Genomic DNA, 57671 nt, shown 5'->3' with positions numbered 1-57671 from the left:
TGCGGCTTGGTCACCGGGCGGTAGCCGGGCAGGTCCATGACCGGCGGCCAGGAGAACGTCGTCTTCGCCTGGAGGATGTCCTTGGGGATGTCGACCAGGACCGGGCCGGGGCGGCCGGTGGAGGCGATGTGGAAGGCCTGCGCGATCACCTGGGGGATGTCCTCGGCCTTGGTGACCAGGAAGCTGTGCTTGGTGATCGGCATGGTGATGCCGACGATGTCCGCCTCCTGGAAGGCGTCCGTGCCGATCGCCTTCGACGCCACCTGGCCGGTGATCGCCACGAGCGGCACCGAGTCCATGTGGGCGTCGGCGATCGGGGTCACCAGGTTGGTGGCGCCCGGCCCCGAGGTGGCCATGCAGACACCGACCCGGCCGGTGGCCTGCGCGTATCCGGTGGCCGCGTGACCCGCGCCCTGCTCGTGCCGGACCAGGACGTGGCGGACCCTCGTCGAGTCCATCATCGGGTCGTAGGCGGGCAGGATCGTGCCGCCGGGAATGCCGAATACCGTCTCGGCGCCGACCTCCTCGAGAGAACGGATGAGGGACTGCGCACCCGTCACGTGCTCGACGGTCGCGGAGTGCTGTCCTCCGGATCGGGGCCGCGGCTGCGGATGGGCCCCGGTGGCCTGCTCGGTCATCGGCATTCTCTTCTCGATGCTGAGGGTTTTACTGAGGGTCTTGCTCAGGGTCTTTCAGAGCTGCGGCACGAGGGCCGCGGCGGGTTTTGTGCAACAAAAAACCCCTCGCGCCAAAAGGCAAGCGAGGGGAGCGCGCCGGGTGGGGGTCGCTGGGAGTTCCGGGTCCGTCCGGAGCGTCACCAGCTTCAGCCGACGCGCTTTCCAAGTACGAGAATTCGGGTGCGCATGGCATTGACCCTCCCCCCGGCGCGCACCGACTGTCAAGTGGGTGGGACGGGAGTCTCATTATGTGAGCGAAGGACACTTCCGCTCCCCAGGACGGCTGTGACACCGCCGGCGACACCACCGGCGTGGACACCACTGGTGTACACCCCCGAGCCGCCACCCGCGAACGCGGGCTCGGCCGGCCCGTGCGGCACCGGATAGCGGCCGGCCGCGAGGGCCCGGCGCAGCCGGTACTCGTCGAGAGGCCCGGAGAACGCCATCCCCTGGCCGTGCGTACAGCCCATGGCGCGCAGGGCGACCACCTGCTCGGGCAGGTCCACGCCCTCGGCGACGGACTGGAGCCCGAGGTCGGTGGCGATCCGCAGCAGCCCACTGGTGATCTTGTGCAGGCGCGCGGACTCGACGACCCCCTCGACCAGCGAGCGGTCCAGCCTGAGCACGTCGACGGGGAGTCTCCGCAGCGCCGTGAGGGCCGCGTAGCCGCTGCCGAAACCGTCGAGGGCGATGCGCACCCCGAGGCGCCGCAGCGCCCCCAGGCGGCGCTCCAGCTCGTCCAGCGGCACCCTCGGGTCGGTGTCGGACAGCTCCACCACCAGGGACCCCGACGGCAGCCCGTGCCGGGTCAGCAGCGCCTCCACGGAGCCCAGCGGCATCGACCGGTCCAGCAGCCGTCGGGCGCCCATCCGCACGACCACCGGCAGGTTGAGCCCGCTCGCGGCCCGGTCGGCGGCCTGCTCGACGGCCTCCTCCAGCACCCAGCGCCCCAGCTCGGCCGTCTTGTCGCTGTCCTCCGCGACCCGCAGGAACTCGGCGGGCGTGAAGAGCACCCCCTGCGAGGAGCGCCAGCGGGCCTGTGCGGCGACCGACGAGATCCGGCCGTCCTCCAGGCGCACCACGGGCTGGTGCAGCAGCGCGAACTCGCCGTCGTGCAGCGCGGCACGCAGCCGCGTGGCCAGCTCCGCCTTGCGTACGACGTCCTGCTGCATCTGCGGCTTGTACAGCTCGACCCGGCCCTTGCCGCCCGCCTTGGCGCGGTACATGGCGAGGTCGGCGTTGCGCAGCAGTTCACCGGCGCCCAGACCGGCTTCGGCGAAGGCGACGCCGATGGAGGCGGCGACACGGACCTCGTTGCCGTCGATGAGGTACGGCTGCGACAGCGTGAGCCTGAGGCGGTCGGCGAGTTCCACTATGTGGCGTTCCCGGGCGGCGCGGTCGCGGGTGCCGTCGCCGACGATCAGGGCCGCGAACTCGTCGCCGCCCAGTCGGGAGGCGGTGTCTGACTTGCGGACGGCGTCCTGGAGCCTGCGGGCGGCCTGGACCAGCAGTTCGTCACCGGCCGCGTGGCCGATCGTGTCGTTGACGGCCTTGAAACCGTCGAGGTCGATGAAGAGGACCGCCGTGTTGCGCAGGGCGGGGCCCCGGTCGCAGCTGCGGCGGCCGGACAGGGCCTGCTGGACGCGCCGGGTGAACAGCGCGCGGTTGGGCAGGTCGGTGAGCGGGTCGTGTTCGGCGTTGTGCTGGAGCTGCGCCTGGAGCCGCACCCGCTCCGTCACGTCCCGGCTGTTGAAGATCAGGCCGCCGTGATGGCGGTTTACTGTCGACTCGACGTTGAGCCAGCCTCCCCCGCTCTCGGCTGCGCTCGAGCGGGAGGTGCCCCCGTCGCCTGAGCGGAAGCGGCATTCGATGCGCGTGGTGGGTTCCTCCTGGGGGCTGGCGGCGAGGAAGCGGCGCACCTCGTGCACCACGCAGCCCAGGTCCTCGGGGTGGATGAGGTCGGCGAGTTCGGAACCCACCAGGTCCTCGGCCGGGCGGCCGTAGACCCCGGCGGCGGCCGGGGAGACGTAGCGCAGGACGCCGCTGGGCGCGGCGATCATGATGACGTCGCTGGAGCCCTGCACCAGGGAGCGGAAGTGGTTCTCCTTCTGCGCCAGTTCCTGGGTGAGGGTGATGTTGTCGAGCAGCATGATCCCCTGGCGCACCACGAGGGCGAGCACGACCGTGCCGCCGGTCAGCAGCACCACGCGGTCGACGCTGCGGCCGCTGAGGACGTTGTAGAGGATGCCCAGGGTGCAGACGGCGGCGGCGAGATAGGGCGTGAGGGCGGCCAGGGAGCCGGTGATGGGCCGGGTGACCGGAAACCTGCTGTGTTCGCTTCCCTGGGGAGGCGTCTGATCGGGGCGCTGGGCGGAGGCCTGAACGGATGTCTGCGCGGACGCGGCGGCCGCCGTGCGCGACGGCCCCTGGGGGCGGCGCCCCGTGGGGCGCGGACCTGGTACGTGTTCGTGCACCACACGCGTGTGCCCCTCATCCGCGGCCGACCGTTGCCGGCGGGAGGCGGCCCAGGGCGCGTACGCCAGGAGCAGCGAGCCCGCGAACCATCCCGCGTCGAGGAGCTGGCCCGAGCGGTAGTTGTTGTGCAGCAGCGGCGAGGTGAACAGGGCGTCGCACATGACGGTCAGCGCGAGCGCGCCGACGGCCGTGTTGACCGCCGTGCGGTTCACCGCCGTGCGCCGGAAGTGCAGCACCAGCACCATGCTCACCAGGGCGATGTCGAGCAGCGGGTACGCGAGCGACAGCGCGGCGTGCGCCACGCTCGGTCCGTCGAACTTCGCCGCCTGGGCGAGCGCGAGGCTCCAGGAGAGGGTGAGCAGCGAGCCGGCGATCAGCCAGGCGTCCAGGGCGAGACAGACCCAGCCCGCCTTCGTCATGGGCCGGGCGGCGAGCACGAGCAGCCCCACGATGGCGGGGGGCGCGAAGCACAGGAAGAACAGGTCGGCGAAGCTGGGGCTGGGCACGGGCCGCCCCAGGACCACCTCGTACCAGCCCCAGACCATGTTGCCGAGGGCGGCCATCGCCGAGGAGATCGCGAACAGCAGCCAGGCGGGTCGAAAACGGACGCGGCGGCTGCGCCCGTAGAGGAAGCAGGAGACGGCGGCGGCGCCCGCCGCCGCGGTCAGCCCGAAGTCGCCCATGATCAGTGCGAGTCGGTCGGAGCCCCAGCCCAGCGCGGAACCGACGGCGTATCCCGCGCACAGGAGGGCGAGCAGCATTTGGTGGACCAGGTTGGTCCCGGAGCCGCCGACGGACGGCGGCGCGGTACGCGGTGTCCCCGTCGAGGGCTGCGTCCGCAGCGCTCCGCCGAGGAGGGGCGTGGAGGTCGGCGGCGGACTCACCGGGTCCTCCCGGTCCGCGTCACTCCCGGATCCCTCGGGTCCCGGACCGCCGGTGGCGCGTGCTTCCCGTGGCCGCCGCACCGGTGCCGGTGATGGCCGGGGTGAGTGCCGTGACCGTGTCGGCGCGTGGTGGAGCGCCAGGGTCGCCGCCGGCGGTTCCGCCGCGTCGGATCGTTCGTCCATAGGCCGTGCATCGCCCGTCGCCCCCCTCGCAAGTCTGAAATGTCCATCCCTGACGCCGAACGTGCGCGGCGTAGCCCCTGTCGGGACGATACACCAGACTCGTCACTCAGGGACATAGTTCCTCTACGCTGCGTGACGATCATCGGCATATGCGCCCGGAAGGGGTACGGACCGCGTCCGGAGGACTGCGGAGGGTGCCGGACTACGGGAGCGCCCCGGCCGTCACGATCCGTTCGCCGTGCCCGTAGTGAGGATCACGTTGCGCAGTGGCTCCCGGTTCACGAAGCGGCCCAACTGGTCCACCAGCAGGCGTACGGCACGGGGCAGGAAGGCGGAGGTGGGCCCGCCGACGTGCGGGCTGACGAGGACGCCGGGCGCGCTCCACAACGGGTGGCCCGGGGGCAGGGGCTCGGGGTCGGTGACGTCCAGCGCCGCGGTGAGGCGTCCGCTCTCCACCTCGGTGAGCAGGGCCTTGGTGTCGACGACCCCGCCGCGGGCCACGTTCACGAGCAGCGCGCCGTCCTTCATCCGGGCCAGGAACTCGGCGTCGACCAGGCCGAGGGTGCTGTCGTTCAGGGGCGTGCACAGGATGACGACGTCCGCTTCGGGGAGCAGGGCGGGAAGTTCGGCGATCGGATGCACGGGGCCGCGCGCCGTCGTGCGCCAGGAGCGCGCGACGCGCGCCACCCGCGCCACCTCGAAGGGCACGAGCCGGTCCTCGATGGCGGCGCCGATGGAGCCGTACCCGACGATGAGCACGTTCTTGTCGGCGAGCGCGGGCCGGAACCCGCCGAGCCACTCCCCCCGGTCCTGGGCCCGGACGAAGTCGGGGATCCCGCGCAGCGACGCGAGCACCAGGGTGAGCGTGAGCTCGGCCGTGCTCGCCTCGTGCACGCCCCGCGCGTTGCACAGCCGCACGCCTGGACGCAGCGACGCGAGGGCCGGCGCCACGTGGTCGATGCCGGCGGACAGGGTCTGGACGACCTCCAGGGAGGTCATCGCGGGCAGCGGCCGCTGCCCGAGGCCGGCGGGCTTCATGTAGGGGACGACGTAGAAGACGCAGTCGGCCGGGTCCGCCGGAAAGTCCTCCTCACCGTTCCAGAAGCGGTAGTTCGGCCCCTCCGGGAGGCCCTCGATCTCTTCCGGGGGGATGGGAAGCCAGACGTCAGCGCTCATGGTCAGGAGGCTATGTCAGGTACGCGCGCGTGCAGAGGTTAGGTTGGAGGCTCGGGAGAGGGAGGGTCACGGGCAGGTGGAGCGCAGGACGATCGGCGCGGGGGCGCTCGAGGTGGGTGCCGTCGGTCTCGGGTGCATGCCGATGAGCTGGGCGTACAGCGGGTCGCGGCAGCGGGGCGACGAGTCGCTCAGGGCGGTGCACCGGGCGCTGGACGCGGGCGCGTCCCTGCTGGACACCGCCGACATGTACGGCCCGTTCACCAACGAGCTGCTGGTGGGGCGGGTGTTGAAGGAGCGGCGCGAGGACGCGTTCGTGTCGACGAAGGCCGGTCTGCTCGTCGGTGAGCAGCACATCGTGGCCAACGGCCGGCCGGGGTACGTCAAACGGGCCTGCGACGCCTCGCTCCGTCGCCTCCAGACGGACGTCATCGACCTCTACCAGCTGCACCGGGCCGATCCCGAGGTCCCGGTCGAGGAGACCTGGGGCGCGATGGCCGAGCTCGTCCGGGCGGGCAAGGTGCGGGCCCTGGGGCTGTGCGCGGTGGGTGCCCGGGGCGGTCGCCGCTCCGGTGGGCTGTACGACGGAACGATTCGCCAGTTGCGGCGCGTCCAGCAGGTCTTCCCGGTGAGCGCCGTGGAGGCGGAGCTGTCGGTGTGGTCGCCCGAGGCGCTCGACACCCTGCTGCCCTGGTGCGAGGCGCGTGGCGTGGGCTTCCTGGCGGCGATGCCGCTCGGCAACGGCTTCCTCACCGGCACGCTCACTCCCGGTCAGGGCTTCGAACCGGACGACATGCGCGCCCGGCACCCCCGTTTCACCGCCGAGATGATGGCCGCGAACCAGCCGATCGTCGTCGGTCTGCGCCGGGTCGCCGCCCGGCACGGCGAGGCAGTGACGGCCGCGCAGGTGGCGCTGGCCTGGGTGCTGGCACAGGGCCGGCACGTGATCCCGGTCCCGGGCGCCAAGCGGGAACGCTGGGTGACGGAGAACGCGGCGGCGGCCGGCCTGCGTCTGACGCCGCAGGATCTGACGGAGATGGCGGAGCTGCCCGGGGCGCGGGGATCGTGGGAGTAGTCCCGCTTTCGGGTCGCGATGGCCCGGATCGGGAACCCGTGGGGCGTGAACGGCGTAGGACAGGTGAAGCCCGCCGAAGGAACCGCCGTGTCGAAGGGACCATGATCGTGCAACGTCGAGCTGTTTCAGCCGTGTTGGCCGCGAGTGCTCTGCTGGTGACGGGCGGCTGCTCCTCCGATGCCGGGGGGTCCTCGGCCGCCTCGGTCAGTGCGGCCCCGAGCAGTACGGCGGCCCAGGCCTCCCCGTCCGCCGAGGAGACCCCGCCGGCCAAGGGCACGGTCAAGGTGGTGCGCACGGTCGCCGAGGGCCTGAACACGCCCTGGGGCCTCGCGCCCCTCCCCGAGGGCGGCCTCCTGGTCGCCTCCCGCGACGAGGGCACCATCACCCGGGTGGACGCGGAGACGGGCAGGAAGACCGAGCTGGGCGAAGTGCCGGGGGTCTCGGCGGCCGGCGAGGGCGGCCTGCTGGGCCTCGCCCTCTCCCCCGACTACGCGTCGGACCACATGGTCTACGCCTACTTCACCTCGGCCTCGGACAACCGCGTCGTCCGGATGATCTACGACCCCGCGCGGCCCGCCGGCGACCAGTTGGGGGCGCCCGACACGGTCTTCAAGGGCATACCCAAGGGCATGATCCACAACGGTGGCCGGATCGCCTTCGGTCCCGACCGGCTGCTCTACGTCGGCACCGGCGAGAGCGGTGACCGGGGCCTGGCCCAGGACAAGAAGTCCCTCGGCGGCAAGATCCTCCGGCTGACCCCGGAGGGCGAACCGGCGGCCGGCAACCCCTTCCCGGACTCCGCGGTGTACTCGTACGGACACCGCAATGTGCAGGGGCTCGCCTGGGATTCCAGGCAGCGCCTGTTCGCCGCGGAGTTCGGCCAGGACACCTGGGACGAACTGAACGCGATCGTGCCGGGCGCCGACTACGGCTGGCCGACGGCCGAGGGCAGGTCCGAGGACACGAAGTTCCGGAACCCGACGGCCCAGTGGCACACCGACGACGCCTCGCCCAGCGGTATCGCCTACGCCGAGGGCTCGATCTGGATGGCGGGCCTGAAGGGGCAGCGTCTGTGGCGCGTCCCGCTGAAGGGCACGGCGGCCTCGGCGGACCCGCAGGCCTTCCTCGAGGGCGACTACGGCCGACTGCGCACGGTGGTGTCGGCGGGCGGCGACAAGCTCTGGGTCACGACCAGCAACACCGACGGCCGGGGCGACCCGAAGAAGGGGGACGACCGGATCCTGGAACTGGTGGTGAGCTGAGCGGCCTCACCCGGCTGAGCGGCCTCACCCGTCCTCCGCAGCCGGCTCGGGGGGCCGCACCACGACCTTTCCGGACGCCAGGTCTATCGGCCCGTGCCCGGGATCGCCGTCGCCGACGTCCTCCCGGGTCAGTTCCAGCCGGTTCTGCTCGTCCCGGGTGTGCTTGCGGCCCGGCGCGAAGAGGTCCTCGAATGCGTTGAACATCGTTCTCCCATGCCGGGCCGGATCACGGTCGGTGGCCTGTACGGCTCCTCACGGGGTGGCCTGCCCCATTATCGCGCGATCAGCCGTTCTTCGGCCCCCGGCGGGAACAGCCCCAGCCGGTGGGCCACCGCCGCCGCCTCACCGCGGCCCGAGACGTCGAGCTTGGACAGGATGTTCGAGACATGGACGCTCGACGTCTTCGGGGAGATGAAGAGCACCTCGGCGATCTGTCGGTTGGTGCGGCCGGCCGAGACCAGACGCAGCACGTCACGCTCCCGGCGGGTCAGGCCCAGCGTCGCCAGCGGGTCGGCGGGATCGGCCGGGGCGTCCGGCGGGCCCTCGGCCGGGGTCAGGGACAGGCGGGCACGCCGGCCGAGCAGGGTGACGGCTTCGGCGAGAGGGCGGGCGCCGAGGTGCGCGGCGACCGCGTGCACGAGGCGCAGCAGCTCCGCGGCCCGGTCGCGTTCGTCGTCGCCGCCGACGCGGAGAAGGGCCTCGGCCAGGCGGTGCCGGGTGCGGGCGAGGTCGTAGGGCCGTTCCAGGCACTCGAAGGCGGCGACCACCTCGGACCAGTCCTCCGGGTCGGTCCGGCCCTCGGCACGCAGGAGCTCCGCGCGGACCCAGCGTTCGTGGGCCTGCCAGACGGGGGCGACGGTGGCGAGCCGCCGGGCGGCCGCCCGGATGCGGTCGAAGTGGTCGGCGCGGCCCGCGTCGGCGGCGGGGGTCGCGCGGGCGTCGCCCTCGGCGGAGGCCGCGGCGAGCAGCAGGGGCCAGGCGTAGCGCTGGGTGCCGGGCCGGAAGTCGCGGTCATGGGCGCGGGCGAGGTGGGCGCGGGCGTCCAGGGGGCGGCCCTGGCCCGCGGCGAGTCCGATGGCGAGGCGGGCGAGGGGGAGGTGGTTCTGCGGGGCGTGTTCGTGGCCGCCGAAAAAGCCCTGTGCCGCTGCCAGTTGGCGGTCGGCCTCGGCGAGGTCGCCGCGGGCGAGGGCGAGTTCGGCGAGGAGGGTGGCGTGGAAGCCTCGGACCGCCACGCCCTGGCCCACCCTTCCGGCGGCGGCGCAGGCGCGGTCGGCCTCGTCCCAGCGCCCCAGGGAGAGGTGGGATTCGGCGAGGTTGCCCCATACCCACGCCTCGGCGTCGGGCGGTCCGTGCCGCTTGGCGAAGGCGACGCCCTCCTCCAGGATCGGCACGGCCTCCCGGGAGCGGCCGATCCCCTCCAGTTCGGAGGGGAGGTTGACGTAAGCGTTCAACGCGACCGAGGGCGTGTCCTCGGCGAGCGCCTGTTCCCTGACCTCGTGCAGCTCCGCGAGGCCGGCCTCGATGTGGCCGGCGTCGACCATGAGGACCCCGAGGACCTGACGGGCGTCGAGTTCGGTCTCGCGGGCGCCGACCAGGCGGGCGTACTCCACGGCCCGCTCGGCGGCGCCATAGGCCTCGGGTCCGGGGACGTGCACCAGGGACCAGCACGCGATGTGGGTGAGCAGCTCGGCGTGCACCTCGTTGGGCGGCAGTCCGCGCAACAGGTCCTCGGCCCTGGCCAGTTCCTCGCGGCCGCCGCCCCGGCCCAGGGAGTGCGTCAGCCGGGAGCGCTGCACCCAGAACCAGGCCGAGCGCAGGGGGTCGTCCTCGTCCTCCAGCAGGCGCAGCGCCCGCTTGGTGATCTTCAGGGCGCGTTCGCGTTCCCCGCAGTAGCGGCCGGCGACGGCGGCCTCGGCCATCAGGTCGAGATAGCGCAGCGGTGCGGTGGCCGGATCGCGGCCGGCGGAGTTCCCCGCACGCCGTTCAGGCAGCGGGGGAGGATAGGCCTCCGTGTGGTCGACGGGGCGCAGGGCGGCCCTGATGTCCTCGGGGACCGTCTCCCACAGTTCCATCGCGCGTTCCAGAAGCCGCAGTTGCTCGCTGTAGGCGCGTCGGCAGCGGGCCTCGACGGAGGCGTCCAGGACGGCGGGGAGGGCCTTCGCCGGATCGTGGGCGTGGTACCAGTAGCTCGCCAGTCGCATGACGCGTTCGTCGGCGGGGACGAGAGCCGGGTCGGCCTGGAGGGCTTCGGCGTAGCGGCGGTTGAGGCGGGCGCGTTCGCCGGGGAGCAGATCGTCGCTCACGGCCTCGCGCACCAGGGAGTGGCGGAACCGGTAGCCGTCGCCGTCGGGGGTGGTGAGCAGGATGTTGGCGCCGACGGCGGCGCGCAGCGCCTCGATGAGGTCGTCCTCGGCGAGCCGGGCGACGGCGTCGAGCAGCCGGTACTCGACGGTGGAGCCGCCCTCGGCGATGATCCGGGCGACCTTCTGGGCGCTCTCGGGCAGCGCCTCGACCCGGACGAGCAGCAGGTCGCGCAGGGTGTCGGTGAGGCCTGTGCAGCAGCCTTCGTGTGCCGCCACGGCGAGTTCCTCGACGAAGAAGGCGTTTCCGTCGGAGCGTTCGAAGATGTCGTCGACCTGGGCGGAGTCGGGTTCGGCGGCGAGGATGCCGGCGACCTGACGGCAGACCTCGTCACGGGTGAAGCGGGCGAGGTCGAGGCGCTGGACGGTGCGCAGCCGGTCGAGTTCGGCGAGCAGGGGGCGCAGCGGATGCCGGCGGTGGATGTCGTCGGCGCGGTAGGTGGCGAGGACGACGAGGCGGCCGGTGCGCAGGGTGCGCAGCAGATAGGACAGCAGGTGGCGGGTGGAGGCGTCGGCCCAGTGCAGGTCCTCCAGTGCGACCACGACCGTGCGCTCGGCGGCGACGTGTTCCAGGAGGCGGGCGGTGAGTTCGAAGAGGCGGGCCATGCCCTCCTCGTCGTGGCGCCGTCCGGGGGCCGTCTCCCGCAGTTCGGGCAGCAGCCGGGCGAGTTCCTCCTCCTGGCCGGCCGCGGCGGCGGCCAGTCCGTCCGGCAGGGCCCGGCGCAGGGCGCGCAGTGCGGTGGAGAACGGGGCGAACGGCAGTCCGTCGGCGCCGATCTCGACACAGCCGCCGAGCGCGACGACGGCGCCCCCACGGTGGGCGGCCGCGGCGAACTCCTCGACGAGTCTGGTCTTGCCGACACCGGCCTCACCGCCGATGAGCAGCGCCTGTGGCTCTCCCGCGGCGGCACGGGAGAGCGCGTCGTCCAGGGTGTGCAACTCGTCGGCTCGACCGACGAAGACAGGGCTGACGGACCGGGTCTCCACGGGGGCGAGCATCGCACGCGGGTGGGACGACGGCCCAGCGGATATCGCCGGGGCTCCGGCGGGAGGGCGGCCGACCCCCGTGCGGCCGCCCTCCCCCGCCCCCGCGTTCACGCCGGCCGGGCGAACCGGAGCCGATCGAGGAGATGGGTATGCGACTCGCTCCCGGCGCCGCCCTCCGATCGTTCGGCGGCGCGATCGGCGGCCTCGCGGCGGGCTGCGCGACGACCACGGACCACCTCGCGGGCCAGTCGCTCGTGCTCGGCCCGGCGGCGCAGTTCGGCGGAACGGGCCTGCTGAAGCTCGTACTCGTACATGGTGTGTCCCCTGAGAGGTGGGTTGTTCCGGCTTCGCTTGTTGCGATGCCTCAACCCTCGTCTCCCAGGGGGGTCCGCCACATCGGGAGAGTTCCGCATCTTCGGGGGCCGTGGGGGCCTTAGACATGCCTGAGGGGCCTCAGGTAGCGCCGTAAGGTGCTTACGGCGGGCCTGAGACCCCTCGGGACCTGCGGTGATTCAGCTGGCCGACGGCAGGCTGACCAGCACGTCGGTGTACTTGAGGACGGCGATCAGCAGCCCGATGACGCCGAGCGAGACGCCCGCCCAGGAGACCGACTTGATCCAGGCGGCCTGCGGCTTGCCGGGTGCCCCGAAGGCGGGCCGGACCAGCACGAAGACGCCGACGAGCAGGGCGACGAGGGCGAAGATCCCGCTGTACAGGGCCTGAACCTTCCAGACGTCGCCGTAGCCCTCCTTCAGCAGCGTGGCGACGCTCGAGGTCTGGGAGGAGTTCTGCATCTGGCTCAGCAGACTCTCCTTCTGGGCAGCGATGGTGCCGATCCAGCCACCGGTCAGAGAGACGAGGCCGAGCGCGGCGGACACCACGGCGCCCGCGCCCTGGCCGACTCCGGAGGGACCCTCCTGCTCGTCCTCGGCGATGCCCGTGAGCAGGTCGCCGTCCTCGGCGTCGTGGACCTCGACCTCGGAGTCGGCCTCGGTCACCTCGTCGGCCTTCGTGACGTCCACCTTCTCGTCGTCGGTCTTCGTCTCGGGGCCCGTCTCGGCCCCGGTCTCGTCAACAGTCTTCGTTCCCATACCTCGCACCGTACGGACGCTCTCTGAGAGGTCCCTTAATGATCGTTGTGAGCGCCGCGCGCGCGTGCGTCGCGCCACTCCTGGGCGAGCACGGACCACACCTCGAGGTCGTGCCGCACCCCACGATAGGGGTACGACTGCCGGCGGACGCCGTCGCGGGTCATTCCCAGCCGCCGGGCCACGTCCAGGCTCGGGGTGTTGCCCGCGGAGGCGATCCATTCGACCCGCTGGATCCCGCGCCGCTCCACCGCGAAGTCGATCAGCACCCGCATGGCCCGGGTGACCAGACCGCGCCCGGTACCGGCGGGTTCCAGCCAGCAGCCGACCTCGCAGTTCGCGTCCTCGGCGGCGAAGTTCAGGAAGAGCACACCGCCCACGAGCGTGCCGTCCAGCCACAGTCCGTGCAGCGAGCCGGTGTCGGCGGCGCGCATGTCGGCGTACCGCTGGAGCGCCTCCCGGGCGGTGGCCACGTCGGTGGCCTTCGAGCCGAACGGGACGTACTGGTTGATGAAGTCCCTGCCGCGCTCCAGGTGCGCCAGGAACTCCTCGGCGTGCCAGGGCTCCAGCGGGCGCAGTTCGGCCCCGTCGTCACCCAGCGATATCGCGTACATCCGGCCGCCGCTCCTTCTCCAGTGCCTGCACTGCCTCGGTGAGCCTCTCATGGGCGGCACGGCATTCGGGCGGCTCGATGCTGATCCGCGGCAGGTGCCGGTCGAGCCGGCGGGGCAGCCACCAGTTGGCGCTGCCGAGCAGGTGCATGAGGGCGGGCACCAGCAGCGTCCGGAGGACGAAGGCGTCCAGGGCGACGGCGGCGGCGAGGGCGATGCCGAACATGGCGATCACCCGGTCGCCGCTGAGCACGAAGGCGAGGAAGACCGAGATCATGATGACCGCGGCGGAGTTGATCACCCGGCTGGTCTCCGCGAGGCCGACCCGGACGGCGCGCCGGTTGTCGCCGGTCTCCAGCCACTCCTCGTACATCCGGCTGACCAGGAAGACCTGGTAGTCCATGGAGAGGCCGAACAGCACCGACACCATGATCACGGGGAGGAAGGGCTCGATGGGCCCCGCGCGGCCGAGCCCGAGCGCGTCGCTGCCCCAGCCCCACTGGAACACGGCCACGACGATCCCGAAGGCGGCGGCGACGGCGGCCACGTTCATCACGGCGGCCTTGAGCGGTATCCCGACGGACCTGAACGCGAGCAGGAGCAGCAGACAGCCCAGGCCGATGACGACGCCGACGAACAGCGGGAGCTTGCCGACGATGACGTCCGCGAAGTCGTCGTAGCCGGCCGTCACCCCGCCGACGTGCACGTCGAGGGAGGTGCCGGCCTCGGCGCGGGGCAGCACCTCGGTGCGCAGCCGGTCGACGAGGTCGCTGGTGCGCCGCGACTGCGGGGCGGACTCGGGAACGACGGTGAGGTACGCGGTGCGGCCGCCGGTGTCGAAGGTCACCGGTGTCACCGAGGCCACGCCCTCGGTGGTGCGCAGGGCGGTGTCGAGGTTGTCGAGGGCGAGCCGGTCCTCGGCGCCCTCGACGCGGGTCACCAGGGTCAGCGGCCCGTTGACGCCGGCGCCGAACCCCTCGGCGAGGAGGTCGTAGGCCTGCCGGGTGGTGGCCGATTCGGGGGCGTTGCCCTGGTCGGAGGTGCCCAGGCGGAGGGAGAAGGTGGGCACGGCGAGGACGGCGATGACGACGAGGGCGAACGCGCCGAGCAGCTTGGGCCGGCGCTCCACGAACGCCGACCAGCGGGCGGCGAGCCCGGTCGGCAGCTCCGGCTGGGGTCCGTGTTCGGCGAGCCGGCGGCGTTCGCGGCGGCTGAGGGCGCGCATGCCGATGAAGGACAGCAGGGCGGGCAGCAGCGTCACGGAGGCGGCGACCGTCAGGGCCACGGTCAGGGAGGCGGCGATCGCCACCCCGTTGAGGAAGCTCAGCCGCAGGATCAGCATGCCGAGCAGGGCTATGCACACCGTGGCGCCCGCGAAGACGACCGCGCGTCCGGTGGTGGCGACGGCGCCCGCGGCGGCCTCGGGGACCGTGAGCCCCCGCTTCAGCCCGCGCCGGTGCCTGGTCACGATGAACAGCGCGTAGTCGATGCCGACACCCAGCCCGACGAGCAGGCCGAGCATGGGCGCGAAGTCGGCGACGGTCATGGCGTGTCCGAGCAGCACGATGCCCGCGTACGCGGTGCCCACACCGACCAGGGCGGTGGCGATGGGCAGGGCGGAGGCGGCGAGCGAACCGAAGGCGAGGAACAGCACGACCGCGGCGACGACCACGCCGACGACCTCGGCGAGATGCCCGCCGGAGGATTCGGTGAGGGCGATCGCGGAGCCGCCCAGCTCGACCTGGAGGCCGTCGTTCCCGGCGGCTTGGGCGGCGTCGACGACGGCTCGCGCCTCTGCCTCGTCGATGTCCTCGGCGCGGTCCTCGAAGGTGACGGTGGCGTACGCCGTGTGCCCGTCCTCGCTGATCCGCGCCCTGCCCTGGTCGTCGTAGGGGCCGGCGACGGAGGCCACGCCGGGCAGGTCGGCGATCTTCTCCAGCGCGCGGTTCATGCTCTGTTCGACGTCGGCGGCGCGGACGGAGCCCGAGGCGGTGTGCCAGACGACGGTGTCGCTGTCGCCGCCGAGGTCCGGGAAGCCCTCCGTGAGCAGCCGGGTGGCGCGGTCGGACTCGGTGCCGGGGACCTCGTAGTCGTTGGAGTACGCGGAGCCGACGGCGAGCGCGGCGGTCGCGGTGCCGCCGAGAGCGAGGAGCCAGATCAGCACCGCCATGAGGCGGTGGCGAACACACCAGCGTGCGAGGGCTGCCACTTGACGTGCTCCCGGAGGGTGAATGGTGGATCTTTGACCGGGAACAGTCGCGCCTGACCTGAACAGCCCGCAAAGAACGTATGAGCGATGTGGGGCCACTCTTACAGGCGAATGTGATCGTTTGCCGCGTTCGTGGGGCTTTTCACAGGAGTGGGAGGCAGATCACAGGACAATAACGGCCGCCGTGTCAGGCCTCGTCGGGCACGTGTCGGCACGGCACGTGTCAGTGGGGCACGTGTCAGTGGGGCACGTGTCAGTGGGGCACGTGTCAGTGGGGCACGTGTCAGTGGGGCACGTGTCAGTCGGACTGGTCGCCGATCGCCATCACCATCACCCCGACGATCAGCAGCCACAGCGCGCGCCTGGTACGGCCGCGGGAGCCCAGGAGGGCGGCGAGGGCGCAGACGGCGGCGCCGAGGGCGTAGGCCGCCGGGACGAAGGCGGGGGCGGATCCGGTGAGGCGCAGGAGGGACGCGGCGAGTCCGGCGAGGGTGAGCAGCGCTCCGGTGCCGATCGCCGTCCAGCGGGCCCGCCGGGCGTCCTCGGTGCCGTGCTCCTCGTCCGGGTCGTCCGGTTCGGCCGCGTCCACGGCTTCGGTCGTTCCGGTCGTTCCGGTCGCTTTGTCCTGCGGGCCCTCGTGTATGTCGTCCTGCGTTTCGGAGTCGGTTCGTGCCCTCATGGCGGGCGAGCGTAGCGCGTCGGGCGGAGAAGAGAGACGCCCGGGGGGAACGCGCCGGTGCGGCGCACTCCCCCCGGGCGCGAGGAGAACGACAGGGTCAGCCCTCGCTGACGCCCAGCTTCTCCAGGATCAGCTCCTTGACGCGGGCCGCGTCGGCCTGCCCGCGCGTGGCCTTCATCACCGCGCCGACCAGGGCGCCGACCGCGGCCACCTTGCCGCCGCGGATCTTGTCGGCGATGCCCGGGTTGCCGGCGATGGCCTCCTCGACGGCGGTGGTGAGCGCGCCCTCGTCGGAGACGACCTTCAGACCGCGCTTCTCGACGACCTCGTCCGGGGTGCCCTCGCCCGCGAGGACGCCCTCGATGACCTGACGGGCCAGCTTGTCGTTCAGGTCGCCCTTGCTCACCAGCTCGGCGACCCTGGCGACCTGCTCCGGCGTGATCGCCAGCTCGTCGAGCGGGACGCCCGTCTCGTTGGCGCTGCGGGCCAGTTCGCCCATCCACCACTTGCGGGCGGAGGCCGCGTCGGCGCCGGCGTCGATGGAGGCGAGGATCAGGTCCAGCGCGCCGGCGTTCAGGATCGACTGCATGTCGTTGGCGGAGATGCCCCACTCGGCGAGCAGCCGGTTGCGGCGCGCCAGCGGCAGCTCCGGCAGACCGCCCCGGATCTCCTCCACCCACTCACGGGACGGGGCGATCGGCACCAGGTCGGGCTCCGGGAAGTACCGGTAGTCCTCGGCCTCCTCCTTCACGCGGCCCGAGGTCGTCGACCCGGTGTCCTCGTGGAAGTGGCGGGTCTCCTGGATGATCGTGCCACCGCCGTTCAGCACGGCGGCGTGCCGCTGGATCTCGAAGCGGGCCGCACGCTCCACGGACCGCAGCGAGTTCACGTTCTTCGTCTCGGACCGGGTGCCGAACTTCTCCCGGCCGTGCGGGCGCAGCGACAGGTTCACGTCGCACCGCATCTGGCCCTGCTCCATGCGGGCCTCGGAGACACCGAGCGCCTTGATGAGCTCGCGCAGCTCACGGACGTACGCCCGCGCGACCTCGGGGGCGCGCTCGCCCGCTCCCTCGATCGGCTTGGTGACGATCTCGATGAGCGGGATGCCGGCGCGGTTGTAGTCCAGCAGGGAGTGGGACGCGCCGTGGATACGGCCGGTGGCGCCGCCGACGTGCAGCGACTTGCCGGTGTCCTCCTCCATGTGGGCGCGCTCGATCTGCACCCGGAAGGTCTCGCCGTCCTCCAGCTGTACGTCGAGGTAGCCGTCGAAGGCGATCGGCTCGTCGTACTGGGAGGTCTGGAAGTTCTTCGGCATGTCCGGATAGAAGTAGTTCTTCCGGGCGAAGCGGCACCACTCGGCGATCTCGCAGTTCAGCGCGAGACCGATCTTGATCGCGGACTCGATGCCGATCGCGTTGACGACCGGAAGCGCGCCGGGCATGCCGAGGCAGGTGGGGCACGTCTGCGAGTTGGGCTCGGCGCCCAGCTCGGTCGAGCACCCGCAGAACATCTTCGTCTTGGTGCCGAGTTCGACATGGACCTCGAGGCCCATGACGGGGTCGTACGACGCCAGCGCGTCCTCGTACGACACCAGGTCGGTCGTGGTGGTCACGGTGAAACTTCCCTCTCAGCCCAGCAGGACGTCGTCGTCGCCCAGCCGCTTCAGCTCGCGGTAGAGGATGGCGAGGCCGGTGACGATGGCGACGGCGGACACGGTGGCGTCGATCAGGACCAGGGTGTCCTTCTCGGCGCGGGCCTTCTTCAGCCGCTTGGCGACGCCGAACGCGCCGAACGCGGTCCCGGCGATGGACAGGTACGTACCGGACTTGGACTTCTTGAAGCCCTTGGCCTTGTTCAGTGCGCTCACAGCGACGGAGCCTCCTCGAGAAGCGGGTGACCCCACCTTTCCACGAAGGCGGCCTCGACGGCGGCGCCGACCTTGTACAGCCGGTCGTCCTTCAGCGCCGGGGCGATGATCTGGAGACCGACCGGGAGGTTGTCCTCCGGGGCGAGACCGCAGGGCAGCGACATGGCCGAGTTGCCCGCGAGGTTGGTCGGGATGGTGCACAGGTCGGCCAGGTACATCGCCATCGGGTCGTCGGCGCGCTCGCCGATCGCGAAGGCGGTGGTCGGCGTCGTGGGCGACACGATCACGTCGACCTGCTCGAAGGCCTTCTCGAAGTCCCGCGTGATGAGCGTGCGGACCTTCTGCGCCGAGCCGTAGTACGCGTCGTAGTAGCCCGAGCTCAGGGCGTACGTGCCGAGCATGATGCGCCGCTTGACCTCGGGGCCGAAGCCCGCCTCACGGGTGAGGGAGGTGACCTCCTCCGCCGAGTGGCTGCCGTCGTCGCCGGTCCGCAGGCCGTAGCGCAGACCGTCGAAGCGGGCGAGGTTGGACGAGCACTCGGACGGAGCGATCAGGTAGTACGCCGACAGGGCGAGGTCGAAGGACGGGCAGTCCAGCTCGACGATCTCGGCGCCCAGCTCCTTCAGCAGCGCGACGGACTCGTCGAACCGCTGGATGACGCCGGCCTGGTAGCCCTCGCCGCGGAACTGCTTCACGACACCGACGCGCATGCCTTCGACGCTGCCGTTGCGGGCGGCCTCGACGACCGGCGGGACGGGCGCGTCGATGGACGTGGAGTCCAGCGGGTCGTGCCCGGCGATGACCTCGTGCAGCAGCGCCGCGTCCAGGACCGTACGGGCGCAGGGGCCGCCCTGGTCGAGGGAGGACGAGAAGGCCACCATGCCGTACCGCGAGACCGCGCCGTACGTCGGCTTCACGCCGACCGTGCCGGTGACGGCGGCCGGCTGGCGGATGGAGCCGCCGGTGTCGGTGCCGATGGCCAGGGGCGCCTGGAAGGAGGCGAGCGCGGCGGAGGAACCGCCACCGGAACCGCCGGGGATCTTGGTGAGGTCCCAGGGGTTGCCGGTCGGCCCGTAGGCGCTGTTCTCGGTGCTCGACCCCATGGCGAACTCGTCCATGTTGGTCTTGCCGAGGATGACGACGTCGGCGGCCTTCAGCCGCTTGGTGAGCGTCGCGTCGTACGGCGGGATCCAGCCCTCGAGGATCTTCGAACCGACGGTCGTCGGGATGCCCTCGGTGGTGAAGATGTCCTTGAGCGCGAGCGGGACGCCGGCCAGCGGGCCGAGCTTCTCGCCCCGCTGCCGCTTCTCGTCGACGGCGCGGGCCTGGGCCAGCGCGCCCGCACGGTCGACGTGCAGGAAGGCGTGGACCTTCTCGTCGACGGCCTCGATGCGCGCCAGGTGCGCCTCGGTGACCTGGACGGCCGTGAGCTCGCCGGAGGCGATCTTCGCGGCGGTCTCGGCGGCCGTGAGCTTGATGATGTTGACGTTGTCCGTCATGGCGGTTAGTCCTCCCCCAGGATCTGCGGCACCTTGAAACGCTGCTGCTCCTGGGCCGGGGCGCCGGAGAGCGCCTGCTCGGGGGTGAGCGACGGACGGACCTCGTCCGCCCGCATGACGTTCGTCAGCGGGAGCGGGTGCGAGGTCGGCGGTACGTCTTGGTCGGCGACCTCGCTGACGCGGGCGACCGCGCCGATGATGTCGTCCAGCTGTCCCGCGAAGTGTTCGAGCTCTTCGGGCTTCAGCTCCAGACGCGCCAGCCGGGCGAGGTGGGCGACCTCCTCGCGCGTGATGCCAGGCATGCAGCGTTCCTCTGGGGTGGAGTGAGTGAGTGTGTGGTTTGGCCCAATCCTAGGGTGCGGGGCGGCATACCCGTGAAACGGTTCGGCTCGCCTCCCGGGTTCTCACCGGCGTCCCTCGGCTCCTGCGCCCTTCGCCGGGCCACGGCGCACGCGAACGGGCGGCCGGGTGAACGCGCGGGCGGAGGGGCCCGCTACTCGTCGGACGCGGCTGCCGGGAGGGCCGCCGCGGGGCGCTGCCAGCCGCGTGAGCCGCGGGCCCGCAGCCAGGCCGTCGCCTCCTCCGGGGGCATCGCCGCGGCCACCAGCCAGCCCTGGACGGCGTCGCAGCCCAGGTCACGCAGGCGCTCCCAGGTCTCGTCGTCCTCGACGCCCTCGGCCACCACCAGCAGCCCCAGCGAATGTGCGAGGTCGACCGTGCAGCGCACGATCTCGGCGTCCTCGGTGTCGACGGCCAGCCGGGCCACGAAGGAGCGGTCGATCTTCAGCTCGCTCACGGGAAGCCGGCGCAGGTGCACCAGGGAGGAGTAACCCGTTCCGAAGTCGTCCAGCGACATCTTCACGCCGTGCCCGGTCAGCGCGTTGAGGGTGTCGGCGGCGCGCTGCGGGTCCTCCAGCAGGACGTGCTCGGTTATCTCCAGTTGGAGCGCTCCCGCGGGCACTCCGTGCCGGGCCAGCCGGGCCGCGACGGAGCCGGCGAAGCCCGGGGTGTGCACGTCACGGGGGGACACGTTGACCGCGACCGGCACGTACAGCCCCTGGGCCCGCCACCGCGCGACCTGGCCGAGCGCCCTCTCGAGCACGTACTCCGTCAGATGGGGCATCAGCCCGGACGACTCGGCGATCGCTATGAACTCGTCCGGCGGTACCTTCCCGCGCTCCGGGTGCACCCAGCGGACCAGCGCCTCCAGCCCCGCCACCTGCCCGTCGAAGCGGACCTTCGGCTGGTAGTGCAGCTCGACCTCGTGCGCGTCGAGCGCCCTGCGCAGGTCGCCGAGCAGTCCGAGCCGGTCGGGAGTGTTGGAGTCGCGCTTGGACTCGTACACCTCCACGCCCGTACGGTCCCGCTTGGCCTGGTACATCGCCACGTCGGCCCGGCGCAGCATGCCCTCCGCGTCGAGGGCGTGGTCGGGGAAGACGGCGACGCCGGCGCTGGCCTCCAGGACGAGGGTGAGGCCGTCGAGGTCGAGCGGCGAGCCGAGGTCGCAGACCAGGCCGCGGGCGATCCGTGACGCCGAGGTCGTCGAGTCGGCGACGGGCAGTAAGACGGCGAACTCGTCCCCGCCGAGCCGCGCGACCTCCGCGCCGCGGGGCAGGGCGAGTTTGAGCCGCTCGGCTATCTGGAGCAGCAGCCGGTCACCGGCGAGATGACCGAGGGTGTCGTTGACCGAGCGGAAGCGGTCGAGGTCGATCAGCATCAGGGCGGCGCGGGCGCCGATGCGCTCCGCGTCGTCCAGGGCGGTCCAGATGCGCTCCAGCAGCCACTGGCGGTTGGGCAGCCCGGTCAGCGGGTCGCGCAGTTGCTCCTCGGCGCGGGCGCGGGCCATCCACAGGGTGGAGTCGAGGGCGATGAGCGGGATGGCGAACAGCGGCAGCAGGATCGGCTTGGCCACGGCCACCACGCAGATCAGCGGCGCGATGCCCAGCAGGGCGACCGCGACCAGGCCCTGCCTGACCAGGGCCGTGCGGGCGACGGTGGGCAGTCCGCCGGAGCGCGGGGCCTGGAGGTACCACAGGAGAACACGGGTGACCGCGAGATAGGCGACGGCCACCAGGACCACCTGGGGGCCGGTGTAGACCGTCCAGCTGTCGGGGGTCCAGGGCCGCTCCACGGACGGTATCGGTCCGCAGGCGGCCAGCAGCAGCGCTCCCGCGCCGATGCCGAGGATGTCCACCGCGCCGTGCAGGACGCCCTGCCGCCACCGGTGGCGCCGGGCTATGCCGACCAGGACGACGACGGTGAGGCTGACCAGTCCTGCCGCCACCCAGCCGTACAGCAGCAGGACGGCGAGGGTGAGCGCGGCGCCGGAGCCGGTGCCGCCCCACCAGCGGGCGCGGCCGAGCAGGACCAGATGGCCGACGATGACGCCGGCCAGCACGGCCAGGGCCCAGCCGGCCGTGCCGGACGGGAACAGCGCGTGATGGTCGGTGAAGGCGCGGTAGAAGCCGGCGCCGAGGGCGAACGCGGCGGCGGAGACGACCGAGGCGGGCAGCGCGGGCCAGGACAGGTGCCGGTCGGCCTCGGTGTCGGGCATCCCGGGATGCGGGCCGGAGGTGACACGGAGGTCCGGACCGGAATGCGGCGTCGCGTACGGCGCGGTGTGCGGCACGTAGGCCTCCACGCCCGCAGGCCGCTCGGAGCGCGCCGTCCGCCAGCTCCCCCACCAGACGCCGGCGACCCGGCGTCGGCGCAGCCGTTCGTCCGGGGCGGCGCTCTCGGTCGGTTCCATTCCCGTCCCTCTCACAGCCGGCGGTGCCCACGCCACGCGGCCCGTTGCCCGACAACCCCGGGCGCCGCCGCGTTGGAGAACCCTTCCCTCTGCTCGCCAGGAGCAGGGAGGTGCGCCGACCGCAGCCGGGCACGGCAGGCGCACGTCTCAACAGTAGGCCGCGGAAGGCTTCCACGGGCAGCGGTCGTCGACGGTTGCCCGAATGCGCCCCGGCCACCCGTATGCATCTGGTATGCGCCGATCGGGTGACCTTCAACCGCCACTCGTCGCTACTCCTCGGTCGGAAGGGCCACTTCGGCCGCCGCCTCGGGTCCCTGTTCCAGCAGGACGGTGAAGCCGTCCTCGTTCAGAACCGGCACCTTCAGCTGCATCGCCTTGTCGTACTTCGATCCCGGATTGTCACCCACAACGACGAAAGATGTCTTCTTCGAAACCGAACCGGTCACTTTCGCCCCTTGGTTCTGCAGGGCGTCCTTGGCGCCGTCGCGGGTGAAGTGCTCGAGGGTGCCGGTGACGACGACCGTCAGCCCTTCGAGGGGACGCGGCCCTTCGTCCTCCCCGGAGGCCTCCTCCTCCATACGGACGCCGGCGGCCCGCCACTTGCGCAGGATCTCCTGGTGCCACTCCTGCGCGAACCACTCCTTGAGCGAGGCCGCGATGATGGCGCCCACCCCGTCGGTGGCCGCCAGCTCCTCCTCCGAAGCCTGCTCGATCCGCTCGATCGAGCGGAACTCGCGGGCCAGCGCCTCGGCCGCGACCGGTCCGACGTGCCGGATCGACAGGCCGGTGAGGATGCGTGCCAGCGGGCGGTCCTTGGCCGCCGCGATGGTCTCCAGCATGGCGAGCGCGTTCTTCTTCGGCTCGCCCTGCTGGTTGGCGAAGACCGTGGCGATCTTCTCCTCGCCCGTCTTCGGGTCCCGCTTGGGCAGACCGCTGTCCTGGTCGAGGACGTACGCCTTGATGGGCAGCAGCCGGTCGATGGTGAGGTCGAAGAGGTCGCCCTCGTCCCGCAGCGGCGGATCGGCCGGCTCCAGCGGATGGGTGAGGGCGGCCGCGGCGACGTAACCGAAGTGGTCGATGTCCAACGCCCTGCGGCCGGCCAGGTAGAACACCCGCTCGCGCAACTGGGCAGGGCAGGTGCGGGCGTTGGGGCACCGCAGGTCGATGTCGCCCTCCTTCATCGGCCGCAGCGCCGCCCCGCACTCCGGGCACTCGGACGGCATCACGAACTCGCGCTCGCTGCCGTCGCGCAGGTCGGCGACCGGGCCGAGGATCTCCGGGATCACGTCACCGGCCTTGCGCAGCACCACGGTGTCGCCGATCAGGACGCCCTTGGCCTTGACGACCTCCTGGTTGTGCAGGGTGGCGAACTCGACCTCCGAGCCCGCCACCGTGACCGGCTCGACCTGGGCGTACGGCGTCACGCGGCCGGTACGGCCGACGCCCACGCGGATGTTGACGAGCCTGGTGTTGACCTCCTCCGGCGCGTACTTGTAGGCGATCGCCCACCGGGGGGCACGGGCCGTGGAACCGAGCCGCCCCTGGAGGCGGATCTCGTCGAGCTTGACGACCACGCCGTCGATCTCGTGCTCCACCGAGTGCCGGTTCTCGCCGTAGTACGCGATGAACGCCCGTACCCCGTCGAGGTCGCCGACCACCCTGTTGTGCGGGGAGGTGGGCAGGCCCCAGGTCTTGAGCAGGTCGTACGCCTCGGAGAGGCGGGTCAGGCCCTCGTAGCCCTCCAGGGCGCCGATGCCGTGCACGACCATGTGCAGCGGACGGGAGGCGGTGACACGCGGGTCCTTCTGGCGCAGTGAACCGGCGGCCGCGTTGCGCGGGTTGGCGAAGGGCTTGTCGCCCGCACCGACCAGACGGGCGTTCAGCTCCTCGAACTTCTCCATCGGGAAGTAGACCTCGCCCCGGATCTCCACCAGGGACGGGACGCCGTCACCGGTGAGGCGGTCGGGGATCTCCGCGATGGTGCGCACGTTGGGCGTGATGTCCTCGCCCGTGCGGCCGTCGCCCCGGGTCGCGGCGCGCGTGAGACGGCCGTTCTCGTAGGTGAGGTTGACGGCGAGGCCGTCGACCTTGAGCTCGCACAGGAAGTGGTACGCGGAGCTGCCCACGTCCTTGTGGACGCGCTCGGCCCACGCGGCGAGCTCCAGGTCGTCGAAGGCGTTGTCGAGCGAGAGCATCCGCTCGCGGTGCTGGACGGCCGTGAACTCCGTCGCGTACGGGCCGGCGACCTTCTGGGTCGGCGAGTCGGGCGTCCGCAGCTCGGCGTACTCCTGCTCCAGTTCCTCCAGGGCGCGCAGGAGCCGGTCGAACTCCGCGTCGCTGATGACGGGAGCGTCCTTCACGTAGTACCGGAAACGGTGCTCCTCGATCTGCTCAGCCAGCTGCGCGTGCTTCTCCCGTGCCTCGCTGGGCACCGTCGTCTCCGCTTGCCTGTCGCCGGCCACCGTGTCGTCCTCCCGTTACTCTGGGTTGTCCGCGAGGGATCTCGCCGCCCGGACGCAGTGCGCGAGGGCCTCGCGCGCGTACGCGGGGGAAGCTCCCGCGAGGCCGCACGACGGCGTGAGCGTGACCGCCTCGGTGAGCATCCCCGGTCGCAGCCCCAGCCTGCGCCACAGCGTCCTGACACCCATGACGCTACCGGCAGGGTCCGACAATGGGGCGTCCACGCCCGGCACGACACCGGCGAACAGCCGGGTCCCCCCTTCGACCGCCTCGCCGATCGCGTCGTCGTCACGCTCGGTGAGCAGCGAGAAGTCGAAGGAGACCGCCGCCGCGCCGGCCCGGCGCAGCAGGGCGAACGGGACGTCCGCGGCGCAGGAGTGGACCACGACGGGGCCGTCGCCGTGCACCCCGACGACCTCCCGCAGGGTGGCCTCCACGACCTGCCGGTCGACGGCGCGGTGGGTGTGGTAGCCGCTGGCGGTCTTCACCTGGCCGCGCAGGACTGCGGTCAGGGAGGGTTCGTCGAGCTGGAGCACGATCCGCGCGCCGGGCAGGCGGCGGCGCACCTCGTCGAGATGCAGCCGCAGGCCCTCGGCGAGGGAGCCGGCGAGGTCGCGGCGGGCACCGTGGTCGGAGAGCACCGACTGGCCGTTCTTCAGCTCCAGCGCGGCGGCGAGGGTCCAGGGCCCGACGGCCTGCACCTTCACCTGGCCCTCGTAGCCCTGGGTGAACTCCTCCAGCGCGTCGAGGTCCTCCCCCAGCCAGGACCGGGCCCGCTTGGTGTCCCGGCCCGGCCGGTCGCCGATCCGCCAGCCGCTGGGCTCCACGCGCGCGAACAGCTCGACGAGCATCCCGGCGGTGCGGCCGATCATGTCGGCTCCCGGGCCGCGGTCCGGCAGCTCGGCGAGGAACGGGAAGTCCTCGAAGGACCCGGTGGCGGTCCTGGCGGCCTCGCGGGCGTCACCGCCGGGCAGGGAGCCGACACCGGTGGCGGGGCCGAAACTGAAGTGTGCGTTCACGGGGTGAAGCCTACGTAGCCGCGGGGACGCGTTCCGCCCCCGCGGGCGGTCTCACCGACCCGGACGCACCGTCAGGTCGTTGACCTCGGCGTCCCGGGGCAGGTCGACGGCCATCAGGATCGTCGTCGCGACCGACTCGGGATCGATCCACTCCCCCGGGTCGTACTCCTTGCCCTCCTGCTGGTGGACCTTGGCCTGCATGGGGCTGGCGGTGCGGCCGGGGTAGACGGAGGTGACGCGGACGCCGTTTCCGTGCTCCTCGGCGCGCAGGGCGTCCGCCAGTGCCCTCAGGCCGTGCTTGGAGGCGGCGTACGCGGACCAGTCGGCGCTCGCCCGCAGGCCCGCCCCGGAGTTCACGAAGACCACGTGCCCCCGGGTGGCCCGCAGTTGGGGCAGGAAGTGCCGGGTCAGCTCGGCCGGGGCGATCAGGTTGACGTCGAGCTGGTGGCGCCAGGACTTCGGAGTCAGGTCGCCCACGGGTCCCAGGTCGACCACGCCGGCGATGTGGAGGAGGGAGTCCACCCGGTCGGGCAGCGTCTGGTGGGAGAAGGCCCAGCTCAGCTTGGCGGGCTCGGCCAGGTCGCCGACCAGGGTCCGGGCCCCGGGAAACTCCGCCGCGAGTTCCTTCGCGCGGCCCGCGTCGCGCGCGTGCAGCACGAGTTCGTCCCCGCGCGCGTGCAGACGGCGGGCGACGGCCGCGCCGATGCCGGAACCGGCTCCGGTGATCACATGAGTAGCCATGCCCGCCATGCTCGCATCACCGAGGAGTCAGGGGGCGCCCTGCCCGGCGGCGGTGGCCGCTGATGTCACGGCTTCCAGGTAGGCGAGGGCGGCGACCGGCTCCTCCGCGAAGAACACCAGGTCGGCGAGGGGGCGGGGCAGGAACCCCTCGTCCTCCATGCGCCGGAACTGCTCCTTGAGGCCGTCGTAGAAGCCCGCGGTGTTGAGCAGCACGACGGGCTTGTCGGTGTGCCCGTGCTTCTTCAGTTCGAGTATCTCGGTCGCCTCGTCCAGCGTCCCGGTACCGCCGACCATGATCACGACCGCGTCGGCCTTCTCCAGGAGGAGCCGCTTGCGCTCGGCGAGGTCCCGCGCGACGACCATCTCGTCGGCCCCGGCCCGCGCCTTGGCGGCGAGGAAGTCCACCGACACCCCGCACAGCCTGCCGCCCGACTCCTGCACGCCGTCCGCGACCACCTTCATCAGGCCGGTGTCGGAGCCGCCCCACACGAGGGTGTGGCCGCCCTTGCCCAGCAGTTCCGCGAACTCACGCGCGGGGCGCGTGTACCGGTCGTCGAGGTCGGCGGCGGAGAGGAAGACACAGATACGCATGGGGCCACGGTACGCGGGAAGAATCGGCGGCCCGCAGGCGCTTTCCCGTCATGACCCGAGGACACACGATCACCATCGAGCGGGGCGACCGGCACATCAGGGTCGTCCACGGGGGCCGCGTGCTGGCCGAGACCGACCGCGCGCTCGCCCTGCGCGAGACCGGCTGTCCGGTGCGGTACTACATCCCCGCCGAGGACGTACGGCTCGACCTGCTGACCCCCTCCGACACCCACACGTACTGCCCCTTCAAGGGGACGGCCTCCTACTGGTCGCTGCCGGACGCGGCGGACCTCGTCTGGGGCTATCCCGACCCCAAGCCCGACGTCGCCGAGATCAGGAACCACCTGTGCTTCTACGAAGTGGAGGTCTCGGAGGCGGAAGTGCCGCAAGCGGAGGTGTCGTAGGCCGATGACCGCCGTGCCGTGCGGCAGTCTGCATGGGCATGGACAAGAAGACCATTTCGCGCGACGGCACCGAACTCGCTTACGCACGCGCAGGCGAGGGGCCCACGGTCATCCTGGTGAGCGGGGCGATGTCGACGGGCGGCACCATGGCGCCCCTGGCCGGCCTGCTCGCGGACCGCTGCACGGTCCTGCGCTACGACCGGCGGGGCCGTGGCGAGAGCGGCGACACGGCGCCGTACGCGGTGGAACGCGAGGTCGAGGACCTGGCGGCCCTCGTCGAAGCGGCGGGCGGCGAGGCGGCGCTCTACGGCATCTCCTCGGGCGGCGCGCTGGTGCTGGAGGCGGCGGCCGCCGGGCTGCCGGTGCGGCGGGTGGCCGTGTACGAGACGCCGTACGCCCTGGACGAGGAGGGCGCGCAGGGACGCGCCGCCTACACGGCGAGCCTCACCGAGGCGCTCGCGCAGGGACGGCGCGGGGACGCCGTCGAGCTGTTCCTGCGGCTGACGGGGCTGGCCGAGGAGATGATCCGGGGCGCCCGCCAGTCACCGATGTGGGAGGGGATGGAGGCCGTCGCGCCGACCCTCGCCTACGACGACAGCGTGATGGGCGGCGGGCTGGTCCCCCGGGAACGGCTGGCCTCGGTCGCCGTCCCGGTGCTGGCGATGGCCGGCGAGGCCAGTCCGGCGTGGCTGCGCGAGGCGACGCGCGCCGTCGCGGACGCGGTCCCGGACGGCACGTACCGCGTGCTCGAGGGCCAGACCCACATGGTGGACCCGGCCGTCCTCGCGCCGGTGCTGGCGGAGTTCCTCGCGGCATAGCTTCCTGTGCGTGGGCGCCGGGATCCGCCCTTGTACGTCGCCCACGCGCACGGAGTGACTCCCCTCGGCAGGCGAGGGCGTCATACTGCTCCGCGCCACAGCTCCCGCTCCGCCGACACGAAGCGGCGCTCCAGGTCTTCGAGATCTCCGAGCATCAGACGCATCCTGCGCCGGAACGCCGGCCCGTGAGCCGACACCGTCAGATGCGTCAGCTCATGTACGAGGACGAGGTCCACGAGAGCAGGGGGCAATTGCATAAGCGCCCAGTGCGCGGTGATGGTGCCGTCCGGATCACAGGCGCCCCAGCGCTCCTTGAGATCGCGTACGACAACGTCTCGGGGAGCCACGCCTGCCCGCACGGCCAGAGGCCGTGCACGGGTGCTCATCCACTCCGCGCCCCGTGCGGTGTACCAGTCGGCGATGAGCCGCGCGCCTTCCCGGGGGGACTCGCATCGCGGGAGTTCCAGCCACCCGTGGTGCAGCCGTACCCGTGCGCCCGGATCCAGGGGCAGAACTCTCAGCCGGTGGCGACGGCCGAGATAGGAGAAGCTGGCTCCGCTGACCAGTTCCTTGCGGGGCTCGCCTCCTCCGCGCCTGCGCCGGTCGACCTCGCTCGCGATGCGCGGCAGCCGGGACCGGACGGCAGCCGCGACCTCCTGCGGGTCTGCGCCGGGAGGCACCGCGAAGAGCACACCCCCGTCCTCACTGATCTCGATCCCGAGTGTCCGGCGGCGCGGCCGTACGACGACTTCCCACGTCCACTCGCCCGGCAGGGGGAGCGACGTGAGGGCGGACCGCACGGAGACACTCACCCGGCATTGGTACCACTCGGCACCGACAACGGCCGCGACCGGTGTCCCTTGTCACGCGTGCGGCCGCGCCGCGTACCGCAGGAAGTCGCCGCGCCGCTCCACGGCGAGCTCCTGCAGGGCTGCGGCCATGTCCGCGGTGTCGTCCCAGTCCATGTGCAGATGAGTGGCCACCTTGAAGCGCAGTTCCTTGCGGGCCTCGATCCGGGCATCGGCCTGGGTCACGAAGTGGGGTGCCCGCACCAGAACCGCGATGTCCGCAGTGAGGAGGCAGGCCGCCTCGTACAGGTCCACCTCAGCGGGCAGGGGTGCCGAGCCCGCCTGCTCGAGTTCTCTCCTCAGCGCCCGGTACACGGGCCGTTCCGTCAGTGGGTCGAGGCTCGGGCCCGCCTCCTGGACATCCACCGTGATCTCGCCGACGAGCCGTGCCAGGTCGGCCGCGGCCTGCTCGAAGTCCTGGCGCATCCGCTGGACGATCTCTTCCAGCCGGGCACTGAACAGCTCGTAGCGGGCGCGGTCCGTGCCGATCCTCGCCGTGATGTGGGTCCGCAGGCGGCTGACCATGTACCTGGTCCTGGCGCGGGCGTCGGGGTTGGCGTCGACACGCTCCATGAAGTCGGCGGCGCTCAGCTCGACCGGGGGTACGCGCAGTTCGACACCGGTCACCCGGAGGTGGTCGGCGATCAGCCGGCGCACCTTCGCCCCGTAACGGCGCGGGCTGAACTCGTCGCGTCCGTCGAGGTAGCGCTGCCGCGCCAGGTACTGCACCTCGCCCAGCAAGCCCGCGAACCGTTCGTACCGCAGCGCGTACGGCCGGGGCAGGACCGCGCTCAGGGCGGTGAGGAAGTCCCGGGCGTGTTCGTCGAACTGGCCTCGCGCGAGCGGGTCCTCCAGCACGTCGAGCAGTGTCTCGCGGCGCTGTTCGTCGGCCAGGGAGAGGATCCCGCGCTCGTCGTACGACGCGAGTCCGTGGCCGTCGAGGAAGCGGGCGACCCGGCCGTGGAGATCGTCGAGAAGCCGGTCCGCGGCGGCGTCCGCCTGGAGCAGCAGCCCCTCGCCGGTGGGCGGTGTCCCCTCGAAGTCCGGACGGAGGTGCTCGACGGAGACGCTCTCGTAGCCGTAGACCTCCCGCAGGTGGTGCTCCTCGTACGCCCGGAGGGAACGGGCCAGTTCGACGCCGATGCCCACGAAGTCGACGAGCGTTCCCCAGCGCTTGCGCGGATACGGCCGGTTTGTGCGGGCCACGGCCTGGAGCAGGCCCGCGCCGGAGAGGGCGCAGTCCAGGTAGAGGACCTGTTCGACGGGGGCGTCGAAGCCGGTGAGCAGCATCGACTGGACGACGAGGAAGGCGAGGGGCTCCGCCGTCTCCCGGTCGTCCTGGTCGTCGTCCGGGGTGTCCTGCGCTTCCGGATGTTCGAGCCGGAACACGTCCGTGACGGGTCCGCCGGCGGCACCGTGTGCCTGCCCCGACGCGCCATGAGGCTCGACGGGCCACGAGGGGTCGACGGCCGCGGCCAAGGGGTCCCCGAGTCCCGCCTTGAAACGCTCGATGTAATCGTCCTGCCGCGATTTCAGCGTCCACGGCCGCCAACCGTCGGGGTCTTTCCTCGGATCGCCGTGGATCACCACAGCCGCGTCGATCGAGGCGAGGACATCCCGGTGTGGCAGGACGGTGAGCAGCTTGCGCATCTCGTCGTCGGCGCCGAGGGCCGCCATCGGGTCGTGGGCGATGGCGGGGTCCAGCGCGTCGAGCTGCGCGAGCAGCCGGTCGCGGGCGTCGAGCAGCGCGTCGCGGTAGCGGACGGCGGCCAGCCGGGACGCCGCCGCCAGCTGGGCTCCGAAGCGGTCGGGCAGCGCGTTCACCGCCCAGTGGCGCAGCATGAAGTCGGCCTTGTGAGCGATCACCGAGGGCGCTTCGAGAACTTCCCTCCTGCGGGCGAACTTCCGCAGCACCCGCTCACGCTGCTGGGGATCGCCGGGCACCTGCTCGTCGAACTTGGCGTCAAGCGCGGCCTTCTCGATCACTTCCATCGGCACGTCGTACGCCTCGTAGCGCACCGGGACGACGGACCGGTCCAGCTCGGCCTCGCGCAGCGTGTAGGCGTCGACGAGCTTCCCGAAGATCTCCTCGGTCTCCTTGCGGGCGCCCCGGATGATGGGCGTGCCGGTGAACCCGACGAGGACGGCGTTCGGCAGGAGGGCGCGCAGCCGGGCGTGCAGCCAGCCCGCGTGTCCCCGGTGCGCCTCGTCGACCAGGACGACGATGTCGTGGCCGGGGTTCGCGGGGCGGTCGTCGGCGGGGGCGTCCTTGTCGGCTCCCTGCGGCAGAAGACTGTCGTTACGGCCGTCGTAGGCGCTGTCGTCGCGCTGGGCCTTCTGGAGCATGACGAGGACGACATCCGGCACGCGCACGGCGAGCTGCGCCCGCGCGTCGACGACACCTTCGGCCCTGTGAACGGTCTCCTCGGTGGCCGCCAGCGACGACCGGATCTGCTTCTCCAGGTCGATACGGTCGGTGACGATCACGATCTTGTGGCGCTTGAGCTCGTTGTCGCTCCTGAGATGGCGCACGAGGAAGGCCATGGTGAGGCTCTTGCCGGAGCCCTGGGTGTGCCAGACGACACCGCCGCGCTGGTCGACGTCCTGCTTCGCCGCGACCGCTCTCCCGCGCTCCCGAAGCCGGCGGGCGAGTCTGTGCACGGCTTTGAACTGCTGGTACCGGCCGATCACCTTGAGCGTGCGGCGGCCCTGACCGCGCTCGGTGGTGAAGTCCCGCACGAGCGTGAGGAGATGACCGGGTCGCAGCACTCCCGCCGCGAGCACGGCCATGTCGGTGTCGCAGCCGTCGGCGGACGCGGGCTCGGTGGTCCGCCACGGGGTGAAGTACTCGGGCGTCGAGGTGACGGTGCCCAGCTCCGCGTACGTCCGGTCGGTACCGACCAGCACCTGCGCGAACCGGGTGAACTCGGCTACGGGGGCGGGTGATTCGAGACTCGCGTAGCCACACACCTGCCCGACCGCCTCGTCGAGCGCGGCCCTGCTCGCCTCCCTGCCTCCGGAGGTGAGCGGGGCCTTGCACTCGATGACGACCCAGGGCAGCCCGTTGACGAACAGCACCAGGTCAGGGGTGACGGGCCCGGCGTCCTTGCGTTCCACCCGGAACTGGCTGACCGCGAGGAGGTCGTTGCGACCGCCGTTCTCCCCTTCCCAGTCGACGAGTTGGACGTGTTCGGGGTCGCCCTTCCTCCAGCCGGGCAGCATGCGGGCGTTGACGCCCTTGCGCAGCAGCCGGGTCACGGCGAGGTTGCCGCCCACACCGCGGTCCACCGGGCCCTGACCGGGTGCCGTGCCGAGCACGAGGGCCAGGAGGTAGTCGAGTTGGGCGGCCGTGAGCCAGGTGCCGCCGCCGTTCGAGCGGGTGTTGATCCGCGATACGGCGTCCCGGAACCGGTCGGCGTAGACGACGTCCGTGAACGCGTCGCGTCCGGACGGGCCGGGCATGGTGGCGGGTTGGCCGGGCGGCGCGCCTTCCAGGTGCTCCCATCCGAGTTCGACCAGCTGCCGTATCAGCGGCTTCTCGGTCTTGTCGTACTCCGGTTGCTCCCGCCGACCCACCGCTGGACTCCCTGCCCTCACCGTGCGCCCCAGCGTCGCCATGGGACGTACAGGAGACTTTACTCACGGGCAGAGGAGCGACCAGGGATCTTTCAGCCGCACGATCAAGCCACGGCGCCCTCCGGCGGAATCGGGCGGGGATGACGGAAGTCCGGGGCCCTCCGGATCAGGCGGCGAGCGCGGGTGGCGGGCCCGGCGGAAGGGCCAGCTCGAACCAGATCGTCTTGCCGGCCGGTCCGTAGGGCCCCTCGCCCGTCCCGCAGCCGCCCCAGCGGTCGGCGAGGAGGTCGAGGATCAGGAGACCCCGCCCCCTTTGCGCGTACAGGGGTACGGCAGGAGGTGACACGAGTGTCGGCACGTCGGGACTCATGTCCCAGACGCTGACCCGCAGTACGGGATCGAGCCAGTGCAGGCGGACGAACGCGGGCCCCTTGGTGTGCCGCACGGAGTTCGTCGCGAGTTCGGATGTCAGCAGCTCCGCCCGCTCGACGAGTTCGGCGAGGCCGTGGGCGGTCAGGACGGCACGGAGGGTGAGGCGGGCGATGCCGGGGGCGCGGGGGTCGCAGGGAAAGTGGAGCTCGTAACTCCAGGGGGCGGTGAAGGGGAGGGGCGTGGGGTGCGGAGGGGGTTCGGGGTCATCGGCGTGGGTGGTGAGGGTGTCCGGGGCGGTGGGGGTGGTGGGGGGTCGGGTCACGCGGCACCTCCGTTGGTGCGAGTGGCTGTGGTGAGTGCGCGGTGGTGAATCGCGCGAGCGGCCGTGCCCTCCGGCCCTGGGTGGGTGCGGTGTCTCTGCCGGTGCGTGTGCCGCCCTCCGGATGGGCGGGGTCGGACCGGTGCGCTTCCGCTCCACTGGGCGGGGCGGGGGTGGTGGCCTGAGTCACACCATAGCGAGACTGATTTAACCCGTGCCATTGATCTCACTGGAACGGGTGTAATTTTGCTGCGAGATGGACTCGGAGCGCGACCATCGGCACACTGTGCGCGAGCAAGGAGGGGCTTGATGACACAGAACACCCCGACCATCCGGCAGCGCCGCCTGGGCCTGGAGTTGCGGCGACTCCGTGAAGCGGTTGGCATGTCAGCCCCCGCAGCGGCTGGCGCACTGGGTACGGATCGCACGAACATCTCGAACATCGAAGCCGGGCGTTACGGCATCGGCGAGGAGCGCCTACGCCGGCTGGCCAGCATCTACGAGTGCAACGACGAGGATCTGATCGACACGTTGGCCGCGATGACGGGCGGTCGCAAGCCGGGCTGGTGGGACGAGTACCGGGGCAAAGTGCCTCCAGGGCATCTCGACATCTCCGAGATCGAGCACCACGCCGTGCACCTGCGCACCGTGCAGACGTCCCATCTTCCGGGGCTGTTCCACACCGAGGACCACGCCAGGGCGATCTTCGACCTCGTCGTGCCGAAACTGCCCCGTCTGGAAGTCGAGTTGCGGATCGCGCACCGGCTCGCACGTCAGCGTGTGATCACGGGGAACAAAGTGGTGCCCTACGTCGGGATCATTCACGAGGCCGCCCTGCGGATGCAGTTCGGCGGCCGAGACGTGACGCGCGCTCAACTTCATCACTTGCTGGCCGAGAACGAGCGTGACAACGTGACCTTGATGGTGATCCCGTTCGCCAACGGAGGCTTCCCCACGGTGGGGGACGCCGTCCTGTACGCGAAGGCCACCAACCCACACCTGGACACCGTGCACATGGATTCACCGGCCGGCCCGCTGTTCTTCGACTCGCCGACCCAGTTGGAGAACTTCCGCCAGCGCCTGGACCTGGCCGAGCAAGCAGCGCTGGCTCCGCAGAAGTCGGCAGATTTCATCCGCGCGGTCGCCAAAGAGATGTAAGAGGAGCGGGCCTTGTCGGAGCTGTGCTGGTTGAAGTCGTCTTTCTCCGGGGAAGGGGGCAACAACTGCGTCGAGATAGCCGCGCCGAGCCCCGACGGCATCGCCCTGCGCGAGAGCGAGCGCCCGGCCTGCGTGCTGACCACAGACCGGGCTGCCCTCGGGGCGCTCGTGACGAGCGTCAAGGCGGGGCTTGGCAGTTGAGCAGGCGGCTCCGCTCAGGCAGTTTGAGCCCGGCCAGCGAGCAAGTCCTCGATCACCGCCCGTTGAACGGTGCGGAGCTTGGCAACCTGCTGTTCAAGCTGAGCCTCACGCCGTCTTGCTGCTGAGATCACGCTCACGGTTTTTCGCTGATTCTTCAGCGAAACATCCGGAACATGCAGCTCGCGAATGGCCTTCTGGCTGATGTTCTTCATACTTGCACTGGTGCCTGTGGCTGCAATTCTGACCTGGCGGCGAACAGCAGGCGTGGACAGTACGAGAGCGATGAAGTGAGCATCAGCCACATCCGCGTCAGGAACAATGCGGAGCGTCTTGTCGCTCAGCATAAGGCGAGGATGAGGAACATCTACCACACAGGCCAGACCAACCAACTCTTCAGTGTTGGCCCGCGTCATGAGCAAGTCACCAAGTGCCACTTCATAGGCCGCATCGATGTGATTAGGGTTCCTGACGACTTTGTTCTCTAGGGAGGCAAACCAGCCCGACTGGACCGCGCTCACTTTGAGAACGCCCCATTCTCCCTCACCAGCAGGTGTGTCCTCTGCCATCGGGCTACGTCCAGCCTCAATCCGGTTGATCCAAGATCCAAGGGATACGTCGTGTGCGACGCCAAAGGACCGATTGAGAATCGCCTGCGTGGTCAATCGCAGCTTGACGAGCATCCCCTCCAAAGCCCCGATCCGCCGCTCGAAGGCGGCATGCGCGGCGACGATCCGGCACTGTTCTTCAAGCGATGGGATCCCGATTTCCATGGCTTGAAGACGCTCGGTGTCCAAGCGCCCCGTGCCGTGGCTCGTGTCCTCGACCATGGTCAGGATCTCGTTCGTGCGGGCCTGAATCGCGTGGGCAAGGAAGTGCGGATCGATACCGTCGCCTGGAATCAAGGCTTTGACATCCTGCCCGAAGGCCACCTGCCGCTCGGCAACCCCGATACGGAACTCCGACTTGAGGCTCATGCCACGCACGATGAAGAGAGTCGTGCCCTTCTCCACCAGGCGGGAGCCGTTGACTGCACCGAGTGACGTCAGCCGCCGGTCCGACTCCGAGATGCGGAAACTCTTGAGACTGGCCCCACTGATCCAAGGGATGTCACCACCCCAATAGGCGGCATTCGATGTACTGGGCGTTCCGCCCGACAGCCAGGTGCCTACCTCGCCGAGGGACACGTACCGCCATCCAGCCCGACCCTCACCGCCCATAACCCAGCTCCTCCAGCCACTCCCCCAGCTCCCCCTGAGCCGCCTCGCTCGCGCCCTCCAGCTCGCTCAGCGACACCGCGTACTTCTCCACCCACCGGCGGAACACCGCGACCAGCTCCCGGCGCCCCACGGCGAACGCCGCGTCCACCCGCCCGGACACGTCCTCGTTCAGGACGTCCAGGACGACCTCCCGGGTCCGCTCCTCGTCCGCCAGGACCACCTTGGACGCGTCCACGAGGTTCTTCAGGAACCGGTCGTCCAGGGCCTTGCGCTTCTTCGTCACGGCGGTGCGGATCTTCCGGCAGGCCACCACAGCCGCCTCAAGGCGGGCGAGTTCCTCGTCCGACACCGGTTCGGCCTCTTCGGCAACCCCGGTGGCGTCCGCCGCCTCGCCGTCCTCCTCCCCGTCCTCCGCCGGCTTCGCCGCCGCCAGCGCGTCCACCGCCTCCTTGTAGGCCGCGTCCGCCGCAGCGACCTCCGCCTCCACCACGGCGTACCGGTCGAGGAACTCGGGGATGAGGTGGCGCACGACGGGCTGGTCCATCGCGCGGCGGCGGTCCGTGGCCGTCACGGTCTGCTTGCGCGAGGTGGTGCCCGTGCTCACCGCGCCCTCCGCCGGCTTGACGATCGCCTCCGTCGAGTCGACCCAGCCTTCGAGGACGCGGGCGAAACCGCCGGCCGCCAGGGCCTTCATGTCGTAGCGCGCGTAAGTCCACCAGTCGGCGACGATGCCCGCCGTACGGTAGTCGTCGATGACGCCGACCCCGCCGATCGCCGTGATGAAGCCGTCCAGCAGGCCGGAGCGCAGGTTCATCAGCAGGCGGTCCTCGGCCAGCTGGGCGAAGAGCTTCGAGCCCTCCGCCCACCAGTCCGCGTACGCGGTCCGAAGTTCCGCCTCCTTCGCCGCCGTCAGGTCGGCGATGCGCCCCACCGTGGCCTCGGGGCCCTCCGGCAGGAAGTCGTAGTACGCCGGGTCGTCCTCGCGTTCCGCGAAGAGGGTCGACGCGTCCACGCCGTACGCCTCGAAGAGCCCGGCACGCGCCGTCACCTCCGCGACCGGCACGCCGCCGTACAGATGGGCCCGTACGTCCTGTGGCTCGGGCGGGGGCGAGTTGTCGACCCAGCGGCGGATGTTGAGGTTCGCGCCCTCGGCGAGGAGGTCGGCGACCGTGACCCACCGTGAGTAGCCGGGCAGCTCGCGCCCGTCCTTGAAAACGGTGACGATCTTCTCGACGTGCTCGGGGCCCAGCTCGTTCTGATTGCGGCCCACCGTGAACTCGCGGTCGGCGTTGATGAAGAGGACCTTCTTGCGCCGGTCCGTGTCCGGCTTCCTGCGGGGCCGCCGGAGCACGAGCACACAGGCCGGGATGCCTACGCCGTAGAAGAGGTTCGGACCGAGGCCGATCACGGCCTCCACGCAGTCATCGCGGAGCAGCTCCTCGCGGATGTCCTTCTCCTTGCCGCCACGGAAGAGCACTCCGTGGGGCATGACGACGGCGACCACGCCGTCCTCCGCCAGCACCGAGATCATGTGCTGGACGAACATCAGGTCGGCCTTCTTGCCCTTCTCGGGCGCCCAGCCCCACTTCATGCGGGTGCCGTGCACGCCGTCCGCGGCGGCCACCGCCTGCTGGTCGTACGGCTGGGAGAACGGCGGGTTGGAGAGGACCTTGGTGAACGTGAGCAGGCGCTTGCCGGGGTCGAGGTGGAGCGGCTCGGTGAGGGTGTCGCCGTGCTGGAGGTCGAACTTGTGGATGCCGTGCAGCACCATGTTCATGCTCGCCATGGACCAGGACGCGGGGTTGCGGTCCTGGCCGTTGATGCCCAGTTCGTCAGGATTGCCGCCGTGCTCCTCGACGTACTCGCGGGCCGCGATGAGCATGCCGCCGGAGCCCATGCAGGGGTCGTAGACGCTCTCGGTGGGCTTCGGGTCGAGCAGCCGCACCAGCATCCGGACGACCGAGCGCGGGGTGTAGAACTCGCCGCCGCTCTGGCCCGCGCTGTCCGCGAACCGGCCGAGCAGGTACTCGTACGCCGCGCCCAGCATGTCGGGGAACTCGAAGTCCTCGTTGCGGAGCCGGTAGATGCTGAAGTGCCGGATCAGGGAGAGCAGTTCGTTGGTGGTGAAGCGGGGCTTGTTGCCGACGACCGCGTTGAACTCGATGTGCGAGGCGACGCCGGTCAGCCGCGAGTTGCCCTCCTGGAGGGCGGCGAGCGCCTTGTCGAGGTACTCGCCGGCCTGGACGACCTTGCCGTCGGGTCCCTTGGTCTCGGCGGTGAGCGCCTCGATCCCGGGGACGGTCTCCTCCGGGTGCTCGGGGTCGAGCACGTGCGGGCCGGTCCACCAGCGGGCGCGCGGAGGGACGTAGAAGACCTTGGTGTACCACTCGGGGTTGTCGGCCCGTTGCAGGGCCTTCGTCTCGCTGCCCGTCTCCTTCAGCCGCTGCTGGTAGGCACGGTTCCATTCGGGCTGGAACTCGTCCGAGGCGCGCTTCAGAAACAGCATCCCGAAGATGTAGTCCCGGTAGTCGGAGGGCTCCATCCGGCCGCGGAGGATGTCGGCGGCCGCGAAGAGATGCCGGTTCAACTGGGGAAGGGTGATGCGGGCCACGCGCCGGTCCTTCGGTGGGGAGTGGTGGTGCACGGGAGGTCGAGCGATCGTGCCAGGGCAGCCTAGACCGCTCACCGACGCGGGCGGAAACCACCCGAGTGGCTGCTTTCGGCCATGCGGCGGGCTACCTGGAGCGATCGTCCACGATGCCGAGGCTGACCAGCAGCCGCCAGACGTCGGAGGACGGATCCCGGTTGAGGACGGGGCAGTCCTCCGCGTGACCGGAGCGTGCGGCCCACTTCTTCTCGGGCTCCGGCACACTGCCGCGCGGCACCGCCTTGGGTTTGCGGTTGTCGGCCTTGCAGTCACCGTGCTCGCACTGGTTGACCAGGCTTCGGGCGTGGGCGACGGCCCTCTTCACGACGGCCCCGTCTTCGTCGTCCAGCGCGTCCCGGCGGTCGCCCTTGACGCTCTTGTCGTTCTTCACGTCGAAGGACTTGTACGCCGGGTGCGCCGCCCGCAGCTTCTTCACGATCTCCTTGTTGCTGCCGCTCTGCCGCCCGCTCATCGCCTGGAAGTGCAGCAGCAGCCACAGGTCGAAGGAGGGGTGTGAGAAGCAGACCTGGATGTTGGCCTCGGCGGCCTCCTTGAGCGCTTTCGGGATGTCGTGGTGCCTGTCCCGGTCGAACAGCACCCACGCCTCCTCGCGCGATGCCTGCTTGTGGTCGCGCACGGCGGCGACCGTCCTGGAGGGGATGAGGCCGTTCTTGGCGCTGATGGGGTGGATCAGGAACGGCTGCCGCTCCCCGTCCCCGCCGTCCCCGTAGCGGGCGTTGAGGTGGTCGAGGTACTGCGGCTCGGTGACCTCGCCCTCGCAGGCGATGAAGAGAACCCGTTGTTCCTTGGAGACCGGCGGCCGGTACGGCACGGGCGCGAACTGGTCGTTCCGGCTTCCCCTGCGCTTGCGTGATGTGTCCGCGGCTCCAGCCCCTCCCGCTCCCCCGGCACCGCTGTCCTGCTGTTGTCCGCCCCGCCTGCTCACGCTGTTTCCTTCGCCTCCTGCCAGGCCAGTTCACGTGCGATCGCTCCCGCGCCGACGCGTGGTACCCCGCCGTAGCGGCCTCGTAGGTATCCGCTCTCCAGGTCCTCGTCCTCGGCCGGGTCGGCGGCGGTCACGGGATAGACGCTGGTCGCGCCCGAGCGCTCCTTCGCAGCGATCCACACCTGTTCCCGGTCCAGCGGGCGGTCGAGCACGGCGCTGCCGAGCAGGGTCGCGTCATGCGTCGTGAAGACGAGCTGGGCGTTGTTCGGGTTGGCCTTCGGATCCTGGAAGATCCGTACGACCTCGGCGGCCAGGGTGGGATGGAGGCTGGAGTCGAGTTCGTCGACCAGCAGCGTCGTGCCGTTGTCCAGCACCGTGAGCATGGGTCCGAGGAACGCGAACCAGGCGTGCGTACCGAACGACTCCTCGCGCAGGAACTCCAGCGGGACGTCCCCGCCGTCCGGGGTGCGGTGTCTGAGCCGGATACCGCCGGACTCGGGGTCGACGTCGATACCGGTGATGCCCAGGTCCGCGATGGCGAGGAGCTGGAGGATCCGTTCGCGATAAGCGCGCTCCGTGCTCCTGGCGCTGCTGTCGGTCAGCATCCCCTGGGTGAACTTCGTACGCCCCTTGATGTCCTCGCCCGGCGTGACCAGCCACAGATTGTCGAGGAACCAGCGGTGCAGCGCCGACAGCACCGGGTCGTTGAGAGTGGCTCCGGTGGAGAGGAAGAGCGCGTCGGACCGCGTGTATCGGACCAGGTCGTCGCGTCGGTTCTCGGCGATGCCGTTGCCCTCGAAGACGAACTCGGGGCCCTCGGCATCGGGCCGACCCGCCTCCCGGTCGAACCAGACCTGCCGCTCGCCGTCGGGATAGGCGTGGAGCCACTCGGCCTCCACGCGCTCGTCGGACAGCTCGAATCCGTAGGTGTACCGGATCTTCCGATGGTGGCCCAGGACGAGGTCGACCTCGTAGAGGGTCGTCTCGTCGGCACTCTCGCGGTCGAGTTTGAAGGGCTGGCGGGGGACGCCCGGCGACTTCGGCCAGTCCGCGAAAGACGTGCGCACCGCTTCCCGCATGTCGGTCATGGCCCTGAGCAGGTTGGTCTTGCCCGAGGCGTTGGCACCGAAGACGCCCAGGACGGAGAGGCCCGGAACCGGCCGGCGGTCGTACTCGATGCCGGTGTCTCGGGAAGTGCCCTCCTTGAGCCCGGCGCCGATCAGCGACAGCTCGCACTCATCACGGATCGAGCGGTGGTTCGCCACCCGGAAACGGAGGAGCACCCTCGACCTCCTGGCGGACGGGGCGGCCCCGTCGACTCGTACCCTTGCGGACGATCCGCAGGGGAAGCCTATGACGGCGGCGGGTCCGGGGCCAGCCCCGAAGATCTTTTCTAGGACACCCCGGCCGTCGCCCGCACGGTGGCCGCGATCGTCGCCGAGCCCACCACGCGCGTGTCGTCGTACAGCACGATCGCCTGGCCGGGGGCCACGCCCCGGACCGGCTCCGTGAAGGTGACCTCGAGGGAGCCGTCGACGAGTTCGGCCCGCACCTCGGTCTCGCCGCCGTGGGCGCGCAGCTGGGCCGTGTAGGTGCCGGGGCCGGTCGGGGCGGCGCCGCACCAGCGGGGCTTGATCGCGGTCAGCGCGCCTACGTCGAGGGAGGCGGCCGGGCCGACCGTCACCGTGTTGTTCACCGGGGAGATGTCGAGGACGTAGCGCGGCTTGCCGTCGGCGGCCGGGGTACCGATGCGCAGGCCCTTGCGCTGGCCGATGGTGAAGCCGTAGGCGCCCTCGTGGGTGCCCACCTTGGCGCCGGACTCGTCGACGATGTCGCCCTCGGCCCGGCCCAGCCGGTTCGCGAGGAAGCCCTGGGTGTCGCCGTCGGCGATGAAGCAGATGTCGTGGGAGTCGGGCTTCTTGGCGACCGCCAGGCCCCGGCGCTCGGCCTCCGCGCGGATCTCGTCCTTCGTGGTCACCGTGTCGCCGAGGGGGAAGAGCGCGTGGGCGAGCTGCCGGTCGTCGAGGACGCCGAGGACGTACGACTGGTCCTTGGCCATGTCGGAGGCGCGGTGGAGCTCGCGCGTGCCGTCCTCGTTGACGAGTACCTTCGCGTAGTGGCCGGTGCACACCGCGTCGAAGCCCAGCGCCAGCGCCTTGTCCAGCAGCGCGGCGAACTTGATCTTCTCGTTGCAGCGCAGACAGGGGTTGGGGGTGCGGCCGGCCTCGTACTCGGCGACGAAGTCGTCGACGACGTCCTCGCGGAAGCGGTCGGCGAGGTCCCAGACGTAGAACGGGATCCCGATCACGTCGGCCGCGCGGCGGGCGTCACGGGAGTCCTCGATGGTGCAACAGCCTCGCGCGCCGGTGCGGAACGACTGCGGGTTCGCGGATAGCGCGAGGTGGACACCGGTCACGTCGTGGCCGGCTTCCGCTGCGCGGGCGGCGGCGACGGCGGAGTCGACCCCGCCGGACATGGCGGCGAGTACGCGAAGGGGGCGGGAGCGCTGCGAGGTCTCAGTCATAACCCTTCCAGGGTACGGGTCCCCGGGAACCGGAGCCCGCGAGTATCCGTTGACGATCACAAGGGGCGAGGAAGGGCACGGACATGGGGGACGGGAAGAGCGACTCCGACCGGCGGATCGGGCGGCGCGCGCTGCTGATCGGCGGGGCGGCGGCCGCCGTCGGCACGGGCGTCCTCGCGCGTGAAGAACTGGCGCGGCTGTACTGGCGGCTGCCGGGCGTGCGCAGGCAGCGGGTGGAGGGCGCCGTGGACTTCCGGGGCGCCCGGTGGGTGGCGGCGTCGGAGGCGAACTTCCGCTGGGCGGACCGGCCGGACGACTACGGGATCGACATGGTCGTCATCCATGTCACGCAGGGCGACCTCGACAGCGCGGTGAAGGCGTTCGAGGACCCCGGGCACAAGGCGGCCGCGCACTACATCGTCGGCAAGGACGGCCACGTCACGCAGATGATCCGGGAGCTGGACGTGGCGTACCACGCGGGCAACCGCGGGTACAACGAGCGCAGTGTCGGCATCGAGCACGAGGGCTTCGTGGACCGGCCGAAGGACTTCACGGACGCGATGTACGCCGCCTCCGCCCGGCTGACCGCCGCGATCTGCCGGCGGTACGGCATAGCCGTCGACCGGGAGCACATCATCGGGCATGTGGAGGTTCCGGGCACGGATCACACCGACCCGGGCGAGCACTGGGACTGGGACCGGTATCTGCGGCTCGTGCGGGAGGCGCAGGCCACGGCCGCCTGAGCACCGGCAATGTGACGCATGTCATATGTGCTCGAAATCGTGAACAGTCGACGAGAGCCGGCCGCCCGATGTGTCCCGCACCACGAACTTGACCTGCACTCCACCAACTTGGCTTTTCTTCAAGGGAGTTGGGGTGCACGGTGGCCGCACAGCCTCCTCGGCTCACTCCTATGTTCGACCCAGTCTTCACATAGGCCTTAGCCCGAAGCTCCACGGCCATGAGCCACACCACAGATCCCGCCTCCGGCGCGGGACGGCAGAGCAAGGGCGCCCACGCGCGAAGCGACCGGGGCGCCAAGGACGAGCGCCACACGAAGAGCGGCGAGACCAAGGGCGGGCACGGCAAGGGCCTGCACCGGCGCAGGTTCCTCGGCGGCATGGCGGGGGCGGCCGGGCTGGCCGCCGTCGGGACCGCCGGGGTCACCTTCTCCCTGCTGACCGGCGGCAACAGCAGCAAGGCGTCCGCCGCCGACGCCACCGGCACCCTCTCCGTCCCCGACCTGCTGGAGGCCACCACCTCCGACGGCACCACCACCTACACCCTGACCGCGAAGACCGGCACGAGCGAGGTGCTCAGCGGCGTCACCAGCACCACGGCCGGCTACAACGGCGCCTACCTCGGCCCGACCATGAAGTGGACCAAGGGCGACACGGTCCTGATGAACTTCACCAACACCCTCGGCGCGGACACCTCGGTCCACTTCCACGGCGCCCACATCCCGCCCAAGATGGACGGCGGCCCGCAGAACGCCTTCGCGGACGGCGTGACCTGGTCACCCACCTTCGAGGTCCTCGACGAGGCCAAGACGCTCTGGTACCACCCGCACGCCCTGGGCACCACGGCCGAGCAGGTCGTCCACGGCCTGGCCGGGATGATCATCGTGGAGGACGACTCGGACGTCTCGGCCGCGCTGCCGAGCGAGTACGGCGTCGACGACATCCCGATCATCCTGCAGTGCCTGGCGGTCGACAGCGCCGGCGACATCAAGTACGAGGCGGCCGGCTACCGCGGCTCCGGCGTCAGCTTCCCGGTGCTGGTCAACGGCACCAACGTCGACTCGACCACCCTCGGCTTCACCGCCACCAAGAAGCGCACCCGCTTCCGGGTCCTGAACGCCTCCCCCGCCGACATCATGACCGTCCAGCGCGGCGACGGCGGGACGCTCACCCAGATCGCCACCGACCAGGGCTATCTCACCGAGCCCACCGAGGTGACCACGATCCGGCTGGTGGCCGGCGCCCGCGCCGAGTTCGTCCTCGACCTCGACGACGCGGTCACGCTCCAGGCCGTCGTCACCACCGGCTGGATCCGCGGCGGCAGCGGCACGTACGACTTCCTGACCGTGACCCCGGACGCCACCGACACCCCGGCCGCCCTGCCGAGCACGCTCAACACCATCACCCGGTACGACACGAGCGACTTCACCGCGCGGACGATCACCCTCGGTCAGGGCGCCGGCGGGACCATGACGATCAACGGCTCGGCGGGCACCACCATGGCCAAGATGGCGATGATCAGCACCACGCTGGACGCCGAGGAGGTCTGGACGATCACGAACAGCACGCAGCTCGAACACTCGTTCCATCTGCACGACGTGCCCTACCAGTTGATCGAGATCAACGGCGAGGCGCCGACCGGCGTGAATCTCGGCTGGTTCGACACCTTCGAGGTGGTCGGCGGCGGTTCCATCAAGATCGCGATGAAGTTCACCGACTTCACCGACGACACGTACATGTACATGCTCCACTGCCATCTTCTCCAGCACGAGGACGAGGGCATGATGGCGGCCCTCATGGTCACGGACGGCTAGCCCGGCTCCAGCGGGCCGGCCGCACCCCGGGCCGGCCACTCCAGCCTCCCGAGCAGGCTGCCGCCGGCAGTGGAAGTGCCGGCGGCAGCCCCTGGCCCGGCACACCCGGGCCAGCTCCATGGTGGTGGCGGCGCCTGGCAGGCACCTTTGAACATGAGGCGGCCGAACATGAGGCGGCCTTCTGTCGACAGGCTGGGCGCCCCGGGCTCCGCCGTAGGCGCACCCGCACGTCACCGCACCCGCGGACCGCCGGCGCTACGTCAGTCCGGCGGCGCGCGCCCGTTCCACCGCCGGGCCGATGGCCTTGGCGACCGCCTCGACGTCGGCCTCGGTGGAGGTGTGGCCGAGGGAGAAGCGCAGGGTGCCGCGGGCCAGGTCCGGGTCGGTGCCGGTGGCGAGCAGGACGTGGCTGGGCTGGGCGACGCCGGCGGTGCAGGCGGATCCGGTGGAGCACTCGATGCCCTGGGCGTCGAGCAGCAGCAGCAGGGAGTCGCCCTCACAGCCCGGGAAGGTGAAGTGGGCGTTGGCCGGAAGCCGGTCCACCGGGTCCCCGCCGAGGATCGCGTCCGGGACGGCCGTACGGACCGCGTCGATCAGCACGTCGCGCAGGGCGCCGATCTCCCGGGCGAACCACTCGCGCTGCTCGGCGGCGAGGCGTCCGGCGACCGCGAAGGAGGCGATGGCGGGGACGTCGAGGGTGCCGGAGCGGACATGGCGCTCCTGGCCGCCGCCGTGCAGGACGGGTACGGGGGTGTGCTCACGGCCGAGGAGCAGGGCGCCGATGCCGTACGGGCCGCCGATCTTGTGGCCGGAGACCGTCATCGCGGCGAGGCCGGAGGCGGTGAAGTCGACGGGGACCTGGCCGAAGGCCTGTACCGCGTCGGCGTGCAGCGGGACGTCGAACTCGGCTGCCACGTCGGCCAGTTCACGGACCGGCAGGATCGTGCCGATCTCGTTGTTCGCCCACATGACGGTGGCCAGGGCCACGTCGTGGGGGTCGCGGGCGATGGCTTCGCGCAGCGCCTCGGGGTGGACCCGCCCGTAGGAGTCGACCGGCAGGTACTCGACCGTGGCGCCCTCGTGCTCGCCGAGCCAGTGCACGGCGTCGAGGACCGCGTGGTGTTCGACCGGGCTGGCCAGGACGCGGGTGCGGGCCGGGTCCGTGTCACGGCGGGACCAGTACAGGCCCTTGACCGCGAGGTTGTCGGCCTCGGTGCCGCCGGAGGTGAGAACGACCTCGCTGGGACGGGCGCCGAGCGCGTCCGCGAGGGTCTCCCGGGCTTCCTCGACCGTACGGCGGGCCTGCCGGCCGGCCGCGTGGAGAGAGGAGGCGTTGCCGGTGACGCCCAGGTGCGCGGTGAGTGCCTCGACCGCCTCGGGGAGCATCGGCGTGGTCGCGGCGTGGTCGAGGTATGCCATGGTGGCCCCGATTCTACGGGGGCCGGGTGGCACGCCTCGCTGCCAGGTGAGCCCTCGCGGTCAGAAGCTCCAGGAAACCGTCGAGTCGGCCTGCATGAACGCCACCAGGACCAGAAGGTCGGCGACCCCCAGACCCAGTCCGAGGAAGGCGCGCCCGCGGCGGGACGTACCGCGCCACAGGGCGACGGACGCCAGGACGATGGCGATCGGGCCGAGGAAGACGTTGAGGACGAGCAGACCGAGGAGGCCGAGGACGAAGGACGCGACGGCCATTCCGTCGGTGTCCCGGATTCCGGTGCGGCGGGTGGTGGCCGGTGCGGTGAGTTGCATGGCTGGTCAGCTCCTGTGGAGGAAGGCGCGACGGGTCAGTGGGTGGAGGTCTGCCGACGGCGGCCGTGGCGCTCGCGGAGCGCGAAGACGCCGAGCCAGGCGGCGATCACGGCGGCGGCGACGAGGGTGAAGGCGAACGGCGCGTGGGCCACGGTGCCCATGACGACGCCGAACAGCAGCAGGGCCGCGACGAGGAACAGCATGGGATCGGATCCCCCTCCGTAAAGTTTGGGTGAACAGTTGTAGTTACAGTTGTTCACTGACTCTCGAGTCTAGCGTGTACCCCGGCTTTCCAATTCCAGAGAACAGTTGTTAACTGGATGACATGAGTCACACCCTCGGCATCAGGCAGGCCCAGAAGCAGAAGACCCGGCGGGCGCTCATGGACGCGGCGTTGGTGCTGCTGGAGGAGCAGAGCCTGAGCAGCCTGGGGCTGCGCGAGGTCACGCGTGCCGTCGGGGTCGCCCCGACCGCCTTCTACCGCCACTTCCGCTCCACCGCGGATCTGGGCGTGGCTCTGGTCGAGGAGGCGCTCGGCAGCCTCCACCCGATGATCCGCACCACCGTGACCACGGCCGACACGAGCGAGGAACGCATCGAGCGCGCTGTCGAGTTGATCGCCGGTCATGTGACCGCGTACCCCGCACCCGTCCGTTTCATCGCCCGTGAGCGGCATGGCGGAGTACAGCCGGTGCGGGAGGCGATCCGGGACCAACTGGCCCGGTTCGCCGAGGAGGTGAAGACCGAACTGGCCAAGGACGCCGAGGCCGAGGACTGGAGCGACGACGACCTGCTGATGCTCTCGCACCTCTACGTCGACCAGATGCTCATCACGGCCTCGCTGTTCCTGGAGGCGCTGGAGTCCTTGCCCGAGGAGCGGGAGCGGGTCAGCCGGCTCGCCGCCCGCCAGATGCGGCTCATCAGCATCGGCCGCCGGCACTGGCTGGACTGACCACCCCGCGACGCACCCGTACGCCGCAGGGGCGGCGCACCCGGCGACGGGTGCGCCGCCCCTGCGGCCGATCCGCCGTCAGCCCTGCTGCCGGGCCTGCTGCCCCTGCTGCCCCTGGCCGCCGCCCGGACCGCCACAGCCGCCGCCCTGGCCACCGCCGGGGCCACCCTGACCGCCACCGCCGGGACCGCCGCTCGGCATGCCCGACGGGACACCGGTCGGCGTGCCGGTCGGGGCGCCCGTCGGCTGCCCCGAGGCGGCACCGGTCGGCGCGCCCGACGGTGCCCCCGAGGGGGCGCCGCTCGGCATGCCCGACGGGTTGCCGGACGGCGGCGAGCAGGACTGCTGGGCGGACGTCCCGCTGCTCGAGGAGGAGTCGCCCGAGCCACAGGCCACCAGGGCGAGGGGCGAGAGCGCCAGCAGCGCCACCGCGGGGACGAGACGGACGGGCATCAGCGCACGCTTCATGAGAAACAGCTCCGGAGATGATGAGGAGAACCTGAGACCGGAACTCAACCAACGGCGCTTAGGCCTTCCTTGGGGCCCTTCTGTCCCCCGCCTGTCAATCGGGTAAAGCACTTCTCAACAAACCTTGCTGACCTGGGAGTTCCCCGGATGGACCGGTAGGCGCGCTGGTACAGCTCCGTGACGGAAGCCCCCGCGCGCCGGGGCTCAGCCGAGCCTGACCCGGGCCAACTGCCGTGACTGTGCGACGAGTCGGTCCGCGCTGTCCCAGACCTCGGCGTCCTCCTCCAGGAATCCGCCCGCGAGATTGCGGGTGGTGATGGAGACGCGCAGCGGGCCGGGAGCCGGACGGCAGCGGACGTGGACCGTCAGCTCGACCGTGGGGACCCAGCCGCGCAGGCCGATCTCGAAGGCGGTCGGCGGCAGGGCGTCCACCGCGAGCAGGAGGGAGAGCGGGTCGGGGTCGCGGCCGTCCTTCAGGCCGAACCAGGCCCGCATCTCGCCCTTCCCGGAGGGCTGTCCGAGCGCCCAGCCGAGGGTCGACGGGTCGAGCTTGAGCATCAGCCGGTCGGCGATCGCGGAGCTGCCGTCGACGGGCGCCGGTCCGTCCTCGGGGCCGAAGCACTGGTCCATCGGCGGGATCGCGGGCGGCTTCGCCGTCGTACGGACGTCGTCCGGCAGCGCGTCCAGGTCGCCGTAGGAGGCGAGGACCCGGATCCGCTCCACCTCGGCGCCGTTCTCGTCGTACTGGAAGAGCGAGGCCTGGCCGGTGGAGAGGGTGCGGCCGGTGCGCACGACGTCCGTACGGACGACCGCGGGGCCGGGCTGGGACGCCGTCAGGTAGTGCGCCGAGATCGTGAACGGGTCGCGATGCGGCAGGGCGTCCGCGAGCGCACGGCCGAGGACGGCGAGAAGGTAGCCGCCGTTGACGGCGCTGATGATCGTCCAGCCGGCCGAGAGCTCGATGTCGTAGACGCCGGGCGCGCGTCGGGTGAGCGCGGTGTCGCGGTCGAACTCGGACTCGGACTCGCCGTCTCCGGTCGGGGCCGTGACGAGGGCGATGGAGGCCGGCTCGGCCGCCGCGGTAGCTGCTTCTGGCATGCCTGAACCGTACAACAGCCCATTACTAAGCGGTAGCTTTGGCTGCTACGGCCGTGCGGCGACCGTGCTACGGCCGGATGAACGGATCGAGCCCGTTCATGACCGTTTCGGGACTCATCGGTGACGGGACCGGATGGGCGGTCGGCAATTTCTTGGTAAGTGTCCGAACTCGTCCGTAACCTCGACGCCCGGATTCCCCTCTGCAAGGACATGAGCCTCACCGGGACTCCGTTCCTCTACACCCTGATCGCGCTGTCCGTGGTTGCCGTCGCGCTGCCGCTGCTGATGTGGTCGCGGCTGCGCGGGCCGCGGATCCTGCGCGCCGCGGCCCGGATGGTGATGCTGCTGTTCGCCCAAGGGACGGCCGTGGCCCTGGTCTTCGTCCTGGTCAACAACGCCAACGGCCTGTACGACACCTGGGACGACCTGCTGGGCACCGGCACCCATGTGCAGCAGGCGGCCGACCTGGGCGCGGACGGCACCGGCGGAATCGCGCTGGACCGGCTGCCCAGGGTCCGGCAGACGTTCACCCAGGCCGAGGGACCGGGCCTGCACGCGGCGGGCGGCGTACGCGTCACCCAGCTCGAGGGCCGCGTCTCCGGCGTCAACGCCGAGGTCTACGTCTGGCTGCCCCCGCAGTACGACGAGCCCGCCTACGCGCACCGCTCCTTCCCCGTGGTGGAGCTGCTGCCGGGCTACCCGGGCTCCGCGAAGTCCTGGTACGGGACACTGCACGTGCACGAGCAGCTGGCACCGCTGATGCGCGCGGGCAAGGTCGCCCCGTTCATCCTGGTCGCGCCGCGCACCACCCTGCTGCCGGGCGTGGACACCGGCTGCGCCAACGTCGCGGGCACCGTCAACGCCGACAGCTGGCTCAGCATCGACGTACCGAAGATGGTCAGGGACAACTTCCGGGCCCAGCCCGCGCCCAAGGGCTGGGCGGTCGCCGGGTACTCCGCCGGCGGTCACTGCGCGGCCAAGCTGGCCGTCGCCCACCCGGACCGCTACCGGGCGGCCGTGAGCCTGTCCGGATACAGCGACCCGATCGTCGAGCCCCACTCCCTCGCCGCGCAGAGCCCCGCCCTGCGCCGGGCCAACAACCCCTACCTGCTGCTGCGCAGGGCCGCCGTGCCGCCGCCCGTGGCCCTCTACCTCACCGGCCAGCCGAAGGACGGCTACGAGGCGGCCCTGGCCCTGCGGCAGGAGGCGAAGGCGCCGACGGCCGTGCACGTCGTCTACATCCCGAGCGACGCGGGCGGCCACACCATGGCGCTGTGGCGGCCGCAGGTCGTGCCGGCGTTCCGCTGGCTGACCACCCAGCTGGACCAGCGCCCGGTCACCGGCGACGGGACGGGGAAGACGAAGGGGAAGGCGAAGGCGACTACTCCTCGCGCACCGTCGAGCGCCGGTTCCAAGCACGCGGCGCTCGCCAGTGGAACCGCATCGCGAGCAGCCGCAGCACGAAGGCCGTGACCGCGGCCAGGCCGCTGGCCAGCGGGGTGAGCACGTCGTAGTGGATGCAGAGCACCACCATGGTGGCGCCGACGAGCGCCGGGACCGCGTAGAGGTCGCGGTCCCAGCGCAGCAGTGAGGGCACCTCGTTGGCCAGCACGTCGCGCAGCACACCGCCGCCGACGGCGGTGGCGAGGCCCAGCGCCACCGACGCGGTGAGGTTGAGTCCGTAGTCGTACGCTTTCGTCGTCCCCGTCACACAGAACAGGCCGAGGCCGGCCGCGTCGAAGACGTTGACGCCCGTCTGGATGCGCTCCACCTGGGGGTGCAGGAAGACGACCAGGAGGGCGGCGAGCAGCGGGGTGAGGAAGGACCCCAGGTCGGTGAAGGCGGCCGGCGGCACGGCCCCGATGACCAGGTCCCGGAAGACTCCGCCGCCCAGCGCGGTGACCTCGGCGAGCATGGCGATGCCGAACACGTCGAAGTTCTTGCGGACGGCAAGCAGCGCGCCCGAGATGGCGAAGACGAAGATGCCGATCAGGTCGAGTGTGTGCTGGACGGAGGGGCTGAAGATTTGATGGAGCACCCCTACATTCTCACCCAGCACGAAGCCCCCGCCTTACATTGCAAGGCGGGGGCTCGGTGTTACTTACTTCTCTTTGGCCGGAGCGTCGTCACCGGAAGCCTCCGACGCGGCCGCGTCGGCCGCCTCGGCATCCCCGGTGGCCTCGGCATCCCCGGTGGCCTCGGCATCCCCGGTGGCCTCGGCGGCCTCGGCCGGCTCGGCGGTCACCACGGGCTCGGCGGCCTCGGCAGCCGCTTCGGCCGCGACTTCCGCCGCCACCGCGGCCGACGTCTCCGCCGACTCCGCGAGCACCTCGTCGGCCACCAGCTCCGCCGCCTCCTTGGCGACGGTCAGCAGCACGGTGTCCTGCGGGGCCTGGTCCGCGAAGTTCTCCGGGTGGTGGCAGGCGACCTGCTGGCCGGGCCGCAGCTCGACGAGGGCCGGCTCGGTGGTCTTGCAGACCTCGGTCGCCTTCCAGCACCGGGTGTGGAAGCGGCAGCCGCTCGGCGGCGAGATCGGCGAGGGCACGTCGCCCTTGAGCAGGATCCGCTCGCTCTTGGCGTTCTTGCGCCGCGGGTCCGGGATCGGCACCGCCGACATCAGCGCCTTGGTGTACGGGTGCATCGGCGACTTGTAGAGCAGGTCGCGGTCGGCCAGCTCCACGATCTTGCCGAGGTACATCACCGCGATGCGGTCCGAGACGTGCCGGACGACCGAGAGGTCGTGCGCGATGATCACGTAGGTGAGGCCGAGCTCCTGCTGGAGGTCGTCGAGCAGGTTGACGACCTGCGCCTGGATCGACACGTCCAGCGCCGAGACCGGCTCGTCCGCCACGACCAGCTTCGGGTTCAGCGCGAGCGCGCGGGCGATGCCGATGCGCTGACGCTGACCGCCGGAGAACTCGTGCGGGTAGCGGTTGTAGTGCTCGGGGTTGAGACCCACGACCGACAGCAGCCGCTGCACTTCCTTCTTGATGCCGCCCTCGGGCTCGACGCCCTGGAGCTTGAAGGGAGCGCCGACGATCGTGCCGATGGTGTGACGCGGGTTCAGCGACGAGTACGGGTCCTGGAAGATCATCTGCACATCGCGGCGCAGCGGACGCATGCCGCTCACCCCGAGGTGCGTGATGTCCTTGCCCTGGAACTCGACCTTGCCCGCGGTCGGTTCGAGCAGCCGGGTGATCAGCCGGCCCATCGTGGACTTGCCACAGCCGGACTCGCCCACGACGCCGAGCGTCTCGCCGGAGCGGACCTCGAAGTCGATGCCGTCGACCGCGTGCACCGCCCCGACCTGCCGCTGGAGCAGGCCCTTCTTGATCGGGAAGTGCTTCTGCAGGCCGGTCACCTTCAGCAGGACCTCGCCGGGGGCGGGGTCCTTGGTGAGGGTCGCGCCCTGCGTCGGGCCCTCGGCCTGCGCGGGGATCTTCACCGCTTTCTCGTCGTCACTCACAGCTTCGGCGCAATCTCTTCGGTCCAGATACGCTCCCGCTGCTCCGTGCCCAGGTGGCAGGCGGCCCAGTGCCGGCTGCCGACCTCGGCCAGCTCGGGCCGGACGGTGCGGGTGACGTTGTCCTTCGGGAGGTCCGCGTACGGGCAGCGCGGGTTGAAGGCGCAGCCGGACGGGATGTTGATCAGCGAGGGCGGGGAGCCCTTGACCGGGATCAGGCGCTCCTGCTGCTCACGGTCCAGCCGCGGCATCGAGCCGAGCAGACCCCAGGTGTAGGGGTGCCGGGGCTCGTAGAACACCTTGTCGGCCGGGCCCCGCTCGACGCAGCGGCCGCCGTACATCACCAGGATGTCGTCGGCGAGTTCGGCGACGACGCCCAGGTCGTGGGTGATCACGATGACCGCGGAGCCGAACTCCTTCTGGAGGTCACGGATGAGGTCGAGGATCTGCGCCTGGACGGTCACGTCCAGGGCGGTCGTCGGCTCGTCCGCGATCAGCAGCTCGGGGTTGTTGACCAGCGACATCGCGATCATCGCGCGCTGACGCATACCGCCGGAGAACTCGTGCGGGTAGCTGTCGACCCGCTTGTCCGGCTGCGGGATGCCGACCCGGTCGAGCATCTCGACCGCGCGGCGCTTGGCGGTCTTCTTGTCGACGTCGTGGTGGATCCGGTAGGCCTCCACGATCTGCTGACCGATCGTGTAGTACGGGTGCAGCGCCGACAGCGGATCCTGGAAGATCATCGCCATCTCACGGCCGCGCAGCCTGCGCACGTGGTCCGGGTCGGCGGACAGCAGCTCGGTGCCGTCCAGCCAGATCTCACCGGAGATCTGCGCCTTGCGCTTGCCGTACTGGCCGGCGGTGTGCAGGCCCATGATGCCGAGCGAGGTCACCGACTTGCCGGAACCGGACTCGCCCACGATGCCGAGGGTCTTGCCCTTCTCCAGCTGGAAGCTGAGCCCGTCGACGGACTTGACCAGGCCGTCGTCGGTCGGGAAGTGCACCTTGAGGTCTCGCACTTCGAGGAAGGCGGTCGGCGCGGGCGAGGCGGGGGTGGGCTCGCCCACGGCCGCTCCGCTCTTGCTGAGTTCGGTCATGAGAGCCTCACTCGGGGGTCGATCACGGCGTACAGGATGTCCACCACGAGGTTGGCGACGAGCACCGCCAGAGAAGTGATCAGGGTGACGCCCAGGATGATGGGCAGGTCCTGGTTCTTGATGGCGTTGAGCACCGCCTGACCGAGGCCGGGCAGGTTGAACGCCGTCTCGGTCAGGATCGCACCGCCGATGAGGGCGCCGAGGTCCATGCCGAGCATCGTCAGCAGCGGGGTCATCGTGGAGCGCATGGCGTGCTTGCCGATGACGGTGTGTTCCTTGAGGCCCTTGGCGCGGGCGGTGCGGATGTAGTCCTCGCCCAGGATCTCCAGCATGGTGGCCCGGGTGATGCGGGCGTACATGGCCGCGTACAGGAACGCGAGGGTGACCCACGGCAGGATCATGCCGCCGAACCAGCCGCTGAGACTGTCCTCCAGGGGTACGAACTGCCCGTCGAACAGGTCCAGTCCGTACACGAAGATCGACAGGGCGAGCATGCCGGTGAAGTAGATCGGGAGGGAGACACCCGAGAGCGCGACCACCATCGCGCCGCGGTCCCACAGGCTGCCCCGCTTGAGCGCGGAGAGCACACCCGCCGAGACACCGAAGATCAGCCACAGCACGGCGGCACCGAGCGCGAGCGCCAGGGTCACCGGGAAGCGGTCGGTCAGCACCGGCCAGACGGCCTGCTCACTGCGGAAGGAGTAGCCGAAGCACGGGGCGGCGCAGTGGATGGAATCGCCACCGCCCGTGTAGGTCCGGCCGGCGAAGATGCCCTTGAAGAACTCCCAGACCTGGGCGTAGATCGGGTCGCCCAGGCCCAGCTTCTCGCGCACACCCTCGACGGCGGCAGGGTCGGCCTGCTTGCCCACGAAGCTCAAGGCGATGTCTACGCCAGCCCACTTGGGGATGAGGAAGAAGATGCCGAAGACCACCATGACGATGACCACGAGCATCACTGCGGCGGCGAACAGCCGCCTGATGAGGTAAGCGAGCACAGCTCTCGGCCCGCCGCGGACCGCGGGCCACCGGAGATCTCCCCCACTGTCTTGTGGATGCGGGAGGGGCCCCCAGTGGCCCGCGATCACGCCGCGCCGGCCTTCACCTGCCTTTCGTGCCGTTCGGCGGGTGTGCCGGGACTACTTCTTCGGGTTCTTCAGGCCGAGGTTGACGAAGTCGTACTGACCGCTGTAACCGTCGGTGGTGTAGACGTTCGCCAGGTTGTCCGAGCGCCAGTTGAGGAACCGCTCGAAGACGAAGGGCAGGTAGTACGCGCCCTCCATCACCTTGTGGTTGATCTCCGTGGCGATCTTGGTCTTGCCGGCGTCGTCCAGCGTGGTGACGTACGACGAGAACAGACCGTCGATCGTCTTGTCGTTGATGAGCGCGTAGTTGTTGTTACCGCTCTCGGAGATGTACTTGCTGTTCCACAGCGGCAGACCGAAGCCCTGGACGGACGGGAAGTCGGGACCCCAGCCCATGATGATGATGCCGTAGCCCTTCTTCTTCACGTTCGAGGGGCTGCCGATGATGCCGGCGGTCTGCGAGCCGTCGTACTGGTCGATCTCGGCGGTGATGCCGATCTTCTTCAGCGACGCCTGGAGGGACTGGGCGGTGGCCACCTCGACCGGCTTGTTGTTACGCACCGCGATGGTGGTCTTGAAGCCGTTCGGCTGACCGCAGGCCTTCAGGGCCTCCTTGGCCTTGGCCTCGTTGCCGCTCTTGTTGGCGCCGGAGATCTCGTACGGGTCGTACTTCTGGCCCTCGGCACCCGGGACGGACGGCGGCAGCATGTTGGTGCCGATGTCACCACCGGCGACCGGACCGCCGCGGGCGGTCTGGAGCGACACGTGGTCGGCGCCGAGGATGACGGCCTTGCGGCACTCGATGTTGTTGAACGGCGCGACGCTCTGCGGGAAGACCGCGTAGCGGACGTAACCGGTGACCGGGTTGTCCAGGTTGGCCTTGTGCTGCTTCAGGGCGGTGGTGCGGCCCTGCGGCGACATGCCGGTCTGGTTCAGGTCGAGGTCCAGGTCACCGCTGATCAGACGCTGGTCGAGCTGGTTGGCGTCCGAGAAGAACTGGATGGTGATCTGGTCCGGGTAGGCCTTGCGGATCGGGTCCGAGGCCTGCTTCCAGGAGGTGTTGCGGACCAGCTTGAGGTCCTTGCCCGGGCTGTAGGACGCGAACTTGTACGGGCCCGAGGAGAACGGCTTCAGGCCGTACTTGGACTTGGTGTCCATGTCCTGGCGGACCGGCGAGGCCGAGACCAGGGCCAGCATCTCCTCGAAGTCCGAGTTGGCCTGCGGGAGGTGGAAGACGATGGTCTTGTCGTCGGGCGTGTCGATCGCCTTCAGACCCAGCTTGTCCGCGGACGTGTCCTTGTACGGGCCCTTGTACTCGCCCTTGGGGTCCAGCACGTCCTTCAGGTACGTCGGACCGCCGGACAGCACGTCCTGCGCCCACACGCGCTCGATGCCGTACTTCACGTCCTTGGACGTGATCGGCTTGCCGTCCTCCCACGTGACGCCGTCACGCAGGGTGTACGTGTAGGTCTTGCCGTCGTCCGTGACCTTCGCGGTCTCGGTGGCGAGGTCCGGAGTGACCTCGGCGCCCGCGGCGCCCGGCTCGGCCTTGTTGGTGACGAGCTGACGGCTGTAGTAGCGGGCGAAGTTCCACATCATGCCGTAGTAGCCACGCGTGGTGTCCCACGAGTCGGCGTCCTGCGCGGCACCGAACTTCAGCGTGCCGCCCTTCTTGGCGGCGGAGGCCTGGGCGACCTTGTTGTTCGCGGCGTCGAAGCCGGCGGCACCGGAGCTCGAGCCCTTGTCGCCGTCGTCTCCACCGCCGCCGCACGCCGCCGTGGTCAGCAGCGCGGCGACCGCGGCAGCAGCGGCAAATGCCTGCTTCCGCCGCCCTGAGGTGCGTTGGGTAGTCACGATCTCGGATCCTCCGGATAGATGAGAGATACCCCGTGTGAAGACCACGGGACGGTTGGGGCGCCGTGTGTTCGGCGGTTCTGCGGCTCGCTGTGTTCGCGGATCCCCGTCGGGGCGGATCAGCGGGAGGCCTTCGGGTCCAGCGCGTCCCGGACGCCGTCACCGAAGAGGTTGAAGGCCAGCACGGTGATGAAGATCGCCACACCCGGGACCACCATGTACATGGGGTCGGACTCGTAGTAGTCGATCGCGCTCGAGAGCATCTGCCCCCACGAGGCGGTGGGCGGCTTGACACCGACGCCCAGGAAGCTGAGCGCCGCCTCGGTGAGGATGTTGGTGGGGATCATCATCGTCGTGTACACGACGATCGGGGCGACCAGGTTGGGCAGCAGTTCCTTGAACAGGATGTACAGCCGACCCGCGCCCAGCGATCGGGCGGCCTCGACGTACTCGCGCTCGCGCAGCGAGAGCGTCTGGCCGCGCACCACGCGTCCGATGTAGGGCCAGCCGAAGAAGCCGATGACCAGGATCATCACGAAGACACGCACGCTCGAACCGGAGAGGCCGAGCAGGTCGTTCGGCATGACGGAGACCAGCGCGATGATGAAGAGCAGCTGCGGGAAGGCGAGCAGACCGTCCATCACCCGGCTGATGAGGGAGTCGACCCAGCCGCCGAAGAAGCCGGCGAGGATGCCCAGCACCGTTCCGAGGATCACCGCGACCACGGCCGACAGGAAGCCGACCAGCAGCGAGATCCGGGCGCCGTAGAGGATGCGGGCGAAGATGTCGCGGCCGTTGACCGGCTCGACACCGAGCAGGTGGTCGCCGCTGACGCCGCCCAGGGAGCCCGTGGGCGTGCCGAAGAGCGGGTCGATGAGGCTCTCGTGGTACTCGTTCGGGTCCTGCCCGAGCAGCCCGGTGATGACCGGCGCGAGAAGCGCGACCACGACCAGGACGAGCACGACGACGCCGCCCGTGAGGGCGAGCTTGTCCCGCTTGAGGCGCTCCCAGGCGATCCGGCCCAGGGAACGGCCCTGAACGGCCTTGGCGCCGCTGGTGGCGACCGACGCTTCCTCGGCCGCGCTCGGGGCCGCTTCCGCGGTCGGCTCGTGCAATGGTGCCGTCATCTGGCAGGGACCCCTCTCAACCGGCGGTAGCCGGCCCGCACTTGCCGCTGTAGCGGCGTGATCAGTCCGTAATACGCAGGGGATAAGTCCCCTGACGCCGGAGTCTTCAACGGTTTGGCGATCTGTAGCCAGACTTGGCAGTGAATGGATGCGTAAACGTGATCCGGGTAGAGGGGTTCCGTTATCCGGACGGCGGGTAACGGCCCCCGGACACTGACTTATTGGCCCAGATCGGACAAAACCGGTACCAATCGTCGCCATCTACGCGCGAAGACATCCGGCCCCCACCTCGCGGCAGGACCCGATTCGGCCGTCAGTAACGTCCGGTGGGCGGATAGCCGTAGCCGCCGGCGGGAGCCTGGGCCGGGGCAGGTGCGTGCGCCTCGCGGTCGTAGAAGGGCCGGGCGGTGGCGCGCATCCACATCACGACGGGGTCGTACTCGTCCGTCATGGCGACCGTCGACACCGGCAGCCCGTCCGGCACGGCCCCGATGGACTGCTGCATCATCGCCCGTACGGCGTCCACGGCCTGCGGGGAGGAGTCGTACACGTCGAGCCCGATGGCCAGATAGGGCGCGCCGAGTGCCGGCTGCACCCAGGCGCGACGC

The 57671-nt window shown here is 70.8% G+C and carries 49 protein-coding genes and 1 pseudogene (2 of these 50 cut by a window edge); 10 read left to right on the top strand and 40 right to left on the bottom strand.

Annotated features, from left to right (window positions below; translation table 11 throughout):
* The 3 genes from QQM72_RS01775 to QQM72_RS01765 form a co-directional block, all read right to left on the bottom strand.
* A protein-coding gene (locus tag QQM72_RS01775; protein WP_314218999.1) for an acetolactate synthase large subunit crosses the window boundary here: on the bottom strand, window positions 1-638 show its beginning. The gene continues 1225 nt to the left of window position 1, outside the view; the window shows 638 of its 1863 coding nt (coding positions 1-638); its start codon is at window positions 636-638; its stop codon lies beyond the left edge, outside the window.
* A 260-nt stretch (window positions 639-898) separates the two neighbouring features.
* Entirely contained in the window at window positions 899-4036 is a 3138-nt protein-coding gene (locus QQM72_RS01770) for a putative bifunctional diguanylate cyclase/phosphodiesterase (RefSeq protein WP_314218998.1), read from the bottom strand.
* Between the two features lie 405 nt (window positions 4037-4441).
* On the bottom strand, window positions 4442-5395 hold the full coding sequence (locus tag QQM72_RS01765) for a 2-hydroxyacid dehydrogenase (RefSeq protein ID WP_314218997.1): 954 nt from the start codon (window positions 5393-5395) through the stop codon (window positions 4442-4444).
* Window positions 5396-5471: 76 nt separating this feature from the next.
* Here QQM72_RS01765 and QQM72_RS01760 point away from each other — a divergent pair, with 76 nt between their 5' ends.
* Both QQM72_RS01760 and QQM72_RS01755 read left to right on the top strand, forming a co-directional pair.
* Window positions 5472-6467, top strand: a complete 996-nt coding sequence (locus QQM72_RS01760; RefSeq protein WP_314218996.1) for an aldo/keto reductase — start codon at window positions 5472-5474, stop codon at window positions 6465-6467.
* Window positions 6468-6568: 101 nt separating this feature from the next.
* The gene (locus QQM72_RS01755; protein ID WP_314218995.1) at window positions 6569-7729 is read left to right on the top strand and encodes a PQQ-dependent sugar dehydrogenase; all 1161 of its coding nucleotides are present in this window, start codon (window positions 6569-6571) and stop codon (window positions 7727-7729) included.
* Window positions 7730-7753: 24 nt separating this feature from the next.
* On the opposite strand, the gene QQM72_RS01750 is transcribed toward QQM72_RS01755, so the two are convergent.
* The 17 genes and pseudogenes from QQM72_RS01750 to QQM72_RS01675 all read right to left on the bottom strand — a co-directional run bounded on the left by QQM72_RS01750 (window position 7754) and on the right by QQM72_RS01675 (window position 26589).
* On the bottom strand, window positions 7754-7933 hold the full coding sequence (locus QQM72_RS01750; RefSeq protein WP_314218994.1) for a DUF6191 domain-containing protein: 180 nt from the start codon (window positions 7931-7933) through the stop codon (window positions 7754-7756).
* Window positions 7934-8001: 68 nt separating this feature from the next.
* Complete coding sequence (locus QQM72_RS01745; protein WP_314218993.1) at window positions 8002-11088, bottom strand: helix-turn-helix transcriptional regulator; 3087 nt, start codon at window positions 11086-11088, stop codon at window positions 8002-8004.
* Window positions 11089-11183: 95 nt separating this feature from the next.
* Window positions 11184-11390, bottom strand: coding sequence for a hypothetical protein (locus QQM72_RS01740; protein WP_314218992.1), 207 nt, complete (start codon window positions 11388-11390; stop codon window positions 11184-11186).
* 198 nt (window positions 11391-11588) lie between these two features.
* A complete protein-coding gene (locus QQM72_RS01735; protein WP_314218991.1) occupies window positions 11589-12167 on the bottom strand; it encodes a hypothetical protein in 579 nt (192 codons plus the stop codon).
* Between the two features lie 35 nt (window positions 12168-12202).
* Window positions 12203-12778 (bottom strand): GNAT family N-acetyltransferase, encoded by a 576-nt coding sequence (locus QQM72_RS01730; RefSeq protein ID WP_314218990.1) that lies wholly within the window; start codon window positions 12776-12778, stop codon window positions 12203-12205.
* Complete coding sequence (locus tag QQM72_RS01725) at window positions 12756-14984, bottom strand: MMPL family transporter (RefSeq protein WP_314218989.1); 2229 nt, start codon at window positions 14982-14984, stop codon at window positions 12756-12758. The genes QQM72_RS01730 and QQM72_RS01725 overlap by 23 nt, the downstream gene beginning before the upstream one ends.
* 162 nt (window positions 14985-15146) lie before the next feature.
* Window positions 15147-15239 (bottom strand): annotated as a pseudogene (locus tag QQM72_RS40825) (hypothetical protein); the annotation flags it as partial.
* 43 nt (window positions 15240-15282) lie between these two features.
* The gene (locus tag QQM72_RS01720) at window positions 15283-15663 is read right to left on the bottom strand and encodes a hypothetical protein (RefSeq protein ID WP_314218988.1); all 381 of its coding nucleotides are present in this window, start codon (window positions 15661-15663) and stop codon (window positions 15283-15285) included.
* Between the two features lie 97 nt (window positions 15664-15760).
* Window positions 15761-17275, bottom strand: a complete 1515-nt coding sequence (gene gatB, locus QQM72_RS01715; protein ID WP_314218987.1) for an Asp-tRNA(Asn)/Glu-tRNA(Gln) amidotransferase subunit GatB — start codon at window positions 17273-17275, stop codon at window positions 15761-15763.
* 15 nt (window positions 17276-17290) lie between these two features.
* A complete protein-coding gene (locus QQM72_RS01710; protein WP_020131415.1) occupies window positions 17291-17530 on the bottom strand; it encodes a hypothetical protein in 240 nt (79 codons plus the stop codon).
* Window positions 17527-19029: an Asp-tRNA(Asn)/Glu-tRNA(Gln) amidotransferase subunit GatA gene (gene gatA, locus QQM72_RS01705; RefSeq protein WP_314218986.1), complete on the bottom strand. Its 1503-nt coding sequence runs from the start codon at window positions 19027-19029 to the stop codon at window positions 17527-17529. Before gatA ends, QQM72_RS01710 begins: the two co-directional genes overlap by 4 nt.
* A 5-nt stretch (window positions 19030-19034) precedes the next feature.
* A complete protein-coding gene (gene gatC / locus QQM72_RS01700) occupies window positions 19035-19331 on the bottom strand; it encodes an Asp-tRNA(Asn)/Glu-tRNA(Gln) amidotransferase subunit GatC (protein WP_007384860.1) in 297 nt (98 codons plus the stop codon).
* A 191-nt stretch (window positions 19332-19522) separates the two neighbouring features.
* Entirely contained in the window at window positions 19523-21778 is a 2256-nt protein-coding gene (locus tag QQM72_RS01695) for a putative bifunctional diguanylate cyclase/phosphodiesterase (RefSeq protein WP_314218985.1), read from the bottom strand.
* Between the two features lie 269 nt (window positions 21779-22047).
* Window positions 22048-24240: an NAD-dependent DNA ligase LigA gene (gene ligA, locus QQM72_RS01690; protein ID WP_314218984.1), complete on the bottom strand. Its 2193-nt coding sequence runs from the start codon at window positions 24238-24240 to the stop codon at window positions 22048-22050.
* A gap of 15 nt (window positions 24241-24255) precedes the next feature.
* The gene (locus QQM72_RS01685; RefSeq protein WP_314218983.1) at window positions 24256-25257 is read right to left on the bottom strand and encodes a methionine synthase; all 1002 of its coding nucleotides are present in this window, start codon (window positions 25255-25257) and stop codon (window positions 24256-24258) included.
* 51 nt (window positions 25258-25308) lie between these two features.
* Window positions 25309-25998: an SDR family oxidoreductase gene (locus QQM72_RS01680; protein WP_314218982.1), complete on the bottom strand. Its 690-nt coding sequence runs from the start codon at window positions 25996-25998 to the stop codon at window positions 25309-25311.
* Window positions 25999-26025: 27 nt separating this feature from the next.
* Entirely contained in the window at window positions 26026-26589 is a 564-nt protein-coding gene (locus tag QQM72_RS01675) for an LOG family protein (protein WP_314218981.1), read from the bottom strand.
* Between the two features lie 50 nt (window positions 26590-26639).
* On the opposite strand from QQM72_RS01675, the gene QQM72_RS01670 reads away from it, so the two are divergent.
* On the top strand, window positions 26640-26993 hold the full coding sequence (locus QQM72_RS01670) for a DUF427 domain-containing protein (RefSeq protein WP_314218980.1): 354 nt from the start codon (window positions 26640-26642) through the stop codon (window positions 26991-26993).
* 38 nt (window positions 26994-27031) lie between these two features.
* Window positions 27032-27811 (top strand): alpha/beta fold hydrolase, encoded by a 780-nt coding sequence (locus QQM72_RS01665; protein ID WP_314218979.1) that lies wholly within the window; start codon window positions 27032-27034, stop codon window positions 27809-27811.
* 80 nt (window positions 27812-27891) lie between these two features.
* Here QQM72_RS01665 and QQM72_RS01660 read toward each other — a convergent pair whose 3' ends face one another.
* From QQM72_RS01660 to QQM72_RS01650, 3 genes are all read right to left on the bottom strand, one after another.
* Window positions 27892-28623, bottom strand: a complete 732-nt coding sequence (locus QQM72_RS01660; RefSeq protein ID WP_314218978.1) for a M48 family metallopeptidase — start codon at window positions 28621-28623, stop codon at window positions 27892-27894.
* A gap of 51 nt (window positions 28624-28674) precedes the next feature.
* Complete coding sequence (locus QQM72_RS01655) at window positions 28675-32235, bottom strand: type I restriction endonuclease subunit R (RefSeq protein ID WP_314218977.1); 3561 nt, start codon at window positions 32233-32235, stop codon at window positions 28675-28677.
* A 166-nt stretch (window positions 32236-32401) separates the two neighbouring features.
* The gene (locus QQM72_RS01650; RefSeq protein ID WP_314218976.1) at window positions 32402-32929 is read right to left on the bottom strand and encodes an ATP-binding protein; all 528 of its coding nucleotides are present in this window, start codon (window positions 32927-32929) and stop codon (window positions 32402-32404) included.
* Between the two features lie 306 nt (window positions 32930-33235).
* On the opposite strand from QQM72_RS01650, the gene QQM72_RS01645 reads away from it, so the two are divergent.
* Window positions 33236-34084, top strand: a complete 849-nt coding sequence (locus tag QQM72_RS01645; RefSeq protein WP_314218975.1) for a helix-turn-helix domain-containing protein — start codon at window positions 33236-33238, stop codon at window positions 34082-34084.
* A 30-nt stretch (window positions 34085-34114) separates the two neighbouring features.
* Window positions 34115-34285, top strand: coding sequence for a DUF397 domain-containing protein (locus tag QQM72_RS01640; protein ID WP_314218974.1), 171 nt, complete (start codon window positions 34115-34117; stop codon window positions 34283-34285).
* 14 nt (window positions 34286-34299) lie between these two features.
* Here QQM72_RS01640 and QQM72_RS01635 read toward each other — a convergent pair whose 3' ends face one another.
* From QQM72_RS01635 to mnmA, 5 genes are all read right to left on the bottom strand, one after another.
* A complete protein-coding gene (locus tag QQM72_RS01635) occupies window positions 34300-35469 on the bottom strand; it encodes a restriction endonuclease subunit S (protein WP_314218973.1) in 1170 nt (389 codons plus the stop codon).
* Between the two features lie 22 nt (window positions 35470-35491).
* Window positions 35492-38113, bottom strand: coding sequence for a type I restriction-modification system subunit M (locus QQM72_RS01630; RefSeq protein WP_314218972.1), 2622 nt, complete (start codon window positions 38111-38113; stop codon window positions 35492-35494).
* Between the two features lie 124 nt (window positions 38114-38237).
* Entirely contained in the window at window positions 38238-39095 is an 858-nt protein-coding gene (locus QQM72_RS01625) for an RloB family protein (RefSeq protein ID WP_314218971.1), read from the bottom strand.
* Entirely contained in the window at window positions 39092-40378 is a 1287-nt protein-coding gene (locus QQM72_RS01620; protein ID WP_314218970.1) for an AAA family ATPase, read from the bottom strand. The genes QQM72_RS01625 and QQM72_RS01620 overlap by 4 nt, the downstream gene beginning before the upstream one ends.
* Before the next feature lie 110 nt (window positions 40379-40488).
* Entirely contained in the window at window positions 40489-41619 is a 1131-nt protein-coding gene (mnmA, locus tag QQM72_RS01615) for a tRNA 2-thiouridine(34) synthase MnmA (RefSeq protein WP_314218969.1), read from the bottom strand.
* Window positions 41620-41702: 83 nt separating this feature from the next.
* Between mnmA and QQM72_RS01610 the strand changes: the two genes are divergently transcribed.
* Both QQM72_RS01610 and QQM72_RS01605 read left to right on the top strand, forming a co-directional pair.
* The gene (locus QQM72_RS01610) at window positions 41703-42362 is read left to right on the top strand and encodes an N-acetylmuramoyl-L-alanine amidase (protein WP_314218968.1); all 660 of its coding nucleotides are present in this window, start codon (window positions 41703-41705) and stop codon (window positions 42360-42362) included.
* Window positions 42363-42580: 218 nt separating this feature from the next.
* Window positions 42581-44173 carry a multicopper oxidase family protein gene (locus QQM72_RS01605; protein ID WP_314218967.1) on the top strand — a complete coding sequence of 531 codons (1593 nt, stop codon included), beginning with the start codon at window positions 42581-42583 and terminating at the stop codon, window positions 44171-44173.
* Window positions 44174-44428: 255 nt separating this feature from the next.
* Here the strand turns inward: QQM72_RS01605 and QQM72_RS01600 are convergent, their stop codons facing one another.
* Genes QQM72_RS01600 through QQM72_RS01590 form a run of 3 tightly spaced genes read right to left on the bottom strand, consistent with a single transcriptional unit; the run spans window position 44429 to window position 46125 of the window.
* The gene (locus QQM72_RS01600; RefSeq protein WP_314218966.1) at window positions 44429-45592 is read right to left on the bottom strand and encodes a cysteine desulfurase family protein; all 1164 of its coding nucleotides are present in this window, start codon (window positions 45590-45592) and stop codon (window positions 44429-44431) included.
* Window positions 45593-45652: 60 nt separating this feature from the next.
* Entirely contained in the window at window positions 45653-45922 is a 270-nt protein-coding gene (locus QQM72_RS01595) for a DUF4190 domain-containing protein (RefSeq protein ID WP_314218965.1), read from the bottom strand.
* Between the two features lie 35 nt (window positions 45923-45957).
* A complete protein-coding gene (locus tag QQM72_RS01590; protein WP_314218964.1) occupies window positions 45958-46125 on the bottom strand; it encodes a hypothetical protein in 168 nt (55 codons plus the stop codon).
* A 122-nt stretch (window positions 46126-46247) separates the two neighbouring features.
* Between QQM72_RS01590 and QQM72_RS01585 the strand changes: the two genes are divergently transcribed.
* On the top strand, window positions 46248-46874 hold the full coding sequence (locus tag QQM72_RS01585; RefSeq protein WP_314218963.1) for a TetR family transcriptional regulator: 627 nt from the start codon (window positions 46248-46250) through the stop codon (window positions 46872-46874).
* 78 nt (window positions 46875-46952) lie between these two features.
* On the opposite strand, the gene QQM72_RS01580 is transcribed toward QQM72_RS01585, so the two are convergent.
* Both QQM72_RS01580 and QQM72_RS01575 read right to left on the bottom strand, forming a co-directional pair.
* The gene (locus QQM72_RS01580; protein ID WP_314218962.1) at window positions 46953-47342 is read right to left on the bottom strand and encodes a hypothetical protein; all 390 of its coding nucleotides are present in this window, start codon (window positions 47340-47342) and stop codon (window positions 46953-46955) included.
* A gap of 204 nt (window positions 47343-47546) precedes the next feature.
* Entirely contained in the window at window positions 47547-48440 is an 894-nt protein-coding gene (locus QQM72_RS01575; RefSeq protein WP_314218961.1) for a thioesterase family protein, read from the bottom strand.
* 210 nt (window positions 48441-48650) lie between these two features.
* On the opposite strand from QQM72_RS01575, the gene QQM72_RS01570 reads away from it, so the two are divergent.
* Window positions 48651-49913, top strand: a complete 1263-nt coding sequence (locus tag QQM72_RS01570; protein WP_314219163.1) for an alpha/beta hydrolase — start codon at window positions 48651-48653, stop codon at window positions 49911-49913.
* On the opposite strand, the gene QQM72_RS01565 is transcribed toward QQM72_RS01570, so the two are convergent.
* The 7 genes from QQM72_RS01565 to QQM72_RS01535 form a co-directional block, all read right to left on the bottom strand.
* Window positions 49822-50478, bottom strand: a complete 657-nt coding sequence (locus QQM72_RS01565) for a trimeric intracellular cation channel family protein (protein WP_020131396.1) — start codon at window positions 50476-50478, stop codon at window positions 49822-49824. The genes QQM72_RS01570 and QQM72_RS01565 overlap by 92 nt on opposite strands.
* 63 nt (window positions 50479-50541) lie before the next feature.
* Entirely contained in the window at window positions 50542-51906 is a 1365-nt protein-coding gene (locus QQM72_RS01560) for an ABC transporter ATP-binding protein (RefSeq protein ID WP_314218960.1), read from the bottom strand.
* On the bottom strand, window positions 51903-53000 hold the full coding sequence (locus QQM72_RS01555) for an ABC transporter ATP-binding protein (protein ID WP_314218959.1): 1098 nt from the start codon (window positions 52998-53000) through the stop codon (window positions 51903-51905). The genes QQM72_RS01560 and QQM72_RS01555 overlap by 4 nt, the downstream gene beginning before the upstream one ends.
* Window positions 52997-53995 carry an ABC transporter permease gene (locus QQM72_RS01550; RefSeq protein ID WP_314218958.1) on the bottom strand — a complete coding sequence of 333 codons (999 nt, stop codon included), beginning with the start codon at window positions 53993-53995 and terminating at the stop codon, window positions 52997-52999. The genes QQM72_RS01555 and QQM72_RS01550 overlap by 4 nt, the downstream gene beginning before the upstream one ends.
* Window positions 53996-54136: 141 nt before the next feature.
* Window positions 54137-55936 (bottom strand): ABC transporter substrate-binding protein, encoded by a 1800-nt coding sequence (locus tag QQM72_RS01545; protein WP_314218957.1) that lies wholly within the window; start codon window positions 55934-55936, stop codon window positions 54137-54139.
* Window positions 55937-56055: 119 nt separating this feature from the next.
* Window positions 56056-57063: an ABC transporter permease gene (locus QQM72_RS01540; RefSeq protein WP_314218956.1), complete on the bottom strand. Its 1008-nt coding sequence runs from the start codon at window positions 57061-57063 to the stop codon at window positions 56056-56058.
* A gap of 313 nt (window positions 57064-57376) precedes the next feature.
* A protein-coding gene (locus tag QQM72_RS01535; RefSeq protein WP_314219162.1) for an enhanced serine sensitivity protein SseB C-terminal domain-containing protein crosses the window boundary here: on the bottom strand, window positions 57377-57671 show its 3' end. Its footprint extends 461 nt past the window's final position; the window shows 295 of its 756 coding nt (coding positions 462-756); its start codon lies off the right edge, out of view — the gene reads right to left on this strand; it ends in the stop codon at window positions 57377-57379.

The sequence above is a fragment of the Streptomyces zaehneri genome (assembly GCF_032248645.1).
GTDB lineage: Bacteria > Actinomycetota > Actinomycetes > Streptomycetales > Streptomycetaceae > Streptomyces > Streptomyces coriariae.
This window is presented reverse-complemented; position numbering and strand designations above follow the sequence as displayed.

What these genes read in the sequence shown, in the direction of transcription:
- QQM72_RS01765 (WP_314218997.1), bottom strand. Translation starts at nt 5,395, where the DNA reads ATGAGCGCTGACGTCTGGCTTCCCATCCCCCCGGAAGAGATCGAGGGC.
- QQM72_RS01755 (WP_314218995.1), top strand. Translation starts at nt 6,569, where the DNA reads ATGATCGTGCAACGTCGAGCTGTTTCAGCCGTGTTGGCCGCGAGTGCT.
- QQM72_RS01750 (WP_314218994.1), bottom strand. Translation starts at nt 7,933, where the DNA reads ATGTTCAACGCATTCGAGGACCTCTTCGCGCCGGGCCGCAAGCACACC.
- QQM72_RS01745 (WP_314218993.1), bottom strand. Translation starts at nt 11,088, where the DNA reads ATGCTCGCCCCCGTGGAGACCCGGTCCGTCAGCCCTGTCTTCGTCGGT.
- QQM72_RS01740 (WP_314218992.1), bottom strand. Translation starts at nt 11,390, where the DNA reads ATGTACGAGTACGAGCTTCAGCAGGCCCGTTCCGCCGAACTGCGCCGC.
- QQM72_RS01735 (WP_314218991.1), bottom strand. Translation starts at nt 12,167, where the DNA reads ATGGGAACGAAGACTGTTGACGAGACCGGGGCCGAGACGGGCCCCGAG.
- QQM72_RS01730 (WP_314218990.1), bottom strand. Translation starts at nt 12,778, where the DNA reads ATGTACGCGATATCGCTGGGTGACGACGGGGCCGAACTGCGCCCGCTG.
- QQM72_RS01720 (WP_314218988.1), bottom strand. Translation starts at nt 15,663, where the DNA reads ATGAGGGCACGAACCGACTCCGAAACGCAGGACGACATACACGAGGGC.
- gatA (WP_314218986.1), bottom strand. Translation starts at nt 19,029, where the DNA reads ATGACGGACAACGTCAACATCATCAAGCTCACGGCCGCCGAGACCGCC.
- gatC (WP_007384860.1), bottom strand. Translation starts at nt 19,331, where the DNA reads ATGCCTGGCATCACGCGCGAGGAGGTCGCCCACCTCGCCCGGCTGGCG.
- QQM72_RS01695 (WP_314218985.1), bottom strand. Translation starts at nt 21,778, where the DNA reads ATGGAACCGACCGAGAGCGCCGCCCCGGACGAACGGCTGCGCCGACGC.
- QQM72_RS01680 (WP_314218982.1), bottom strand. Translation starts at nt 25,998, where the DNA reads ATGGCTACTCATGTGATCACCGGAGCCGGTTCCGGCATCGGCGCGGCC.
- QQM72_RS01675 (WP_314218981.1), bottom strand. Translation starts at nt 26,589, where the DNA reads ATGCGTATCTGTGTCTTCCTCTCCGCCGCCGACCTCGACGACCGGTAC.
- QQM72_RS01670 (WP_314218980.1), top strand. Translation starts at nt 26,640, where the DNA reads ATGACCCGAGGACACACGATCACCATCGAGCGGGGCGACCGGCACATC.
- QQM72_RS01665 (WP_314218979.1), top strand. Translation starts at nt 27,032, where the DNA reads ATGGACAAGAAGACCATTTCGCGCGACGGCACCGAACTCGCTTACGCA.
- QQM72_RS01645 (WP_314218975.1), top strand. Translation starts at nt 33,236, where the DNA reads ATGACACAGAACACCCCGACCATCCGGCAGCGCCGCCTGGGCCTGGAG.
- mnmA (WP_314218969.1), bottom strand. Translation starts at nt 41,619, where the DNA reads ATGACTGAGACCTCGCAGCGCTCCCGCCCCCTTCGCGTACTCGCCGCC.
- QQM72_RS01610 (WP_314218968.1), top strand. Translation starts at nt 41,703, where the DNA reads ATGGGGGACGGGAAGAGCGACTCCGACCGGCGGATCGGGCGGCGCGCG.
- QQM72_RS01605 (WP_314218967.1), top strand. Translation starts at nt 42,581, where the DNA reads ATGAGCCACACCACAGATCCCGCCTCCGGCGCGGGACGGCAGAGCAAG.
- QQM72_RS01600 (WP_314218966.1), bottom strand. Translation starts at nt 45,592, where the DNA reads ATGGCATACCTCGACCACGCCGCGACCACGCCGATGCTCCCCGAGGCG.
- QQM72_RS01595 (WP_314218965.1), bottom strand. Translation starts at nt 45,922, where the DNA reads ATGCAACTCACCGCACCGGCCACCACCCGCCGCACCGGAATCCGGGAC.
- QQM72_RS01590 (WP_314218964.1), bottom strand. Translation starts at nt 46,125, where the DNA reads ATGCTGTTCCTCGTCGCGGCCCTGCTGCTGTTCGGCGTCGTCATGGGC.
- QQM72_RS01585 (WP_314218963.1), top strand. Translation starts at nt 46,248, where the DNA reads ATGAGTCACACCCTCGGCATCAGGCAGGCCCAGAAGCAGAAGACCCGG.
- QQM72_RS01580 (WP_314218962.1), bottom strand. Translation starts at nt 47,342, where the DNA reads ATGAAGCGTGCGCTGATGCCCGTCCGTCTCGTCCCCGCGGTGGCGCTG.
- QQM72_RS01575 (WP_314218961.1), bottom strand. Translation starts at nt 48,440, where the DNA reads ATGCCAGAAGCAGCTACCGCGGCGGCCGAGCCGGCCTCCATCGCCCTC.
- QQM72_RS01570 (WP_314219163.1), top strand. Translation starts at nt 48,651, where the DNA reads ATGAGCCTCACCGGGACTCCGTTCCTCTACACCCTGATCGCGCTGTCC.
- QQM72_RS01555 (WP_314218959.1), bottom strand. Translation starts at nt 53,000, where the DNA reads ATGACCGAACTCAGCAAGAGCGGAGCGGCCGTGGGCGAGCCCACCCCC.
- QQM72_RS01540 (WP_314218956.1), bottom strand. Translation starts at nt 57,063, where the DNA reads ATGACGGCACCATTGCACGAGCCGACCGCGGAAGCGGCCCCGAGCGCG.